The organism is Paenibacillus prosopidis (genome assembly GCF_003337375.1).
GTDB classification, from domain to species: Bacteria; Bacillota; Bacilli; order Paenibacillales; family Paenibacillaceae; genus Pristimantibacillus; species Pristimantibacillus prosopidis.
On record NZ_QPJD01000008.1, the window covers coordinates 115,343 to 173,013 of the forward strand.

Genomic DNA, 57,671 nt, shown 5'->3' on the forward strand with positions numbered 1-57,671 from the left:
CGTGCCTGTGCTTATTAATATTCAGAGATGGCACAAGTCCATCAATCAACGCGATGAACGCATATTGGAATATGCGTTAAAGAACACGGCTGAAGAGATCATGAAGGGCGAGTCTTCCGTAATCCAGGTTATTCCTTTTACAAAAGGATCTCTGCTCGCAATAATATCTTTTGATGAAGCTAACTATAAGGAACAAGAGCTAAACCGTCTTTGCGAGCAATATATCACAGCTTGCCGCAGTTACTTCTTCTGTGATCTGACCTGTTATATTGGAGGGCAGGTTTATGTGAACCAGCTTCCTGAGCTAGTTGATGAGCTGATCGTTACCCAGAGGAATAACGTGGCACATAATAATAAAGTTATGCGACTTGGGAGCGAGCCGCTACGCATTAGCTCGGCGATCCAAAAACCGGACCAGCAGATGTGGACGGTGCTGCTGCGTGAAGGCTCACAGCAAAAAATCGTGATGGAAGCGGAGCGTTACTTGGTGAATCTTGCACATGCTTTCGAGCTTGACGCGAGCGCTTTGTATCTTTTTCAGCAATTTATTACACAGACTCAGTACTATATGATGAGACAGGAAGGTGCCCCTTTTCAATCTTTGTTCGGAGATATCAAACTGGTGGAACTGTCCAAGAATGCAACGAAATCGATTCCCGATTTCCTCGCATGGATTTCCGGCTTCACGGAAACTATATCAGCATTAAAGAAAGAAAAGGACCCGAATCATAGCGTGATAGAGCATATCATGGCATTTATCGCGCAGCATCTGGACATGCCATTGACCAGGGAAGAGATCGCCCAGCAGGTGCATTTAAATCCGGATTATCTTGATCGCTTATGCAAGAGAGAGAAAGGAATGTCCGTAAGGGAATTGCTTGTGTTGGAGCGTCTAAAATTTGCGGAATCGTTGCTGCTGAAAACGGAGATGCCAGTCAGCAGGGTAGCTGTAAGCGTCGGATATTCGAATCTGTCGCATTTTTCGAGGAGATTTAAGAAGCATACCGGGATGAATCCGTTAGAATATAGGCTTAAGTCTCTCACGTAGTCCTAAATTTAAACAAAAAGCCGACCGTTCCGGTCGTTTTTTTATTTATATCGACATACTTATTGGTCGAGATCAGGCAAATGAAAGGTCGATCACGGAGCAGTTGGCTTGTTCCATTCGCATTACTATAGAGAATATACAACAAGTGAGTTGAGGAAAGGGAGGATTGTTCGATGACACAGGTCATGAGGGCACAAGAGAAGCAGATCAGCGTGAAGAAAAAAGCCATGAAACTAAAGAAATATATGCCGCTAATATTGATGACGCTGCCGGGTATTTTGTATTTAATCATCAACAACTATTTACCAATGTTCGGAATCGTAATCGCCTTCAAGGATGTTAATTTTTCGAAGGGCATATTGGGCAGTGAATGGATCGGCTTCAAAAATTTTGAGTATTTGTTTAAGACAAGCGATGCCTTCATCATTACGAGAAATACGATCTTGTACAACACCGCATTTATCATTATTAATTTAATTGTAGCTGTAGGCATCGCTATTCTGCTCAATGAAATTCGAAATCGATTTCTGTCGCGGTTTTATCAGAGCATTATTTTGTTACCGCATCTTATTTCCATGGTCATTGTCAGCTATCTTGCATTCGCTTTATTAAGCGCTGAAACTGGATTTATAAACAAAACGATTCTTCCAATGCTCGGGCTAAACGAAATTTCTTGGTACACGGAATCGCAATATTGGCCATTTATTTTAACCGTCATCAATGTTTGGAAAAGTGCAGGATTTCTGTGCGTAGTTTACTTGGCTGCAATAATAGGCATCGATCAGGAGTATTTTGAAGCAGCAACGCTCGACGGCGCGTCCAAATGGAAGCAAATTTTGTTGATAACGATCCCTCTAATTATGCCGGTTATTACGATGATGACGCTGCTGGCGATCGGGCGCATTTTCTATTCTGACTTCGGCCTGTTCTATCAGGTTCCGCTCAACGCCGGTGCATTGAACAGCACAACAAACGTTATTGACACATATGTCTATCGAGGCTTGATGCAGCTTGGTGATATTGGGATGTCGTCTGCTGCTGGCGTATACCAATCGATTGTCGGTTTTGTATTAGTTCTAATTTCCAACTATGTCGTTCGCAAAATCAACAGTGATAACGCTTTGTTCTAGAGAGGAGCTTAACAATTATGAATGCAGAAAATCGGATGATCCAATCGGTTGGCCATATTACGATGATCATCATTTCGGGTGCTTGCCTTATACCGTTCCTGCTGCTGGTCGTATCCTCATTGACGAGCGAGCAATCTATCCTTAGCAATGGGTATTCGTTTTTCCCGCAGGAGTGGAGCTTTTCCGCTTATGAATATTTAGGGAAAGCATCCGAAGAAATTTTTAGGGCTTACGGGATAACGATATTTATTACGCTGACTGGCACGGCGACTAGTCTAGCGATTACATCCCTGCTTGCCTATCCGATGTCCAGAGGAGACTTCCCGGTAAAAAATCCGCTTGCCTTCTTCGTATTCTTCACGCTTCTATTCAATGGAGGTCTAGTTCCGACATACCTGATCTACACGCAATATTTTGATATGAAAAACACGATTTGGGCGCTGATTATTCCAGGGCTGCTAATGAATGGCTTTAATGTATTGCTCATGCGGACGTTTTTCATGACCTCCATTCCGCTGCCGGTTATCGAGTCTGCAAATATCGATGGAGCAGGAGAATTCAGGACATTTTTTTCAATTGTCATTCCGCTCTCGATGCCAATAATGGCCACCATCGGATTATTCCAGACGATCGCCTATTGGAATGACTGGTTTAATGGGCTTGTTTATTTGACAGACCCGCAGCTGTTCAGCATTCAAAACATTTTGAACCGAATACTGACGGACATACAGTTTTTATCGAGTGGGATGGCGGACTCGAGAGCTAGCGGTTCAGCACAGCAGCTGCCAAGCACTTCAGTACGTATGGCAATTGCCGTAGTTGGTGCTATTCCAATATTGATTGCTTATCCTTTTTTCCAGAAGTACTTCATAAAAGGAATTACGATCGGAGCGGTGAAAGGATAAAAGATTTTTTGATCCGAGGGAACGAGCACAAAGTCGATAAGGTGAAAATGAGAGGTCGAGTTTGGAGCAGAGTGCTGGAAAGCATGATTATATAATGAGAACACAAGCCAGCGGGTTTCAATGAAATCGCAATGCAATCGCTAACAAATCGCTGGTTATACCATACACAATGAAAATGGGGGATTCACGATGGTTCAGAAAATGAAGTGGTTTTCCGCATTAATGGCTCTTTGCATGATATTGCTATCCGCATGTTCTTCAAATGGAGACAGCAATGGTGAAACGGTAAGCAATTCTGGAAGCGGAGGAGAAAAGCCTTACGAGCTAAATATTGTATTTCCTATTTTTGGCGGTGTGCCGACCGATCTGCAAGCTGTACAAGATCAAATCAGCAAATTGGCTTTGGAGAAGATTAACGCTACTGTCAAGCTGACTCCGATTAATTTCGGCGCTTGGGATCAGCAGACGAATCTGATGCTGACAAGCGGAGAGAAGATTGATCTAATGATGCTGACCGGCAATACGTATCCACTTAAGGTGGCCAAGGGCCAATTGACGGCGCTGGATAAATTGATTGAAGAGCATGGTCAAGGGATCAAGAAAGTATTCGATCCTGCTTATTTATCTGCCAGCAAAATAGATGGAATCACTTACGGTGTCCCTTCGAACCGCGATCTCGCAACGACTTATTCGTTTACGATGAGGAAGGACATGGTCGATAAATATAAAATTGATGTTACGTCCATTAAAACATTAGATGATGTGGAAGCTGTTTTGAAGACGATTAAAGAAAACGAGCCAACCATGGCACCTCTTATACCAGCCGCAGTTGGAAGATCGATCGCAGAGAGCTATGTTACTTATGATAGCTTGGGAGATACGTTCGGTGTATTACCAAATTTCGATAATGGTTTGAAGGTCGTTAATTTGTACGAAATGCCCGAATACGCAGGTCTATTGAACAAAATTCATAGCTGGTACAAAGCAGGATACATCCTAAAGGATGCAGCGACGAATAAAGACAGTCAGTTCGATCTATTGAAATCGAATCGCGGCTTCGGCTACTTGGCAAATACGAAGCCTGGTTTTGATGAACAGGAAACAAAGAACGGCGTTGCCGTTGTATCCGTTCCATTTACCCAGCCTGTTGCTACAACAGCTTCTATTATTGGCGTTATGTGGGGGATTCCAGGCAGCAGCAACAATGCTGATAAAGCGATGCAATTTTTAAATCTTATGTATACGGATAAAGAAATCGTAAATCTATTCGATTGGGGAATCGAAGGCAAGCATTTCGAGAAAGTATCGGATAACGTTATCAAATTTCCACAAGGCGTCGACGGGACGAACAGCGGATATAATTTGTTCATGGGCTGGATGTTTGGTAACCAATTTCTTTCTTACACCTTTGAAGGCGACAACCCTGACATTTGGAGTCAAATGGACGAATTCAATTCTTCAGCGTTAAAATCCAAAGCTTTAGGATTTATATTTGACGTTGACTCAGTGAAAACGGAGTTTGCAGCTGTGACAGCTGTCAGTCAGGAATTCCGTCTCGCACTTGAAACGGGCATGATGGATCCGAGCAAATACCTTCCTGAATTTATTTCGAAGCTGAAATCAGCAGGAATCGACAAAATTATAGCTGAAAAGCAAAAACAGCTGGATGAATGGGCGAAATCGAATAAATAAAAAAGATGAGCCCCGGACTACTGAATTGGGGCTCTCGTTCAAAGGAGAATCTAAATGAAGCAATTACCCTATCTCAAAAATGAGGATGGATTAACAACTTTGTACGTGGACGGAGCACCCTATATCGCTTTAAGCGGTGAGATTCATAACTCCAGTTCGTCCAGTCTCGAATATATGAAGACGAAAGTTTGGCCGAACTTACGAGGCTTGCATTTGAATACCGTGATCGTGCCTGTATTTTGGGAACTAATGGAGCCCGTTCAAGGTCAGTATGACTTTGCTCTGGTTGACGGCATTATCGAGCAGGCAAGAGAAGAAGGCGTAAGACTTATCCTGCTATGGTTCGGGCTGTGGAAAAATGGTCGATCTACTTATGCGCCTTCCTGGATAAAAAAAGATTATCAATCCTATTTCAGAGCGCGTTATCCGGGCGGAGCGGCATCGGATACGATTTCACCGTTATGCGACGCAGCCGTTGAAGCGGACGCTACGGCGTTTCATTCTCTGATGAAGCATTTGAAGGATATAGACGGGGAGGAGCAAACCGTCATTATGATGCAGATCGAGAACGAAATTGGTTTTCTGGGGGCGGAAAGAGATTACTCGGATAAGGCTAACAAGCAATTTGAAGAGGTTATTCCATCGGGCCTTGCTGCCCTATATAGTAATAACGGGAACTGGAAAGAGGTATTTGGTGAAGCAGCCGCTGAAAATTTCATGGCCTATCACTATGCTTGCGCTATAGAGAAAATTGCTAAATCCGGTTCGAAAGCGTATCCGCTGCCAATGTTTGTTAACGCATGGCTGGAGCAATACCCTTGGAAGGCAGGCACTTATCCGAGCGGCGGTCCAATTGCGAAGGTTATGAAAATATGGAAGCACGCCGCTCCGACCATCTGTCTGTATGCGCCAGATATTTATTTACCTAATTTTGCTGAGGTTTGCGAAGAATATACGGCAGACGGCAATCCTCTCTTCATTCCGGAAGCAAGAAGAGATATGGTGTCGGCAACGAACGTATTTTACGCTATCGGAAAGCATAATGCACTATGCTTTGCCCCGTTCGGTATTGAGGATTTTCTTGCTACAGCGACAAATGAAGACGGACCGGATTTCGGAATCATGATGGCACTTAATATCGATATGTCGGCCTTCATTTTAAATGGTACCGGACCATATCTCGCCGAAAGCTATAGATTGCTCGGCAATATGATGGGTATTATTAACCGGTATCGGGGTACTGGGAAAATGACCGGTTTCCTGCAGCATCATAACAGTGGATGCTTGCTGACTTTCTCGAAATATGATGTGAAGCTTACCTATAAACGGCAGGAGGACGGCAAGCCAGTTTCAGGGGGGCTGATTATCGAGGTTAACGAGGATGAGTTTCTATTCGCGGGAATCGGGTTCTCGGTGGAATTTCTTCCGAAATCGGGAGAAACGGATAAGATCGGCTACATTCAAATCGAGGAAGGCGAGTTTATGAATGATCAATGGATTAGAGGTAGAGTATTGAACGGTGATGAAGCTGCTTATATGATTTCGATAGGTCGAAAACCAGCTGCTCTTAAAGTGGAGATGTATAAATATAATTAATCTATCAGCAAGGCCGTTTCTTCAAAACCTGGTTTCGGAGAAGGGGGCTATTAAATAAGCGATACGAAGGGATAAGGATGGCTTAAAGGGCTTTGGATACAGACAGAGTTGGATAACCGGAAGTAATAGAACAGATTCTAATATAAAAATACGAAAGTGCCCAACTTTGCTGCATTGCAAGGTTGGGACTTTTTTAGTTTGTTACTTTTTTGGACGGTATGACGATCCGGCTGCCAAGTACCATTAAACAACTTTATTTTCATTCCGGACACTTATTCGCCTCTTTGCTAAACATCTTTATTTTCTCTCACCTGATAGTTACCGGCTCATGACTTCGGCATTTGCTTTCGTATAAATCGTCACCCTGTGAGAGCCCGTTCATTCATTTTTCGAAAACATCTCATTTCTAAACTTATTCGGGCTGCATCCTACGTTCTTCTTAAAAATCCGGCTAAAATGCTCAGGGTTGGCATAGCCGATCTGCTCGCTAATTTGCTGAATCGTCAGTTGGCTGTTTTTGAGCAGATCCATAGCCGCTTCGATTCGCAGGCGGGTTAAATAGCCGATAAAGCTTTCTCCTGTTTCTGACGAGAATAATCGGCTCAGATAGGTCTCACTGACTTGAATTTGCTCGCTAACCGACTTCAACGTGATGTCCTCGCGGTAAAGCTGCTTCATATATTCTTTTGCTTTCCTGATTTTAGAGGAGACATGTTCATTTCTATGGCTAATTTCATCAAATATCGATAATAAAATATGTTCAAGATACCTGTTCATTTCATCAAGTGTTTCATACTTAGTAATATGTTCCATAAAATTAATGTCCTTCTTAAAAATATCCTCGGCAAAAATATCTTTTTGATATAAATGACCCATAATGATATAAATAAACTCCAAATACAGGCTATGGGCCATATTGATACTCGCGGGGTTCAGGCTTTTCGTGTATTGGACCATATTTTGAATCTCGGCTTTCAACTGATGCTGGTCTTGGCTGAATAAAGCTTGGATGATCTCTCTTTCTTTGCCTGTCAGACTTCCATGCGAAGTATTTTCGATCTGGGAGAGATCGTGTTCGTAGATAATTTTCCCTTTCCCGTATAGGAGTTTTAGTTCGTTAGCAGCCAGGGCCTGCACATACAAAGAAGGGATGTGCAGATAACCATTTTGAGTGCTGCTGACGCCGATGGTTACGGATATATTCAGGAACATGAACAGTGCCTGCTTCACGTTGTTAAGGAAGTAGCTTAGCTTCCGATGCACAACGGCCATGCTATTCTCATGATTAATACTGCTGATTAATGCGTATTTGCCTTTTCCAATCACGATTAACTCGCCCATTTTAAATTCCGAGGTCTTTTGATTGAATACGTTCAATATTGAGAGGTTGATATTTGTAAGCACGACACTGTCGTATTTGTCTTCCATGACTTTATAATTATCTACCGATATGATGCTAACGTTCAAATTCGCCTTTGTTAGCTGAATCTGATAAGCAGCGATTTTATTGTCGATGTCACTTGGGATCAACCCATTCAACAAATTCTCTAGAAATTTTTGCTTTAAATACACATTGTTACTCCGTTGTTCCTCGTGGTTTTGCTTCGCGGCTGAGATCAGATCGGAAGATTTCTGCATCAGCTTAAGCAACGATTCGAAGTTCAACTCGGATTTCAGAATATAGTCCTGAATGCCCAGCATGAAGGCCTGTCGAACAAACGGGTAGTCGTTGAAGGCGCTCAAGACAAGAATAGGGATCTGATCGTCCCACTTTCGGATTTGCCGGATAACCTCAATCCCGTTCATTTTCGGCATGCTGATATCCGTCAGGATAATGTCGAAGCTCTTTTCGGTTTTGAGCTTGTCCAACGCATCTGCACCGTCATGTGCCTCGCCTGCCATTTCGAAGCCATATTTCTCCCACGGACCTAATGATTTGATCGTCATTCTGACTAGCGGTTCGTCATCGATGAGTAGGACTCTATGCATATGCCGCACTCCTTGTAGGTAGGGAATCATCATTAATCAACGGAAGCGTTAGTATAACCGTAGTGCCTTTGCCCTGCTCGCTTTGAATCGTCAGTCCATATGCTTCTCCGAAGTTCAACTTGATTCGTTGATGGACATTGTTTACCCCTATTTTGTTAAAACCGTGATTGGAGTTAGTTTCCATTCTATTTTGCACTAGTCCTGCTGCTTGAATAGGAGTCATACCGATTCCGTTATCAACCACACGGATCTCTAATGATTGGCCCGCTTGCCGAGCAAAGATTCCGATTTCCAGTTTCTCGAACACATCGACCATGCCATGCAGAATGGAGTTCTCTACAATCGGCTGCAGCAGTAGTTTCAGCATGTAACACTGGCTTATTTCGGGTGGTACGTTGAAGGTAATATCAAACCGATCCCCGTATCTGAATTTCATGAAATAGGCGTAACTCTGAAGCGTTTCATACTCCCCGGCGATCGTTGTATATACACCGTCCCGAGACAAGGTATTGATCAGCAGTTTGGATAAGGCTTCTGTCATCATTTTGATATTGTCCACTCCGTGGATATCGGCCATCATCGTGATGGAGTTGAGCGTATTGAGCAAAAAATGCGGATTTATCTGATATTGCAACGATTTGATTTCAAGCTGTAATCTCTCCGTTTTCTCAATATCAATGTTTGTGATCAGATTGTTTATTTCTCCGACCATCCGGTTAAAGGTCTTGTTCAAAAGGGCCAGTTCATCTTGTCCGTGTACAGGGACGAGGGTGTTCAGGTCACCCTTCTCGACAAGGGACATTTGGCGTATAAGCTTTTTAACTGGATTGACAACCGTCTTGGTTATTGAAGTAAAGAATACGGTTACAAACAACAATATGATAAATGCAAACACTCCGATAATGATAAGCATGACTCGATTAACATCTTGGGTCAGCTCGTTATACGAGATGGTATTGACGACCTTCCAATGGGTTGACGGGACGGTGTAATAAGTCATTAATAATTTGTCGTTATCCATATGATAATTCAATGATCCGTAGTCTTTGGAGAAAAGATGCTGTTGCCTCTGAATGTTTGTGATTTTGTCGTCTTTCGAAGAAACGGGTTCGCCTTCTGGCGTCAGGATATCTATCCTGCCCACTTTGCTTAATTGGATGCCGGAGTATACCTTTTCGAAAGTGTTCTCCTTAAACGTGATGTAAATCAATTCAACTTCCGAAGGGTTTACGTATGCTGCGTTATTGACGAAAGATGCAATCGCGATGGAATATTCGCCGTTATCTCGGCTTCCGGTATACAACGAATTTTTGAGTCTCCCCAGAACGCGGATGCTTTCATTGTTCTCCTTCATATTCGAATACCAGGAGGCGCTTTTCAGCAAAGCGGGTTCGACGGGGATCGGTGCGTTATAGGTATAGTACTCGTTATCTTTGAAGATAAAAGTGATGCCAGTCAAATCAGTCGTGTAATTAAAAAAAGAGCTGAGCTGGCTGTTGATTTGACTTGAGAGCATTAATTTCTGGTAATCGTCGGTTGCCGCGCGCCACTTGTTAATGTTTTCGATGATGCCAGGCGAGGCATCCATGGCATTGGTCTCTGAAATTATGCTGGAATTGGAATATATATAACGAAGCACATTTTCATCGATTTTTTTCGCGATTTGCTCCGTGAGCTGAAGATTTTTGTTCGTATTAGTACTGATCAACGTATCTACAAAAGTCAAATATAACATTCCTCCGGCTAGGATCAGTGGAGCAGGGATAAAGAGCAGAAAGATGACGATAAACTTCACAAGCACTCTGCGTTTAATGAGTTTTAATATAGCTAGTCACCTGCCGCAATCGTAATTAATCCAATTGTTAACATAACCATTTAATATTTTATAAGTCATATGCTATCACACACATCGCTATTTTACAGCTATGTTTATAAAGAAATGAATAGGGAAAGGTTGGGAGTATAAAAAGATCAAAAAGCAGCAAAATAGATCATTTCCAAAATGGAAGCGTTATCATAAAATCAATCTATCTTATTGAAAAGGATGGATCAAAACATGAGGTCAAAAAAACTAGTTTCAATTTCCATGATGGTTGTATGTTTTTGCTTATTATTTACAAGTTCAATTTTTGCGGCTAGCAATCAGGTTGATATTTTTATACCGGATCCTAATATAGTCGTTGATAGTAACGATGTTGGAGCAAATTACCCTAGGCTTATTCAACTTAACCATAGCGGTTCAGCGAATGGCACCTTACTAGCCACTTTTGAGCAATCCCCTGGCAACACGGGCAATAAACCGGTATTTCCTATCTATAGAAGCACGGATGACGGGAAAACTTGGACCCATCTATCTGATATCGTGGATACGCAAAACAATTGGGGAATGGTTTGGCAGCCGCAATTGTTCGAGATGCCGCAGACGATTGGCAATGTTCCTGAGGGGACCATATTGGCTGCAGGGTACAGTGTTCAATTTGGTAGCAATTGGGTGCACCGATATGGAAAAATAGATCTATATCGAAGCGATGATCATGGGCTTACATGGCAATTTATGAGTAACATTGCACAAGCCGGCGACTATGATCACCCGATATGGGAACCGTTTTTTGCAATTGATAAATACGGTAATTTAGTATGTTATTACTCGGATGAACGGGAGCATGAATTGCACAGCCAAAAGCTTGTTCACCAGGTTTCGACGGATGGAGGATACACTTGGGGGCCCGTTGTTGAAGATGTAGCCTTGGCAGATTCATCTCTGCGACCTGGGATGCCTGTCGTAACTAAGATGGGAAATGGTCAATATATGATGGTGTATGAAGTTGTCGGCATGAATGCAAATCCTATTCATTTTAGATTTTCAAACGACGGAGTCAACTGGGGGGATCCGTTAAATATAGGAACAAAGCTTACATCGGTTGATGGCGTTACTCCTGGCTCGAGTCCCTATGTCGTCTGGTCACCTGTAGGAGGACCGAAGGGTACATTAATTGTTTCAGGCAAATTCCAAGTTCCGCTTTCTTCCCGTGGCAGCGATTACTTTGTGAATTATAATTACGGAATAGGGCCTTGGTATAGGATGCAAGGACCGCTTACCTATACATCAAACAATATGACGGGATACAGTCACAGCATGGCCTTATCGCCTGATGGACAATCCATTTATCATATTAACAATATTGATCTTCCGGGCACGAATAAGAGCAGGATCACTTTTGAAAAAACGACACTTCAAGTTGGGTCAGGGTATTCCTATAAACTAGTGAATAAAAACAGTATAAAGCCTCTAGCAGTTAGTGGCGGATCCATGGAAAATGGAACTAATATCATTCAATGGAGTGACACATACGGCACTGAACAGAATTGGTATTTGATAAACGCGGGGGATGGTTATTATGGAATTATTAATACAAAAAGCAATCAGGCAATATCCATGGGCAGTAGTTGGACTGGAGATGGCGGAAATGCCATTCAGTGGCCGTATTACTCAGGGGACGAGCAGTTATGGACGCTAGAGCTTCAAACAAACGGCTTCTATAAAATAAAAAATAAAAACAGCGGAAGATATCTGAACGTTAATCAGGGCTCGACTGCCAATGGGGCACAAATTGGACAGATAGCGAATAATGAATCTGCCTCTCAAGAGTGGCAAATCCAATTCACAGATGTATTGCCTTCCAATACTATTCTTAATAAGATTCAAAACCCAAGCTTTGAAGCGGATCAAGCATGGACGGCCTCGCCAGCTTCATGGACGACATGGACAAATAGTACCAATGCTTCATATGTTGAAACCGTTGGTGGTGCCCATTCTGGTAATTGGCATGGTACACATTGGAAAAACACTTCATACAAGGCTTACACATACCAGACTTTTACAGGTTTGGCTAATGGGACTTATACGCTTCGTGCATATGTAAAAGGAAGCGGCGGTCAGAATCAAGCATGGATGAGTGCTAAAGATTTTGGTTCTGCCGAACTTACAGCTAACATACCGACTTCCAGCTATTATACTCAAATAACAATCCCTAACATTAACGTAACGAATGGTCAAATTACAGTTGGTTTTTGGTCTGATGCCAGTGCCAATCAATGGATAAATTTCGATGATGTTGAGTTTTTCAAAAACTAAGTAATATAAAGTCAAGAATTATGGAACAAGGCTATAGCTGCCCCATTAAAACTGCTTTCCTCCTACCATCGTAGGGGGGATTTTTTTTGAACAACATTACAAACTGGAACGTATCGAAATATTGCGATTTTTTTAATCAATATGACTTTGTAAGCAGGTAAAGAAGCATCAAAAAGAGACAAGATAAATCATGGCTGCTCAAACGCGGTATACTTATAATTAAAATCAAGGCGGTGACAACACCGCTTCAAAATTGATAGATGGGGGATACACCATGGGAATTGCTAAAAAGTTTAAAGGAATTTGCATCGCGCTGGCTTCGCTTGCAATCACGGCAACGGCATTGGCGGGATGCGGTTCCAACCAGGACGCACAAGAATCGCAAGGGTCAGGCAATCAGGTGGAATCGGCTTCACCCAGCAAAGAAAGAATTACACTCACCGTAGAGATCTTCGCGGAAGATTTGGACTACTGGCAAAAGAAGAGCCAAGAAGATGCCTTCAAAAAAGCTCTGCCAAACGTCACGCTGGACATTCAGTCCGTCAAGGATTCGAATGAGTTGTTAAAAACTTTAAAGATTCGACAAGCCGCAAACGAAATGCCTGACCTGTTCTATATGAAACCGGATCATGTGCTGCAGTTGAAAGATTCTTTGTACCTCTGGAATGCGGACGATCCGCTCGTAACAATGAATAAGTCCGTGGACAAGCTTGAGGTCAACAAGGCTGGCGAAGGTAAATATTATGGTTTGCCGATGAAACAATTTTCAGAATGGGTCTATTATCGGAAATCGGTATTTTCGGAATTGGGGCTTCAGGTGCCGCAAACCTGGGACGAATTTGTCAGCACCGCCAAAGCAATTCAAGACAGCGGTAAATACCAAGGGGTGGCGCTGGGAGCGAAAGATGCCTGGACACAATATCCGTTTATAGGTTTTGGCCCGAACACATTCTTCAACGACGACAACACCGCTTCCGAAGCAGCGAAGACGGATACGCCTTTTAGTCCCGATGGCAATTACTACAAAGCATTTGAAATGGTTGAGAAGCTATACCAGACAGGAGCGACCGGTAAAGCCCTTGGCATCGGCTATTCGGAAGCAGGCCAATTGTTCGCCAGCAAAAAAGCGGGAATGATCGTTATCGGACAGTATTATTATCCGGATTATGTCAAGTATGGTGGAGATATTAACGACGTGGGACTCTTCCCGCTTCCAGTCGTAAACGACAAAAGTGAAACTAACAGGCAAGTAACCGTGGTGGATCTGCCATTCGGGATCTCGAAAAACAGCAAGCATATCGAAGAAGCGAAGAAAGTGCTCGAATGGTATTTTAGCGAGGAAATCTATAAGGAGTACCTGACGGAAAGAACGATGAGTTCAACCATTAATGGCATTGAAGCGGACAATCTATTTACAACTACAGCGAAAACGCTTGACGTGACTCCTTTCTTTATAAAGGATGGGAACGAAGACGCCGTAAAGCTTTCTAACGAAACGAAATGGGATGGCAACGCCATCGGCCAACAGATGCTTGCCGGAAAAGATTTCAGACCGATTTTTGAAGACTTGAATAAAAAATGGACATCGGCAAGAAAAAAACTAGGCATTCAATAGTGAATAGAAGCTTCGGGAGAAGATTGCTGCGCTATGGACGCAGCAATCTTCTTTCATAAAAGGAGTGCGGCAGGATGAATTATAGTCTTCAAAGAAAATTGATCATTTTCTCCTTTTTGTTTATTCCGCTCGCTTTGCTCGGCGTGTTTATGCTTTTGCCGACCTTCAAGCTGTTTCAGCTTAGCTTGACGGATTGGGACGGATATTCAAAATCTTTCCAATATATCGGACTCGATAACTTCAAGACTATATTTCTGGATTCGGGAGATGTCTGGCTTTCCTTAAGAAACAATGGGTATTACTTCATCGGCCACCTTGCTGCAATTCCTTTTGAAATTGCCGTCGCTTCCATGTTGTGCGGCGCGGTAATTGGGAGCCGATTTTTCAAATCCATTGTGTTTATGCCCTATATAATTAATGGTGTGGCGGTAGCGCTTGCTTTCTCGTTCTTCTTTTCGCCAAGCGGCGGGTTCAACGCCATATTGGATGCCCTGCATCTGAGCAGCCTGAAGCAGGACTGGTTGGGGGATTACCGAGTCATTAATTTCACCTTAGTATTTGTATCTTTGTGGAGGTATTGTGGACAGCATGTCGTCTTTTTTATCGCAGGGATCATGTCGATTCCCAAAGAATACTACGAGGCGGCAGAAATCGATGGTGCGAACAAATTCCAAATGTTTCGGCATATTACGGTACCAGGGATCAAAACGATTATTGAACTTGTTCTCTTCCTGAATGTCCGGGGAGTGCTTGCTGCCTTCGAAATTCCTTTCCTGATGACTAACGGAGGACCAGGTTACGAGAGCTCCACCTTCGTAGTGTACACCGTCAAGGAAGCCTTCCAATTCAGTCATGTGGGACTGGCATCAGCACTGGGCATTATGTTAATGTTTATAACCGTTGTCGTCTATATACTGCAGAAGAAGATTATCAGGATCAGTGGGTGATTTTATGGAAGAGTCTAAACAGGTTCGTCGGCTGCGCAGGCTTCGTCTGACTACAGTCATTAAATATGCGGTTTTGGCCGCCATTGTTGCAATTGTCTTCATCCCGTTATCGGTTATTTTATTATCCGCGTTCAAAACGCCGCCGGAAATGGTTCAAGGTACGGTATTTGCATTGCCCAAGTCCTTGAATTTAAACAACTTTACCGATTCCTTTAAGCAGGCTAAAGTTCTGCTCGCGCTCAAAAATACGTTATTAATTACGGTAACGAGCGTTCTGCTGAATGTTATAATCGGCGCTATGGTTTCTTATATTATTGCGAGATTCAACTTCAAGGCAAAAAAACTGGTCATGGGCATATTTATGGTGGCGATGATTGTCCCGTTTACAACGATTGAAGTCGCGCGTTTTTCTATCGTCAAAAACCTGGGCTTATACAACACGCTTTGGGCTCCTATTCTCATCTATGTGGGTGCCGATCTCATGCAAATTTTTGTTTACAAGCAGTTTATTGATAAAATTCCCGAATCTTTAGACGAAAGCGCTATGTTGGAAGGAGCATCGTATTTCACCATATTTAGAAAAATCATATTTCCTTTGATCATCCCCGCAGCGCTTACCGTGGCGATCATCAAGTTTGTGGAAATAAGCAATGACATGTATGTTCCGTATCTATATATTCCCTCGGACAAATTTAGGACTTTAAGCACCACATTGATGATATTTCAGGGTGACCGGACTTTGGAGTGGGGGAGTTTAAGTGCCGGCGTAATCTGGGTGATTTTGCCAGCCCTGCTGATCTACTTTGTATTCCAGAAATATATTTTTTCTGGCTTGGTAGCTGGCGCGTCTAAGGAATAAAAGTAAGGCGACAGGCAAAGAAGTTTCCCCCATGGTTATTTGGAGATAGATGGACCATATTTTGAGTTAACGAACCAAATATCGAAACAACTAAACCAGTCATCCATTTGTAAGGGATTGTCTGGTTTAGTTTCGCTTGATATCTTCTCTAGGCGGAAAACCAAACATGCGGGAATATTCGCGACTGAATTGCGATTGGTTAAATTCAATGACGTCTCTGATTCGATAGGCATTGCTACCTTCTATCGCCATTTGTTCCAGCGCATCCCCATGGGGAACCTTGTAGAACCCAATAGAAGATTTCCTTGATGAATAAAGGTGCAAGCGAGGAGATTGTTGGTCGTGCTTTAAAAGATTATGCTAATCGTGATGAAATTGTCATCGCGACAAAGGTTCATGGTCGTATGCATGAAGGTCCAAATGGGGCCGGACTTTCCCGAAAGGCAATCATGAGTGAAATTGATAAGAGCCTAAAGAGATTGGGAACCGATTATGTCGATCTTTATCTAATCCACCGTTGGGATTACCATACTCCCATTGAAGAAACGATGGAAGCATTGCATGATGTTGTGAAGGCTGGGAAGGCAAGATATATTGGCGCTTCAGCCATGTACGCTTGGCAGTTCCAAAAGGCATTACATGTAGCGGAGAAAAATGGGTGGACCCGTTTTGTAGCGATGCAGAATCATTTAAACCTCATCTATCGTGAAGAGGAGAGGGAGATGCTGCCGCTTTGCAAGGAAGAAAAGATCGGTGTGATTCCATATAGTCCGCTTGCATCAGGAAGATTGACTCGTGATTGGTCAGAAACAACGCATCGATCCGAAACCGATCTGATTCAAAAATCGAAGTACGATGCGACTGCAGATACGGATCGAATGGTCGTAGAGCGGGTGGTGGCAATCGCAGAAAAACATGGCGTTCCCCGTATTCATATCGCACTTGCCTGGCTGCTGCAGAAAGAACCCGTCACAGCTCCTATTATCGACGCTACTAACACATCTCATCTCGAAGGTGCTGTAGGAGCTCTATCGGTTAAGTTAACATCGGAAGAAATTGACAGATCAGTGTTTTCCTTGGTTATTTCAAGGTTAAGCTGATCTTTTTACTTTTTCTAGGCAAGAATCTACGGCCGAATTAAACAACTTTATTTTCAAACCGGAATCTATGTCTAAACTTCGTTTCCACACTCTCTCTCATGGTTCAAGATAGACCAACAAGTATTATAGGATTCCCAAAGAACTATAGCGGCAGTCAAGGATTATTTCTCGTCCACGGCTGCCGCTGTTTCGTTGATAGGGTATTCGCCAATTTGCAAAAGTCGACTACGTGACATGAAAAAGTCGACATCTGTATGGTTGTTACGGTTCGAGTCATATATGATTATTGGACAATGGGTATAATAGGCTTTTAGTCAGAAGAGGAGTGATCTCGATAATGGGCGGACTTTCCCGGCTTTCCTGGAATTCCATTCGATTTAAGCTGGTTGTCGGCTTGCTGCTGATCACGCTGCCGACCGTCGCTTTCCTTATATACAATAACCTTTATGCAATCCGCGTCGTCCACAATCAGGTGGCCGAATCCAACCGCAACCTTATGTCGATGTACATGGGGCAAGTCGACAACAACTTGAACGAAGTCGACAAATATTTGACGAACCTGATCGTAAACGATAAAGATCTTCAGGAAATGGCGTACAGCTCCTCGGAAGAGAATCGGATCTTAGCGAAAGTCCGCTTGGATAACAAGATAAGGGGCGACATCGCGACTTTCCAATCGGTCAATTCTTTGTTTGTCTATTCGATCCCCGGGCAAGATTACTTCGAAGCTTTTCAAGACTTCGAAAGCGTTCAGCAGAGGGATGAAGTTCGAGGATACATTCGCGTACTTCTTAACGAGTTGCAGAACGAGGGGGAACTACAAAACCGGCAATGGTATGTCCATCAAATCGGTCAGGGCTATTACTTGTTTCGAGTGCTTCAGACGAGCGATGCCTATATCGGCGCTTGGGTCAACATCGAGAAGCTATCAATTCCGCTCAACCTTCTGGACTTAGGCGAGAAAGGATTATCGTTGTTCTCGACCGACAACGGCACACCGATGACCCATGCTGATGCCGTTCGTGAATACGGCATCGATCTCAACCGCGACTTGCAGCAGTATTATTTGTCAGGGAAGACCAATTCATTCCTGGTTGTCGGAGAACGATCAGCTAAAGGCAATTTCAGCCTTATTGCGATCATTCCGGATGAACGGACATTGGAAAATTTACCTTATCTACGAAGGATCGCTTACGCGATTCCCATCGCCGCGATCATTCTGGTTCCGGCATGTTTGCTGCTGCTTCGGAAGATGGTGTTAAGGCCGCTCAAACGAATCCTTGCAGCCATGAAACGGATCGGTGAAGGGAGCTTGAACACCCGTATCGAGCCGTTTCCGACGTCGGACGAATTTCATCTCGTCAATGAGACGTTTAATCAAATGATGAAGCAGGTTCAAGAGCTGCGGATTCATGTGTACGAAGAGCAGCTAAGCAAGCAGAAGGCCGAGCTTCAGCATTTGCAGCTGCAGATCAATCCCCATTTTTTCATGAATTCCTTAAATATCATCTATAACTTGGCATTGGTCCGGAATTACGAGCTGATTCAGGAGATGTCGCTGAGTCTGGTGCAGTATTTCCGGTATATGTTTCGAAGCAATCTGGCGTTCGTTCCACTGAAAGAAGAGCTTAAGCATGTCCGTAATTATGTCCGGATCCAGGAACTGAGGTTTCCGGGGCTTCTCGAATTTCAGCAATCGGCTCCCGATTATTTGATGGATACGCGGATTCCGCCGCTTATCATTCAGACGTTCGTCGAAAATTCGATCAAGCATGCTGCTACCCCTAACGATTCCATCCGAATCTCAGTAAGGATCGACTTAGACGATTCAGGTGCGGAGCCACGGATCCTAATTGAAATTAAGGATAATGGCAAAGGCTTCAGGAACGATATTTTAGAAGAAATTCAAGCAGGCAACCGGATCGAAGACGAGCAGGGCGAACATATTGGGATCTGGAACGTGAAGCGGCGAATCCGTTTACTGTATGCTGACGAAGCCGATTTGTTCATTTCGAACGCTTTGCCGGCGGGAGCGATGGTTATGCTGCTGCTGCCGCTTCAATCTGAATCATAGAATGGAGAAGAGACATGACCCGATTGCTGATTGTTGACGACGAAGTTCATGCGGTAGAAGGCATTAAGGCGGCTGTAAATTGGGACAAGCTTGGTATTACCGATGTGCTAACCGCGTACAACATTCATCAGGCGAAACAATGTTATCATGCGAAGGATCCCATTGACATTATGCTGTGCGACATCGAAATGCCGATGGGCAGCGGACTGGATCTCCTTGCGTGGGTGAAGGAGCATTACCCGGATACGGAGTCAATCTTCTTGACGTGTCATGCGGATTTTCATTACGCGAAGCAGGCGATTCAACTGGGCAGCTTCGATTATTTGCTGAAGCCGATCCCGATCCCCGAACTCGAGAGCATCATCGCCAAGGCGATTGATAAAAAGACCGAGGAAAACCAGAAATCGGTGAACAGCCAATACGGCCAATATTGGATTCAGCATCAGCCGCTGCTCATCGAACGATTCTGGCTCGATATCTTAAACCGGTCGATTCCGTCATTTCCGGACTCGATCAGGGAAGCCGCCGCGGTTCGGAACATCCCCTATACGGAGCAAATGACGTTTATTCCGATTCTGATTGTCGTGAAGCGATGGCATAAGAGCCTGAATATGCGAGACGAGAAAATACTTGAATATGCGCTTCGCAACTCCGCCGAAGAGCTGCTGCTGAAGCTCGGGAGCTACGGACAACTCCTGCCGTTCGGTCAAGGCAGCTTGCTCGCCATACTTTCCATTGATCCATGGACAAGAAACGAAGAGATGCGGCTGCGGCAAAACTGCGAAGCGTTTATTCGTTCCTGCCGCGAATACTTCTATTGCGATCTGAGCTGCTACGTCGGCCGACCGGCTAATGCGCATGAGCTGCCGGCCATGACCGATCGGCTGCAAGCCAAGGATCTGAACAATGTTGCGATCGACAATCTTGTTCTGTTGCTGGACGAACAAGTGGAAGCGCCCGCCGCTCTTCACGAGCCGGAGCTTCAGGTTTGGTCGCTTCTGCTGAAAGAAGGCTCGACCGATAAACTGGCGGCGGAGGTCGCCCGATACCTGGAGGGGCCGACGCAAGTAATGGGGTTGGATGCTAAGCGGCTTCACCAGTTCCATCAGGATTTCCTTCAGATGGTGTACTCTTTCCTGCAATCGAAGGGAATTCAGGCCCGTCAGCTGTTCAGTGACGATGAGTCGATGGGGATGTCGCTGCATGCTTCCCGTTCGGTTAAGGATATGATCACTTGGTGCCGCCATATCATCGCCAAAGCGAAGAAGTACGTCCTTACGGTCGAACATTCCGAGTCGGTGGTGGACCGAGTGACAGCCTATATCGCTCAGAATATCGACAGCACGATGCCGCGGGAAGACATTGCCAAGCACGTCTATTTGAATCCCGATTACTTGGACAGGATCTTTAAGAAAGAACTGGGCTTTTCCGTAACGGAATATGTTGTCCGGCAGCGAATTGAAGTCGCACGGAAGCTGCTTAGCAATACCAATCTTCCGGTGTCAGCCGTCGCTATCCAAGTCGGGATGACCAATTTTTCGCATTTTTCTCGCCTCTTCAAGAAGTATACGAACCGAAACCCGCTCGAATTCCGGCAGGAGGAACAATCTCGATCTGACCGATGTTAGATGGTCGACCTCGTGACATTCGGAAGTCGACGTCATGGTAGTTAGCGATTTCTTCGATGTCTTATGATGGAAGTAGATTCGAACGGGAGAACGGCCGAGACCGAACGCACAGGTTCGAATCTATATCAATAAAAATGGGGGAGTTACATGAAAAGGAAGTTTAGTTGGATCAGTGCAATTCTTGTGATGCTTCTGCTGCTTTCCGCGTGCAATGCGAACACAAGCTCGAACGAAGGGGCTAGCCCGTCGACAAGCGGCGGCGCTTCGAATTCCAGCGGTACCGCTTTGGAGCCGTACGAATTGACGATGGCCTATTTTACCTTCGGCAGCGTACCGAAGGATCAGCTGCTAATCGAGGAAGCGCTCAACAAGATTACGATAGCAAAGTTGAATACGACCGTGAAATTACTGCCGATCAGCTTCGGCGCTTGGCAAAATCAGATCAATCTGATGCTCACAAGCAATGAGAAACTTGATTTGATGGCGATATTCGGAAACACGTACGCGAACCAAGTGGCCAAAGGCCAATTGACCGAATTGGACGATTTGCTTGCCAACCAAGGAAAGGGAATCGTAGAAGCGCTCGGAGCGGAATACGCCAATGCAGCCAAAATCAACGGCAAAACGTATGCCGTTCCGACAATCCGCGACTTGGCGCAAAAATATGGTTTCTATATGCCGAAAACGCTCGTCGACAAATATAACCTGAATCTTAGTCAAGTGAAAACGTTGGACGATTTGGAGCCGATTCTTAAGACGATCAAAGAAAAGGAGCCGAAATTGATCCCGCTTGTCAACTCGGTCAGTTCCTCTCCGATCACCTCGTTCAACACGCGCGATTCGCTCGGAGACGACATGGGCGTATTGCTCAATAACGGTCAAGATTTGAAAGTCGTGAACTGGTTCGAGACGGAAGAGTATGCAACCGTCTTGAAGAAAATGAGGGAATGGTATCTGGCCGGATACATCGCGAAAGATGCGGTTACCGTTAAGGAATCGAAGTCCGATATTTTCAAAGCAGGCAAAGGCGCCGGTACCCTGGCTGCTATGAAACCGGGGTTCGACGTTCAGGAAGCGCGTCAATCCGGTACGCCGATCGTATCCGTCGAGATGCTGCCGCCGGTCGCGAAGACAAGCACCGTCACGAATGTCATGTGGGGAATCGCGAAGAATTCGAAAAATCCGGAGCGAGCGATGCAATTTCTGAACCTCATGTACACGGATAAAGAGATCATCAATCTGTTAGACTGGGGGATCGAAGGCAAGCATTACGTGAAAGTGTCGGAGAACGTAATCGACTACCCGCAAGGCGTAACTGCAAGCGACGTAGGGTATTCGGGTTTGGGTTGGTTGTTCGGCAACCAGTTTCTTTCCTATATTTTCAAAGGTGACGATGAAAAGCTCTGGGAGAAGATGAAGGAATTCAACACGATTGCGATCAAATCCAAGGCTCTCGGCTTTACGTTCGATTCTACGTCGGTGAAAACGGAGTTTGCCGCCGTCACCAACGTCATGACCCAGTATCGGATCGCGCTTGAATGCGGGGCATTAGATCCTGACAAGTCACTCCCCGAATTCATAAAGAAGCTGAAGGACGCGGGGATTGACAAGATCATCAACGAAAAGCAAAAACAGCTGGATGCATGGGCTGCCACCAACGGCAAATAAGCCCCCAATAACCGTAATTTTGATACAAATGCAATCCAATCAGCTGCATTGTTGATTGGATTGCGTTCTTTCCAGACTCTAAACCATCTAAGAAAGGGTAGTGAACATAATGGGCTCCACGGCCAAACGATGGAAACGGTTCACTCCGCTGTTCCTGCTCATGATTCCGGGACTCGCATATTTAATCGTAAACAACTACCTGCCCATGTTTGGGATGATTATCGCTTTCAAGGACGTCAATTTCTCGAAGGGGATCCTTGGCAGCGATTGGATCGGGTTCAAAAATTTCGAGTATTTGTTCAAAACGGCGGATGCTTACATCATTACGCGGAACACGATTTTGTACAACGGCGCTTTTATCGTCATCAACACGATCGGGGCGGTTAGCCTGGCGATTCTTTTGAACGAAATCCGTAAAAAGTTTTTTCAACGGTTCTACCAGAGCATCGTCATCCTGCCGCACCTGATCTCGATGGTAATCGTCAGCTATCTCGTATACGCCATGCTCAGCAGCGAAACGGGGCTGATCAACAAATCGATTCTTCCGCTTTTAGGTGTTGACCCTATTGCATGGTATTCCAACAAGGAATACTGGCCTTATATTTTGACGATTGTGAACATTTGGAAAGGCATCGGCTTCCTGAGTGTCGTCTATCTGGCGTCGATCATCAGCATTGATCCGGAATATTACGAGGCTGCTACGATTGACGGTGCGTCTAAATGGCATCAGATCCGCTCCATCACGTTTCCGCTCATCACGCCGGTCATTACGATGATGACATTGCTGGCCATCGGCCGCATCTTCCATTCTGACTTCGGTTTATTCTATCAGGTTCCGATGGACTCGGGCGTTTTGTCAGAAACGACGAACGTCATCGACACGTACGTGTACCGCGCCTTGATGAATCTAGGCGATATCGGGATGTCGTCGGCTGCGGGCGTCTATCAATCGGTCGTCGGATTTGTTCTTGTGATACTTTCCAATTACGCCGTTCGAAAATTCAGCAAAGATAACGCACTATTCTAGATGGAGGTGACAGACAGTGACGCACGATAGCAAATGGGTCAGGTGGCTCGTCCATTCTGTCCTTATGGGATTCTCCATCGCTTGTATCATTCCTTTCGTATTGTTGATCATGTCATCCATTTCAAGCGAAGACAGTATTATCATGAATGGTTATTCCTTCTGGCCGGATCAATTCAGCTCGAAAGCTTACGCTTACTTATGGGATCATTGGGGAGAGCTGGGACGCGCATATGGGGTGACTGTTTTCATTACGGTATTCGGAACAGCGGCCAGTTTAGCTATGACGTCCATGCTCGCGTATCCGATGTCCCGCCAGGATATCCCGTTAAAGAATTTTTGGGCATTACTCGTATTTTTTACTTTGTTGTTCAATGGCGGACTCGTTCCGACTTATCTGATCTATACGCAAGTGTTTGAAATTAAGAACACCATTTGGGCGCTGCTCGTGCCCGGCTTGCTGATGAACGGTTTTAACGTGCTGTTAGTGCGGACGTTCTTCATGACTTCGGTTCCTCCTGCATTGATCGAAGCGGCCTATATCGACGGGGCGGGGGAAATTAAGACGTTTATCAAGATCGTCCTTCCGCTTTCGGCGCCGATCATGGCCACGATCGGATTGTTTGAAGCGATTCTGTATTGGAACGATTGGTTTAACGGGATGACGTACGTAACCAATCCGAAGCTGTTCAGCATCCAGAACATACTGAATCGGATCATCACCGACATTCAGTTCTTATCGAATAACAGCAACCTATCCTCTACGGCAAGCAGTAAGATGTCGGAGCTGCCGAGCACGTCCGTACGGATGGCGATCGCGGTCGTAGGCGTTCTTCCGATTCTGATCGCTTATCCGTTCTTCCAGAAATATTTTATCAAAGGCATTACGATCGGAGCCGTGAAGTAAACAAGGAGGAAATAAAATGGAACGCGATTTGAAAAGCCTGACTTCACAAATGACGCTTGAGGAAAAGTCGGGGCTGTGCTCCGGGCTGGACTTTTGGCGGCTTATAGGGGTCGAGAGACTTGGCATCCCGTCGATCATGGTAACCGATGGACCGCACGGCCTGCGCAAGCAGAAGGAAGGTGCCGACCATGTCGGCCTGTTCGACAGTGTGCCGGCAACCTGCTTCCCGTCTGCGGCTGGAGCGGCAAGTTCCTGGGACCGGGATCTTATCGAGAAAATGGGGCAAGCGCTTGGCGAAGAATGCCAGGCCGAGAACGTGGCGGTCTTGTTGGGTCCCGGGGCGAATATCAAGCGTTCACCTCTTTGCGGAAGGAACTTCGAGTATTTCTCGGAGGATCCATACCTATCCTCCGAGATGGCTGCGCATCATATACGCGGGGTTCAAAGCCAAGGCGTCGGCGCCATGACTGAGGAGCAACTCGAGCAAATCTTGGCTCAGTTGAATGATAATATCGAATTGATCTCCCCATATTTAAGCGAAGTGAGGTAATCAGGATGCTGCGTACTATTCCATTAAACGATAATTGGATGTTCACTAAAAATAATGACACATCCCATGTATATGAGATCATGCAGGAAGGGCAATTCGTCACCCTTCCGCATACGTGGAATCAATCGGACGGTCAAGGCGGCAGTGAACCGTACTTTCGAGGGCAATGCTGGTATCAGCGGAAGTTGAATATCTCTTCGGAGGATGCAACAAAACGATTCTACCTGGAGATTGGGGCAGCCGGAAATATCGGTAATGTGTATATCAATGGCAACTTGGCCGGTGAGAGCCGATGCGGATATGCCATGTTTCGAGTTGCTTTAACTCCGTTTTTGCAGGCAGGAGACAATCTTATCTCCATAATGGTCGATAACAGCTATCATAACGAAGTACTCCCTCTCATGGCGGATTTTACCTTTTATGGCGGCCTGTATAGGGAAGTAAAGCTGCTTGTTACGGACGATATTCATTTCGAACTTATGGATAACGGACAGAATGGCGTATACTTGTCGCAGCAAAGAATCGGCCCGCATTCCTTTGAATTAACGGTGAACGGTAAAGTCAGGAATGAATCCTCCACTGTTCAGACGGGAGAAATTCAGATTCAGCTTAGGGACCATGATGGGAAAACCATCCTGGAGGCAAGCTCGGAACTGACATTTAAGGACGAGACACCGTTTCTTATTCGACACGAGGTCATCGATCCGATTCTGTGGGACGGCATTGAGCAGCCGTATCTCTACTCCGTAACGGTATCCGTCATCATCGAGGGGCAAGCTCGCGATTCGCGAAACATTGCGATCGGCTTTCGAACGATTGAAGCAACGACGGATCGAGGCTTGCTCTTAAACGATAAACCGATCAAGTTGAATGGCGTATGCCGCCACCAGGATTTCGGCGGAATCGGCAATGCGATCACCAAAGCCCATATGGATGAAGATATGGAGTTGATTCTGGAAGTCGGCGCGAACAGCATTCGCCTTGCGCATTATCAGCATGACGACTATTTTTACAGCTTATGTGACCGATACGGCCTGCTGGTATGGGCAGAGATTCCTTATATCAGTATTCCATCCACCAAAGACCCGGAAAATCACAACGCGGTCGAACAGCTGGAAAGGCTTATCAAGCAGGCCTACAATCATTGCTCGATCTATTGCTGGGGCGTGCAGAACGAAATTACGATCGCCGTCGAGACGGAGCAAACGCATAAGAATATTCAGAAGCTGGTCGCATTAGCCAAGGAATTAGACCCTTATCGTCTAACCGTCCAAGCCAATATAAACGGAGTCGCAGACGATAGCATCATAAATCGTTATACGGACCTCGTCGGCTACAATTTATATTATGGCTGGTACTACGGCGAGATAAAAGACTTAAACGAACGCTTTGACGCTTTCCACAGCGCTAGCCTTAACATCCCGTTGATTCTTTCCGAGTACGGGGTGGATACGAATCCCAGGTTCCATACCTATTCGCCAAAGGTTCAGGATTATACGGAAGAATATCAGCTGTTGTTCCATCATAATGCCATCGAAGCGATCAACGCGAGATCTTTCGTACAAGGCGGATATGTGTGGAATATGTTCGATTTCGGCAGTGCCAATCGGCGGGAAGGCGGCGAAACCGGCAAAAATATGAAGGGACTCGTTACGATTGACCGTAAACTTAAAAAAGACGCTTTCTATCTTTACAAGGCATACTGGTCCAAGATCCCTTTCGTTCATCTTGCCGGTCGTCGATTCGTCAATCGGCATGAGGAGCTAAATGATATCGTCGTCCTGAGCAATTTGAACGATATCCGGGTATATGTAAATCAAGTTCTATTTGCTGAAATAAACAGCAGTGATGCGATGAAAGTCGTTAAGGATGTTCCGTTAACCAAAGGGGTTAATTCCGTAAGAGTTGAGGGAACTGATGATCAAGGTACAGTCTATATGGATGAAATTCAGCTTCATTATGTAACGGAAATCGATCAAAGTTATATCCTTGTAAAAGAGGAACAAACCAAACATGTCGTCAATTGGTTTGAAAAATTCGATTTGTCGGAAGCGGAAGACATCCAATTAATAGACGGTTATTATTCAACATTTGACACGATCGAAGATTTTTATCGCAATGAAGCGGCCAAGTCGGTGTTTCTCAAATATTTCGGACAGTTTACGAATAGTCCAATCTTTGAGATGACGATGGGCGTCATGTCCATTGAAAAAATGTCCCAGCTCACGTTCTATAATATCCCCCCGGAATTATTGGCTGTCATTAATAAAGAACTGAACGTGATTCCTAAGTAAAAATAATGAATATGCTATTGTTATTAGTAATGAAGAGCTCAACGCGAAGGCGTAGGGCTCTTTCTGTTCAATGGACATAAAAAAAGATGACCCTGATTCAAGGGTCATCTCCTGGCAGCTTAATTCCTCGGTGGTTTGTTTAGACTGTACACAACCCGGGTCAATGAACAGCTCTGCCGTAGGACAACAGAAAAAAATAAATTGAACACAAATTAACGCTATGATATAATCGTAGCGTTATTGACAATTTAAAGTAATGAGTGTATCCAATTTTATTCCCACTTTAATTGTACATCTGGAACTTTGATTTGTCAATGCTCTTTTTTTGTTCCAAATAATGGAAAAAGGAGTGTGTTCTGGAGAGATGGAAGCGAAGGATTGGCGGCAGGAGCAGGAACGGCTGGAACGGGTCAGGAACAAGCTGCAGGCGAGAATCGATGAACTGGAGCCGGAGGTTGCCGGACTGCGCGATCAGGCTACGGACATCCGCAAGCGGTTTTGGGAAGAAGTTACGATCAACACAAGCACGGACGAAGATTTCGAAGAGACCTTCTACACGATTAAACAGCAGTCCGCGGTATTAGCCGAACGGGAGCGCGGCCACAAGCTGTTGACGCAGCAATGGAAAAGCATGAATCGTCTGCTCCCGTCTCCTTATTTCGGACGCATCGACTTTCAGGAGGATGGCCTGGACCTCAGCGAGCAGATCTATATCGGTGTATCTTCCTTCGTCGACGAAGACGGATTGAGCTTTCTGATCTATGACTGGCGTACGCCAATCGCGAGCCTGTACTACGACTACTCCCCCGGCCCGGCGTCTTATGTCACGCCTGCCGGACGAATGGAAGGGACGATGGAGCTCAAACGGCAGTTTCAGATTCAAAACGGGCAAATCCGCAACATGTTTGACGCGAGCGAAACGATCGGAGACGAATTGCTGCAGCAAGTGCTCGGCAAAGGTGCGGACTCGCAAATGAAGAGTATCGTGGCAACCATCCAGAAGGAACAAAACGCCATCATCCGCAATGACAAAAGCCGGATGCTTATCGTACAAGGGGCGGCCGGCAGCGGTAAGACTTCCGCGGCATTGCAGCGGGTAGCGTACTTGCTGTACAAACATCGCCAGACGATCAGGGCCGATCAGATCGTTCTTTTCTCACCGAATTCGATGTTTACCAGTTATATCTCCACCGTCCTTCCGGAGCTTGGTGAAGAGAATATGCAGCAGACGACTTTTCAAGAATATCTCGACTATTGGCTAGGTTCCTCGTTACGGCCGGAGGATCCCTTTGATCAGATCGAATATGTACTGACCGCACAAGGAGCCCCGGGGTATGAGGCTCGTCTTCAGGGGATCGAGTATAAAGCTTCCGAGGCTTTCCTGCGAGCCCTGCAGAACTATGGAATGTGGTTGGGACGGGAAGGCATGCGATTCAACGGCATTCGGTTTCGGGACCGCGATTTGATTACCGCGGAGCGAATGAGAGCGGAATTTTACGGATACGACCGTTCCCTGCCGTTGGTCAATCGTGTCATTCTCTTGCAGGAATGGCTGCTGAATGAACTGGCTTCGCTGGAACGCAGGGAGCGGGAAGCACCCTGGGTGCAGGAAGAGTTGAATTATCTCGACACCGAACAGTATGCGGAAGTCTTCGGAATGCTGCATAAAGAGAAGGAAGTATTCGACCTTGCGGAACATTACGCCGCGGTTCGCGAGAAAATTAACAACAAGCGCCGGGAAGATGAAGGCGACTTTGACTTCGCCCGGCGGGAGGAAGATCTGCTCCGCCGAAGGATCGTGAAAGAAAGCTTTAAACCGCTAAGGAAAAGTGTGAAGAAATTCTCGTTTGTAGATGTCAAAGGCATATATGGCCAATTGTTTGAGGGCGGAGCCGCTTATCGGGAGAAAACGAATGGGGCCGTGATCCCCCCACTGTGGCCTGAAATATGCAGGCAAACGCAGGAAGCGCTGCTCCGGAACGAGTTGTTCCACGAGGATGCGACACCATATTTGTATGTAAAAGAACTGATTGAAGGCGTCCGGACGAACACGGAAATCCGGTATGTCTTCGTTGATGAGGGTCAGGATTATTCGCAGTTTCAATATGAATATCTCAAAAAGCTGTTCCCACGTGCCCGGATGACGGTGCTCGGCGATTTCGGGCAAGCGATCTTCATGCAGGCTACAAGTTTGGCCGCAGCCGATTCGCCGCTGGTCCGCCTTTTCGGCGAAACCGAAACAAGCCTTGTCTGCCTGGTACGCAGTTATCGTTCAACCAGGGAGATTGTTGAATTTACGAAATCGATGCTTCCAGGCGGGGAAGAAATTGAACCGTTTGAAAGGGGAGGCTCAAAGCCCCTTCTGACGAGACTGGACGGCGGGGAGAAGCGTGATGCGCAAATTCTGGCAGACATCGCGGCGCTGAAGGCCGAGGGCTTCGATTCCATCGCCGTCATTACGAAGACCGCAGCCGAAAGCCGGGAGGCTCATGAATCGTTACGGATTCAAGGAGGCGAAGCTCTGAAGCTAATTACGAAGGAGACGCTGGGCTTTGAAAAAGGAGTGATGGTCATTCCCGTGTATCTCGCCAAGGGTGTCGAGTTCGATGCAGTCTTGGTCTATGATGCTTCACCCGAAGCTTACGGCCGGGACAACGAACGCAAGCTTCTTTATACGGCGTGTACGCGGGCCATGCACCGGCTTCATCTTTACACGACGGGCGATTGGTCGCCGTTCTTGGAGGCATTGCCTGCGAATTTGTACGAGAAATCGCCATATTGACGGATCGGATCAATTTGTTCCTAGGGCCATTATTTTCATCCATACACCGCTCTTTGAGCAGAAAGCAGGTACCTATGTCAGCTCCTACGCAATCAAAACCGATGGCAGCCGGCGGGGACGACTTCTCGCTGAAAGCCATTATGCCGCCGCTCGTTGCGATTATTGTCGCCATGATCATGGTAATTCTGGACAGCACCGTCGTCAATAATGCCATTCCGAAACTCGTTGAATACTTCGACACCGATCTGAAGACGATCCAATGGACCGTCACCGGCTATACGCTTGCCTTGTCCGCCGTTATCCCGCTTGCAGGCTGGATGACCGATAAATTCGGCTCCAAGCAAATTTTCATGATTACGATCGCCCTGTTCACGATCGGCTCGGTGCTATGCGGCATCGCGCAAACGCCGGAACAGCTGATCATTTACCGCATCATTCAAGGCTTGGGCGGCGGCATGGTGGGCCCGATCGGGATGACCATGGTGTTCAAGCTCGCGCCTCCAGAGCGCCGCGGATCCATCATGGGCATACTCGGCATCCCAATGCTGATGGCGCCGGCGTTCGGTCCGGTTCTATCCGGCTGGCTCGTCGATGCTGTCAGCTGGCACTGGATTTTCATCATCAATCTGCCGATCGGCATCATCGCCTTGATTCTCGGGTATAAATATTTGCCGAAATCGGGCCGCGATGCGGCGCCGCATCTGGACCTCATCGGCATGTGCCTCGCGCCGATCGCCTTCTCCATGCTCGCGTACGGCGTAAGCGAAGGCGGCACCAGCTGGTCCCAGGCTTCGACGATCACGGGCTTGACCGTCGGCGGCATTGCGCTCATCCTCTTCATCTTCGTGGAACTGTCACAGAAGCAGCCGCTGCTGGAGCTGAAAGTGTTCAAGTCGTCCGACTTTACACGCAGCATCATCTTGACGTGGATCGTACAGCTCGCGCTGTTCGGCGCAATGCTGATCGTGCCGCTGTACCTGCAAGGCGTCATGAAATACACCGCGCTTGAAACGGGCTGGATCCTGATGCCTTATGCGCTATGCGCGGGAATTGGCATGCCGATCAGCGGCCGGTTATTCGACAAGATCGGGGCGCGTCCGCTTGCCTTCACCGGTCTTACCGTCGTATCCGTTTCCCTGTTCATCTTGTCCGGCATATCGGTGGATACCTCGCTGTGGGTTATCATCCTGTGCCTCTGCATCATGGGTCTCGGCATGGGCTTCTCTATGATGCCGCTCAACACGCATGTCCTGAACTCTGCGCCTCGCCGTCTGGTCAGCCGCGTTACACCTCTAACAACAGCAGCTCAGCAAGTCGTCGTCTCATTCGCGGTCGCGGGCTTGACGGGTTATTTGACATCGCAAATCACTTCCCACGCCGCAAGCGCGGGAGCGGACGCAATTCCGCTGAGCGCCGTCATCGCGGGTTATGGCGACACGTTCTTCCTGTCCGCTTGCCTCGTGACCGCGGGTGTCGCACTGACGCTCCTTCTGCGTAAACCGAAGCAGCAGGAAGAAGGAACCGCCAGCGGGGGCAACCCGGGCCCGGCGATGATGATGGATCACTAATCGCGAATCGGCTACGATTCGATCGTATGCAAATAGCCTTGGCCGTTAGTCGGCAAAGGCTATTTTGGCTGATCAGGTTAGTCCTGCGATGTATGGGGGCTTTCATTCAATTTCATTAAAAATTCCGAATAGAATCCTGTGGTTATCCGGGGTGTAAAAAAGGCCGCGGGGCGATCCCGCGGCCGGCCATTAAGTTTTCGTAAACAAAGCAATCTCTTCAGTTGTTGTCATATTGGATGTTCACATAGACGAAAACCTTCTTATCCAGACTATAATCCTGGTCCGTATGTCCCTTAACCCTCCACTCCGCTCTGTAACCTCCGGGCACCTCGGTGGCACTGTACTCGGTACCACCTGTGAGTAGCGTCGTATCTTCCGGCAATCGGTTACCCTCACCCACGGTTTCCAGACTGAGGTCATAATCTTCCCCTTCCGGGGAAACCATGGAGACCTTAACGACTCCATGGAAACCTTCAGGGGGGCTCCAAGATCCGCTCAACTCTTGTCCTGGGGACGAAATGTACCCGTAATATAACGAATACTCATAATTGGATCCGCCGGCTTGATAAGTTTTGGAATCGGAAAGCTGGAGTTGGTTCGGATCAACCTGATACAATGAACCGCCGTCAATCCGGTACCATACGCCATCCCGGTAGTGCAACTCTCCCGGACCGCTGAAGGAATACAAGAGTTTGCCCTCTTGGGCGGAATAAAGGTAAGTTGTGTCTTTAAACGTGTACGCTACCGTGCCGTCCGGTCCCAACTGCTTGATGGAGAGAGGAACGCCAGTCAACTGCCACCATTTAGGGGCTGTATAAGCTTGTTTTGTCTCGCCTTCCGGCGACCGGACTTTCACGGTCCAACGCTCTATTTCCTTGTTATATTCCTTATAGGCAATCCATCCGTTATTGATCTGGTACGATGTTCTCGGGTCGGTCAAATAATAATCCGCATGATCGATAGGGTTCAAGGCTATCTTGGTAACCTGGCCATCGGCGCTGCGAACTTGAAGCGACCACTTCGAATAACCTTCATATTCCGAGTATGCGTTGTAAAGTATGTTTTTTCCGTCCGTCAAAGGCCCGTTATATTTATTTGGATATTCAGCTGAAGGCGGATAAAACGTCGTGAACGTATCGTTGGGGAGGTGGCGGCGAATGCCGGTATCAAACTCATAAACTACCGTTCCGTCAGCCGACAGATCAAATGAGTTCCTATTGTTAAAACTCGAATTCAGCAGATATCGGGACTCCCTCGTCTTTATATTCACAAAGTTGTGGCTAAATACCGCAAAATTCCCGTGTACCTCGTACAGGTTCGCGCCCAAACTATAATTATTTTGAACAGTGCCGTCCTTCCAATAATGAGTCCCAAGCCCGGATGCGGAATATACAACGCCGTCAGCGGATAGCTTCGCAGTACGAATGGTGCGATTGGTTCCGTTCGCATCGTAAACCTTTTCTATGCTTTTATCAGCACGGTTGTACAGCCAGAGTGATTTATCGCCGGTCTCTTTCCACAAAATACGGCTTTGGTCAAGGTCGAGGATGCTTCCGTTAAACCGGTAAAGCAGCGTTTCTGCTTCAGGTAACGGAATATTTGCAGCGGTAGTGACCGTCTCTTCTTGTTTCACACTTTGGTTGCCATCGGCATCAACGGCGACCAGTGAAAAGAGGTAGGACGAATTTGAAGACAACCCATTCACTTCATAGCTGTTCTCGTCCCCGTTCAGGGTAGTCAGCAGCGTGTTGTTTTGGTATACCAAGTACTTGTCTATGCCCGGTTCATTCGTGGCATGCTGCCAATTCAGCTCTACGCTGTTGTAGGTCACGTCGGTAACCGCCAACACGTCGTACTCAGGCCACTGTGGCGCTTCAGGATTAGCAATTTGTACGGGAGTATAACGGTTTATCGTGGTTCCATCGCCGAGTTGGCCATCTCCATTGTATCCCCAGGCCCAAACGGTTCTGTCGCTTTTCACCGCCAAACTGTGCGAACCATCATTCGTCGCGATGGCGGACACCGAATCGAGCTCGGATACTTGGACGGGGGAAGAACTGCCGGTCGTGCTTCCATCGCCCAGTTGGCCAGAATAATTATGGCCCCACGTCCAGACGGTCCCATCGCTTTTCATCGCCAAAGTATGCGAAGAGCCCGCAGCGATGGCGGTCACCGAACCAAAATTCGTTACCTGCACTGGAGTATAACGGGTTGTTGTGCTTCCATCGCCGAGTTCGCCAGAACTATTCGATCCCCACGCCAAGACGGTTCCGTTGCTGTTGAGTGCCAAACTATGCGAATGACCCGCCGATATGGCTACTACCGAATCGAGATCCTGTACTTGAACAGGAGTATTACGGTAAGTGGTCGTGTAGGGTCCATCGTTGAAGGTCAAGCCACCGGGCACCCCATGTTGGCCTGAGTCATTGTTACCCCACGCCCAGACGGTTCCGTCGCTTTTAAGCGCCAAACTATGGAGAAAACCCGCTGCAACGTCGATCACCGAACCGAGACCCAGTACTTGCACTGGGGAAGAACTACCGTTCATGCTTCCATCGCCCTCTACAGCATTGTGGATATTCCACCTCCCATCGCCCAGTACACCGTGGATATTCCACCCCCACGCCCATACCGTTCCATCGCTTTTTACCGCCAAATTATGATAATGCCCTGAAGCAATGGCGACCACGGAGCTTAGAGTGGTTATTTGAACGGGAATATAACGGTAGGCCACGCTTGCATCACCCAGTTGACCATTCCAATTCCCTCCCCACGCCCAGACGGTTCCATCACTTTTGAGTGCCAAACTAAAACCACTACCCGCAGAGATGGAGACAACTGAATCGAGACCCTGCACTTGAACTGGAGAATAACGGTCTAACGTAGTTCCATCGCCCAGTTGGCCATATTCATTGTTTCCCCACGCCCATACCGTTCCGTCCTGTTTTAGATCGAGAGTATGATCCGATCCTCCTGCAACCATCGTTACACCCGAATTCAAACTCTCTGCTGCCACCGCGGAACCGGCCTCAGCGGCTGCTGCCTGAAAGGGTACAAGCAGCGTCAGCAACAGGAAGGCACAAACTAAAAGCATAAACCGTCGTTTCATCAATCTTCACTCCTATCTTTGATCTACCTTAAATCTACCATATTACGGAAATCTATTGATCTGCCCGTTGCACTATACAACTCTGGTGCAATTGTCATAACAGAGGGTAAAGATAAAAGACTAAAGATCGTCCCAACAGCACTTTGAAGTTCTGTCACTTCCATTGTTGGAAAAAAGCGATTATTTAACAAAAATAGATATGATTTTTGCCCTGATTTTAGGGGTTATATTGTTTGTTTTTGAAAGGTATATTCTAACCACGTACACCTAAAATGCTACAAATGTTGCAAGCTAATCGTGGCTTTCAGGTTACTTTGACTATACTGACACAGAGGTGTAAGAATGAAATACAATAACCCGGTGATAAAAGGATTTTATCCAGACCCTAGCGTGTGCAAGGTTAACGATACCTATTATCTTGTCAGCAGTTCGATGCAGTATTTCCCCGCTGTTCCACTTTTTGAGAGCAAGGACATGATAAACTGGACGCAAATCGGTCACTGTCTGACTAGAGAGAGTCAGATCCAACTTGACAAAGTGAACAGTTCGGGTGGCGTTTTTGCGCCTACCATCCGGTATAATGTCGGACGATTCTACATGACGACCACCAACGACACGACGCGTCAGAATTTCTATGTATGGACGGACGATATATACGGCGAATGGTCTGAACCGATTTATATTGATCAAGGGGGAATTGACCCGGATTTGTATTTTGAAGACGGAAAAACCTATTTTATGAGCAACGGAACAGACGATCATGACGCTTACGGTATCGTTCAGTGTGAAATTGACATTGAAACGGGCCGCAAGCTGACCCCAAGCCAAGTGATTTGGCAAGGAACGGGCGGACGTTTTCTTGAAGCGCCGCATCTGTACAAAATAAACGACAGGTATTATCTTGTAGCGGCTGAGGGAGGCACCGAATTCGGCCATATGGTAACCTATGCGCGTGGAGTTTCCCCTTCCGGACCGTTCGAAGCGTATCCCCAGAACCCCGTACTGACTAATCGCAACTTAGGCGGCTATGAAATACAGGCTGTCGGTCACGGCGATCTTGTTCAGGATGACTTCGGAAACTGGTGGATGCTTCATCTCGGGTTCCGTCAGATCGGCAAATGGCTTGCCTATCATCACCTTGGACGGGAAGTATTCCTTACACCGATTACCTTCGGCGAGGATGGCTGGTTTACTGCAGGACATAACGGCACCACTTTATCGAGCTTTGACACCGACCGTATTCCGGATGGCGTCGTACAGGAAGAGAATAAATGCTATACTTTCGAAAATACGAAATGGGACAAGGAATGGTGTTATCTTCGTCTGCCTTCTATGGAAAATTACGAGTTTGTACAAAACAAGCTAAAGCTTAAAGGAACTGAAGTCACGCTTGATCAAGCGGATTCTCCTACATTCATCGGCATTCGTCAAATGAATTTCAACGCGGAAATTTCTTGCGATGTAAGCCTCACGAATGGCGAGGCAGGCATTACGCTCTATTTGGATGAGCATCATCATTATGATTTCGCGATACGCAAAGGCGACAGCGGGTATGAGGTCATTGAACGTCTGAATGTCGGCGATATTAAATCCATCGAGAAAGCTGTGGATCGACAAAATGACAGTCACGCTTCCCTCGTTATACAAGCTAGCCCCACCCACTACCGTTTCTTACTTCGTGCAGACGGGGAGGAACTCCACCTGGGCACCGCGCAAACGAAATACCTGTCCTCCGAGGTAGCGGGAGGATTCACAGGCGTGATCATCGGGCTGTATGCTTGCGGTGATGGCTCCCTTGCGGAATTCTCAAACTTTAAATGTGAATATCAATGAATTTCGATCGATGAGTGACATAAGATGTTGCGGCTGCCGTTTGATTGAGTTTCAGCGTCACTAAAGAACTTTAAACAACTTAATTTTTACTCACCAGCAATTGCACTTCTTGATCAAATAGAGAATGCCGGTACATTGGCGGAAGGACTCGCTTCAGTTGATGCTGGCATCGGCCGCTTTGTGACAAAGAAGAGAAATAATCAAATAACAAGACTCCTGACGCATATCGGCAGGAGTCTTGTTTGTTCAGCAGGTATTGTGACGGTCACAGGCGAAAGTTTAAAATCGGAAGCTTTCGCCTGTTTGCATTGCAATATTTCCAGCAATTTGAATGTTAACAAATCGGATATTTGTGCTTTTTTATGAGAAAGAACCACTATCGGAAAAATATTGAGTATAAACACAAACCACAAAACCTTTCATACGTTTTTCTCAAGATTGTTCACTCATCACTCCAATTTGCTATAGCCGTTTACTCATGAGACCTCTAAACTAAAAGAAACAACTTATGCATCTGATGGAGGGAAAGGAATGGAGTTACAAGAGAATTGGTATAAGGAAGCCTGGGAGCAAGTTATCCGTAAGGTTTCTGTAACTAGCAGGAGAATACAAGACGGGTTTCCGCATGCTAGCGTAGACGGCACGTATCGGTTGGAGCCGGCATCATGGTGGACGGCCGGCTTTTGGCCAGGGCTGCTCTGGTTGATTTACCGGGATACACAGATCGAAAGGAAAGGATTCGGAAGCTTGCGGAGTCATGCGAGGAACAGCTTGATCAGGTGATCTTGGAGTATGAGCGACTGGATCACGACATTGGTTTTATGTGGAGTCTGACCAGCGTAGCAAGGCATAAGGTGCTTGGAGAGGAGACGGCCAAGCATATCGATGTTCCGCTTATTTATGGGGATTATTTTTTTGCAGAAGGGATTGCCCAATTAAACGGTTACGAAGAGCAATTCTGGTAGAAGAGGGGGACTTATCATGCAAGTGTGTTCATTACCTATAAAAACGAATCCGTTGGCGACGCGGAGGGATTTGCAAGACGCGTTTCATCAATTATGTGAACCGCTTATTCCTTATTTCAGCGAAGGAAAAGCGCATCTAAAGCTCGGTGCTACAGGATCGGGCTGCACGGACGAAACAGCTGAGATGGAGGGCTTCTCCCGTATTCTATGGGGGCTTGCCCCTCTTGCCGCGGGAGGCGGCGACAGCGTTCTGTGGGATATTTACCGGCAAGGGATACGCAATGGAACAAATCCGGAGCATGAAGAATATTGGGGTATTGTGAACGACTATGATCAAAAGCTTGTGGAAATGGCCGCATTCGGCTTGGCGCTCGGACTTGCTCCGGATCAGGTATGGAACCCTTTGACGGATATAGAAAAACAGCGTTTTTATGACTGGCTGAACCAAATGAATTCCCGGCCTGTGTACGACTGCAACTGGCTCTTCTTTTTGGTGATGGTAAATTTGGGCTTTAAGAAAATCGGAATGCCGTACGACCGGGAACAAATGGACAAAAATTTGGGCCGTATAGACGAGTTTTATTTGACGGACGGCTGGTATTCAGATGGGAAAGGCGGACATTGCGATTATTATGGGCCTTTCGCCATTCATTATTACGGTTTGATCTATGCAGCTTGGATGAAAGAAGAGGACCCTGAACGTGCAGCCCTTTATAAGGAAAGAGCCTCGGAATTCGCGAAAGATTTCATTTATTGGTTTGCAGGCGACGGCTCTGCGCTGCCATACGGACGCAGCTTGACCTACCGTTTCTCTCAAGCGGCTTTCTGGAGCGCTATGGCCTATACAGGAGTGGAGGCTTTTCCATACGGCGTCATAAAGGGCATTATTCTTCGACATATGAGGTGGTGGTTTCAACAGCCGATTTTTCAGCCGGACGGGACGTTGTCCATCGGTTATTCTTATCCGAATCTGATTATGGCGGAAAATTACAATGCCCCGGGATCGCCTTATTGGGCGCTGAAAACGTTTCTGCCACTGGCATTGCCAGATGAGCACCCGTTCTGGCAAGCGGAAGAGCTGCCGCTTCCCAAGCTGAGTGAACGCTCCGTTCAACAGCCTCCCCATCTGGTAATCTGCAGGCAGGAAGAAGATAATCATATTCTAGCTTTCAACGCCGGCCATCCATCGACAAACGAGCATACACACACCTCGGCCAAATACGAAAAATTCGTATATTCCAATAGGTTCGGGTTCAGCGTGCCGAGAGCCGAATGGGGATTGGCCCAGGGGGCCTTTGATTCCATGCTCGCACTTAGCGAGGGTGACCGGATTTACCGGGTCAAGAGAACAACGGATCTGTCCAGGATCGAGAACAATATCATCTATATGGAATGGACTCCCTGGTTTGACGTCGAGGTGAAAACTTGGCTTATACCAGGAGCCCCTTGGCATGTGCGCGTGCATTGCATTTATTCAAAAAGAAAGCTGGATGCAGCAGACGGCGGTTTTGCTATAGGCATCGAGGATAGGAACGGCAGGCGAAGCCTGGAAGAATTACAAGGCGAGCACAGTGCGCGGGCTTCGTCATCATGGGGGACAAGCGGCATCAGACTTCTCTACGGAAGCGGAAAAATGGAGCTTATCCATCCGAACGCCAATACGAATCTGCTGCATGCCCGGACGGTAATCCCGACAGCGACAGCGAGCTTAAGTCCCGGGATCAGCTGGCTTGTCACCGGCGTTTACGGCCATTCGCAGTCCGGTCAGCAATTAGAGAAATGGTTATCGCCGCCGCGTGTGGAGAAGCATGATCAAAAGCTTGTTGTTTATATGGAAGACGACGCACCAAAGTACTCATTTACAATGAAAAAAGCATAATAGGTCAGTTTTTCATCAGATTATATCATTGCGCCGATTACCTAAAATACTATACTTAAATGTATAGCAGAAAAGAGGAGGCAGGCGCGTTTGGAAGCTTATTTATTCGTTCATTTTAAAGAAAAAAAGACGCCTGACGGCGAGCAGGTCTATTTTGCCCTGAGCACTGACGGGTTCAATTGGGAGCAGGTGAACAAGGGGAACCCTGTTCTTGAAAGCCATCTTGGTGAGAAAGGGGTTCGCGACCATACTATCACACGAGCCAAGAACGGCAAATTCTATATTCTAGCTACCGATCTCAGTTTGGCAAACTGCTTTCATACCAAATACAAAGGAAGCTGGGAAAATATCTCGATCGACGGCAGCAAGCATTTGGCGCTGTGGGAGTCGGAGGATTTGGTGAACTGGTCAGAGCAGCGGCTGATCAAGCTTGGTGATGAACAATTCGGCTGCTTATGGGCGCCGGATATCATTTACGATCCACATCAGGATGACTATGTGCTTCATTGGTCTTCCTCCCACGCCTCGAACAGCTACGGTCCCAAGGGGATTTACTATTCGCGGACCCGGGATTTCGAGAACTTTACGACACCAAAACTGCTGTGTCGCAAGGAAGACAGCGGAATCATCGATTCAGCCATTTATGAGGAGAATGGAGTCTTCTACCGCTTCCTCAAGAGTGAGGCAAATCCCGCAACTATCATTCTGGAAAAAGGAAAGACGCTCACCGGGAACGATTATGTCAGAGTCGGGGCCTTCGATCAGGAGATGGCCAAACTAAAGCAGGGCGTTTATGAAGCGCCGACCGCTTTCAGACTGAGCAACGGCAAATGGTGCCTGATGCTCGATTTCTACGGTGTCGAAGGCGAAGGTCAGGGTTATGTGCCGTTCATTTCCGATACGCTGGATAGCGGACAATTCATTCGCTCGGATGAGAGCTTTAGTTTCCCTTATGGCTTCAAGCATGGGACTGTGCTGCCGATCACAAAGGAAGAATACGATAGAATCAAAAGATTTTTTAATACCGTCGGTTGATCGAGTTCGAGTTCATTCGTTATACATCGGTGGGAATTATCGGGAATATCATTAGAGAATGGTGGGCGGAATCAAGGCATGAAGATAACGGACGTAAAGGAAACGATCGTCAGCTTGGCAGTTGGCAAACCATTGAGCCTGCCCCGACTAGTCGAAGTCGAGCTGGAGGGCGGAATGGTCGAAAGATTCCCTGTTAATTGGGAGCCTGTCGACCCATCGCGCCTGGAGAAGCCGGGAAGCTTTATCGTAGAGGGGACCGTAGAGGGGGATGATTATCCGAACCCGCTGGTTCCGAATCGTGCCGATCCCTATGTGCTGAAGCATACGGACGGATATTATTATTTTACCGGGTCCGTACCTGAGTACGACCGGCTGGTGCTGCGGCGGTCCCGAACCATCGCCGGACTGTCGACCGCAGAGGAGATTGTCATCTGGACGAAGTACGAAGAGGGAGAGATGGGCAACCATATTTGGGCGCCGGAGCTTCATCGAATCGACGGAAAATGGTACATCTACTTCGCGGCTGGCACTGCCGAGAACAAATGGGCCATCCGTCCCTACGTGCTTGAATGTGAAGAGGCGGATCCCCTCACAGGGACTTGGGTTGAGAAGGGGAAAATTGATCTCCCGGTCGAGAGCTTCTCTCTAGATATGACAACCTTTGACCATAAGGGGCAAAGGTACTTGGCATGGGCCCAGATTTTCGAGGAATCCTGTCTCTACATCGCGCTTATGGACAAGCCATGGTCTATTTCAGGCGAACCGGTGAAGCTTTCGTCCCCAGAATATGACTGGGAGATCCAGATGCATCGCGTGAATGAAGGCCCTGCCGTGCTGAAGCGGAACGGGCGATTGTTTATGGCCTACTCCGCCAGCGCTACGGATGACCGTTATTGTATGGGCATGTTAACGGCGGATGATACGAGCGATTTGCTGGATCCGGCTTCATGGACCAAATCGAAGGATCCGGTATTCGTCAGCAACGAGGCCGCTTCCGAGTACGGTCCGGGGCATAACAGCTTCACGATATCGGAGGATGGCTCCGCCGACCTTTTGGTGTATCATGCCCGTTCCTATAAAGAGATTATTGGGGATCCGCTGAACGATCCCAATCGCCATGCTCGTGTACAGCGATTGTTGTGGAAGCCGGACGGCACGCCGTTCTTCGGTACGCCGGGGTGGAGACTGGATTCGGCCGGACGTAAGGCCAAAGCCAAGGTGACGATAGAGTAAGAGGGACCGGATTAAAATATTTTGCAGGAGCATCCCGGAATCCGGGATGCTTATTGCTTTTGGCATTAATAACCGATAACATATTGAAAAGAAATCCCTTACAATTTTGCGGAGGTGAATTATGAAGACGTTATTTATCGGAGGAACTGGAACGATTAGTTCTGCTATCACGAAGTTGTTATCGGAACAAGGTTGTGAGCTGTATCTCCTGAATAGGGGCAATCGTAATGAGGACTTTCCGGCAAACGTAAACATTCTTCAAGCGGATATTAACGACGAAGATTATGTATCACAGCTGATCCAAAATTTGAACTTCGATGTCGTTGCGGATTTCATTGCTTTTCATCCTTCACAGCTGGAAAGAGACTACCGCTTGTTTCAAGGAAAGACAAAACAGTTTATGTTCATCAGCTCCGCATCCGCCTACCAAAAGCCTCTATCTGACTACAGGATTACCGAAAGCACGCCATTATCCAATCCCTATTGGGAGTATTCGAGAAACAAGATCGCTTGCGAAGAATATTTGATGAAGCAATACCGGGAAACCGGCTTTCCCATTACGATCGTGAGGCCTAGCCACACCTATGACGAACGTTCCATTCCGCTAGGCGTTCACGGAAAGAATGGATCTTGGCAGGTTGCCAGACGCATGTTGGACAACAAACCCGTCATCATTCACGGAGACGGAACATCCCTTTGGACGATGACGCACAACAGCGATTTTGCCAAAGGCTTCATCGGGTTAATGGGCAATATTCATGCCATCGGGGAATCCGTCAATATTACATCTGACGAAACCTTGACATGGAATCAAATCTACGCGGCGATAGCCGATGCGCTGGGAGTCGAGCTCCATGCGGTTCATGTTTCATCGGAGTTTTTGGCTATATGCAGTACAGAGGATTATAGAGGCGGCTTGATAGGGGATAAGGCGAATTCCGTTGTATTCGATAACTCCAAGCTAAAGAGGCTGGTTCCCGATTTTGTCGCAACGACCCGCTTTGACAAAGGGATTAAGCAAACGGTGAAGTACATATTAGAGCACCCCGAGTATCAGAAAGAAGACAAGCAATTCGATATGTGGTGCGACAAGGTAATTCTAGCGTTGGAAAGTGCGGCAGCATCCGTTAGGGAATAACCAGTTAAAGACTTGATTTTACTGGACCCACGTTAAAGAACTTTATTTTTTCCTCACAAGTAGAGCGTTCCGCACGTTAAGTGAATATCTATATGGACTGGAGCAGTCGCCGCAGCGGCTGCTCCAAAAATATGAAGATTTCAGCGGTACCAAAGCATAAGTGGATAAGCCCGGGAATTTTATGTTTGTTGCTCATTGCCTGATTTGAATGGTAATAACGGTGCCTTCGTATTCCTTGCTGTCAATCTGAAAATCCACTTTGTCGCGATAAAAAAGCTTTAACCGCATATACACATTCCTGAGGCCAACCCCTGTCCCTAACTCGTGCCGTTCGTGTTCCGGATTATCAGCGGCATCATCGGAATTCTCCAGCTTCTGGCGAACCCTTTCCAGCTGCGTGGCGGTCATCCCGATGCCATTGTCCGCCACGGTAAGCTCAAGGGACTGGCCTACATACTTCGCCGAAATATGGATTTCTCCTCCGCTGGAATAATCGTTAAGTCCATGTTGTATCGTATTTTCCACCAGCGGCTGCAGAATGAACCGCATGACGCTGGCGGAAAGCGCAGCCGACTCCAGCTCCCAATGCGTAGTGAATTTATCTTTGAAGCGGATCGATTGGATGAGAATATAATTTTGCACGTGATCGATTTCCTCCTGCAGCGAAACCGTATCATCCTCCTTGCCACGGTCGATGCTGAAGCGGAACAGCTTCGCAAGCGAAACGACCATTGTGCCAACCTCCTCTGCGCCATACTGCCTTGCGCGCATATTAATGGCTTCCAGCGTGTTATAGAGGAAATGGGGATTGATTTGCTGCTGCAGCATGGCGAGCTCGGCTTTGGTCTTCATAGAGATCAGCTTTTGTTTCTGCAATCGGTTGTTAACATTTTGCTCCGTTAACTCATTCAACTGCAGAACCATTTCGTTAAATTTCACCACAAGCTCGGAAATTTCGTCCTTGGGGCCATCGTCTTCAACGATGGATAGCCGCCCCCGTGTATCGACCGATCGATGCAAGGCCATGATGGAACGAACAAACCTGCTTGAGACATGCCCCATTACACCGAAAATGATCAGCATGACCCCGATAAACACGATGGCGCTCCGGTACAGCAGCTCGTAATATTTAAAGAGCAAATCGTCGATCGCATGAAAAACAATCAAGTTCCAATCCGTATGAGGGATTGGCTGCGAAACCATGATTTGACGGCTACCATTAATGGTGATAACGCCGCTTTGAACGGAACCGCCAGCCTGCGCCGGGTGAGTTGCCGCCAGATGACTTGACGCTTGTTTAAAAGTGTCCTGCTCAGCGTAGCTGGAGTAAATGACCTCGTTTGTGCGATTCATAATCAAGAAGCTATGCCGCTTGTCAAAATCGATCGATTCAAACGATTCATCTTTTAATACGATATGAAGGGTACCCTTGTAAGCCCCGTCCGAAGGACTTAAACGTTCAACAAGCATAACCGCGTTACGGTTATAGACATCTTTGGCATCCGTTACCCAATAAACCTTTCCTGCTCCTTTCCCATCAGCATTCTGCAAGGAGTATCGGCTTCCATAGAACAAAAACAAGTTGTTTGAGAATATGGACGAATATCTGGCATTGCCAATGTCATCGTAAAGAACGAAATACGAAATGTTGTACAACGATGGATAATATGACACAGAAGGACCATAAACTTCAGCCTCTGAGTTCAACTGGTACGGTTTCAGGAACTTCGTTAATTGCGGATCCTCCGAAAGCTGCCTGGTCATGGTTTCATACTCATTCATCTTATTCCGAAGCTTGAGCACCATCTGCCGCGAGGTTTCAAGGGAGATTTCTTTGTTCTGATCCATGGTATAAGCATACATGACCCGATTGATGGATACGCTGAAAAAGATGCCGGGCACGATAACCGAAACGGCCAGAAGCAGCAAAATTTTTCGGCGAATCGAAATGGAGGAGAAGCTTTTTGCTTCGAAGGGCTCCTCCGGGATTTTCCGCAGCGGCGTATGCTTGCCCGCCTGCCCCGCTGCTTTGGCTAAAACGCGGAATGGGTATAAGAAGCGATTGGCAAAATAATAGGCCAGCGTGCTCGATAGGACGAGCCCTATACCTAGCAGTTTCAAGAATTTTGCAAGCAGCCCCCATTGCTGCGCGATCTCTATTTCATTGTTTTGGTAAACAATGAGCTGCAAGGGAAAAGGCGTCAGGCTGATTGTTTGGCGCTTGTACATGCCGCGGTTTCCTTTGGCTGCTGCCTCGATTGCTCCCGGCTCGATGCTGCCTGCCGGCTCACTGCTCCAAATGGCATGGTCTCCGGATGTAAGCATATAAAGATCTCGATCACTTTCCCGCTGCTGGGCCACAATGTCTTTCAAGAAATCATCATTCAGAACCACGAAGGAAAGGACATTGGAATTATTGATGCCGTTGTTTATGATGATATGCCCCTCGATTTTCTGCACGAAGCGGGATAAGCGGTAGTGGCTTTCCATACTCAATCCGGATCGGGCTGCCGCCAATTTATCGCTCAGCTGCCCAGGCGCGATATAAACCGGGGTGCCGTAATTTTGCAGCAAGGGAATGATTAAACCGGAGCTTTTTAAGTCATCAATAGAGGGCAGATTGTCTGCCCCAATCCATTTGCCCGAATCGACGACCAGGCTGAATCCTGCCTGGTTGACGTTATTCCCAAGGAAAGTGATCGTGCTGTACAGCGCCGGCGACAGGGAAAGGTTTTTTAGTTTCGCGGCAAGATCCCGCCGCATGGTTTCAGCCTCTTTGGCTGGCAGCAGATTCGCGTAAGAACTGGAATACGCCATGAATGCGGGCGAGTCCAGCTGGTTTAGCAAGGTGGATGCTTCCTTTAAGGAAGTCATTACATTATCATGCATGTAAGCGGACAAATTCTGTTCTGCAGCGCCCGTCATTTCCATGCTGACATTGCGAGCATTGATCAGGTTAATAGTCGCAAGCAGACCGCATGCTGCCAGAAACAAGAGAACAGCCCAGCCCACGAGCAGATTTCGATTTTTCGCAAAAGTCATGTTAGACGGCCCTCCCTTCGGTCAAGAGCGGCCGGCCGCTCAGGTCGGTTGATTGCGGAATTCGACTGGCGTTTTACCCGTAACCTTTTTGAATATATAGGCAAAATATCTCGGATTCTCATACCCTACCATTTCCCCCACCTGATAGATCTTCAACTGGACGTCTTTAAGAAGCTTCTGGGCTTCCTGCACACGGCAGGCGATAAGAAAATCGATATAATTCTGCCCGGTGGTTTCCTTAAAAAGATAGCTTAAGTAGCTCGGGTTCATATAAACGTGATCCGCGACATCCTGCAGGGAAAGGGGGCGATTGAAATTTGCCAATATATATGCCTTAGCCTCTTGAATCTGTTTTCTTGTCGTTTCATCGGCAGGCTTCGCTTCAGTCCCCGTCTCGTCCCTGGCGGGAAACTCAAGACCGGAATGAATCGCAGGCGGACTCGTCTGCACATCCCCTTGTTCTCCCTCTAACTGAAAAGCCGCTGAATGCCGAGAAAGCGGCAATTGCCGTAAGTCCTGAACACAGCTGCCGATGGCGTAGGTCAGTGAAGTCCGGAACAGCCCCCGAAAACGGGCGAGCTCCGACAGGAGAGCCGCCATGCAGATGTTTAAACCGCTTTCATTTGTCTGCAGGGAAATGTCCGTAACCAGAAGCAGACACTCCCCGGTTTCCGTATCTACGTCATGATAGCCATAATCCTTTTCGACCCAAAATTCCTTCAAAATATTATCAAGGGCAAAGATGGCCAGCCTCCAGTCATTATCTGAGGAGCCTGTAGGCCGCTTGGGATAAGTGTTCATGCGCAGCAACACAACCGTGTACCGGCCGCTGTCGAGCCGAACCTCCGACAGCACGCTTCCCTCCACCATCTCTTCATCCCCCATAGGGCGAGTCGTAATGGATTGGAGAAACTTTTTACGGTGAACGGCAATAGATAGCAGCAATTTGCGCTCGATTGCGTTTTGCCGGAGCGCCTTTGCCTTCTCCGAATCCAGAAGCTGTACCGTCTTGGCTAGAGCTTCCTGCAGCTCCGTAAAATCTACAGGCTTGAGAAGATAAGTGACGACGCCGTAAGACATGCATGTCCGGGCATATTCAAAATCGCTGTAACCCGATAAAATAATGATTTTTACTTGCGGATATTTTTTGGAAACTTGCTGTGAAAGCGCCAAGCCGTCCAGAAAGGGCATCCGAATATCTGAAATGATCAGATCGAACGGCTCGTTCTCCAGCGCCTCGAGCGCACTAAGACCGTTTTGGCACGTTTTCACTCTGCCGATGCCAAGTAGGTGAAAGTCGAAAGAAAGCAGCCCTTCACGGATTTCTGTCTCATCGTCAACAATCAACAGCGAATACATGCTCATTTCCCCTTAATTTTAACGTTCTCTAAAGAATATAATACTTTCCGGACCGTGAAAAGCTGTTTCGAGAAATACCCCAATTGTAAAATTACCCACTCATAGACACGTATGTTACTGATACATAAAAACTGATTTTGTCGAAAAAACTAAAAAAAACGGAAGGAATCCAAATTTATCAGAATTGCGACCACCGCATCTAATAATCTATCATTAAGCCATGATCATTAAGCGGCCGCGAAATGATATCTCACATTCAGAAAATCCAGGAGGGTCACCATGAAGAAACGTACGATCTCACTCGTTGCCAATTTAATGCTCGTCGCTTCAATCGCCTTGTCGGGCTGCGCCAGCGGAAACGGTTCCAACTCTGACAAACAAAGCAACACCGGCTCAAATGAAAACGCTTCAACAACGGATAATGCAGCCGCTGAAGTCGTCACCATTCGTACAACCTTGCCGCCAGGCGAGCTTAGTGAAGACCAGATCAAAGAATTCGAAAGCCAATATCCAAATATTAATGTCGAACTCGTTCCCGCCGACGAAACGAAACTGATGGCCATGATTGCTGCCGGTTCGGCGCCGGATGTAATCCGCATCAGCGGCGTTCAGGAGCTGCCGACTTATGTAACGCGCGGCCTTGCGCTCAACCTGGATGAATATTTTCAGAAAAGTGAACTGATTAAAGAAGATGACCTGCTTCCGGTAGCCAATGTTTTTAAATATAAAGGATCATGGTATGGCTTAATGAAGGACTGGAGTCCGGACCAAACGCTGTATATTAATAAGAAAATCTTTGAGGCAGCCGGCGTTCCGATCCCGGATCCCAAAACTCCGCTCACTTATTCCGAGCTTCTTGATATAACGCAAAAGCTCACGAAAATTGAGAACGGCAAGGTGATCATCGAAGGGATGGACGGAGACACCTTGTTCTCGATGACAAACGTGCAGATGCAGCTTCAACAGATTGGTAAATCCCTTTGGTCAGACGATATGAAAAAAGCGAATATCAACAATGATGATGTGAAAAACGTCCTTAACCGGATCAACCAATTCGTCCAAGCCAAATCGGTTTACAGCCCGATCAATCCTGCGCCAAACTGGACAGGCGGCACTTTTATCGACGGACAACTCGCAATCGCGCAGTTCGGTTACTGGTACACCGGCATCCTGCGCAGCGATTCGAAAACAAAAGATCATTTGGATGATTATATGATGCTGCCTGCACCCGTTGTTGACGGCGGAACCAGGTACAGCCCTGTCACCGGCGGAACCGGTGCTATTATCTTGAAGCAATCCGAGCACCCTGATGAAGCGTTCACATTCCTGGAGTGGTATATGGCAGGCAAGCCTGCTGACGACCGCGCGAAAAGCGGTTGGGGCGTGCCGATTTTCAAATCCAAGATGAGCCTTGTGCCGCAGCAAACGAACTTCGATAAGCAAACCTTCGAGGTTTTAAATGACGAAATCCAAAATGGACAAACCGATACAGTACTGGAATTCAATCCGTACTTGAATGCAAGCGCAGTCAACGGCTTAATCGACAAACTTATCACGCCGATTTATTTCGGCAAAGATACTCCAGAGAATGCGTTGCCGGAGCTGGAGAAGCAAATACAAGCCCTGATTGAAGAAGGGATGGATATCGCCGGGGTAGAATAGAGCGCAGCTGCAACCGCTCTGGCCACTGTCATGAGCAACCGTCAAAAGGCTGCTCATGACGCTTTTTTCCCCCTTATAAACCATTGAAATATGAGGTGCAAGACATGACCAAGTCCCGATTTAACTTCCGCACGAAGGAAGCGATTACGTTTTATATTCTGATTTCACCGTTTATCGTGATGCTCTTCTTAATGAAGCTATTCCCGTTCATATGGGGCGTCATCATGAGCTTCACCAATTACACCGGATTCAATTACGATAACTTAAAAAATATCGGTTTCGATAATTATGAACGCGTTGTAACGGACAACTTCGCCATTCAATCGCTGCAAGCAACTGCAGTGATCGGGCTTATCACCGTGCCAATGGGTTTGCTCCTCAGTTTTGGGCTCGCCCTTCTGCTTAACAGCAACAAGAAGGGGGTCGGCCTCTTCCGGACGATCTACTACTTCCCATCCATCATACCGGTAGTGGCAACCGGCCTGATGTGGCGCATCCTGTTTAACAACGACGGCGGAGCCTTCAACGAGCTGCTCGGTTTATTCGGGATCGCCCCTGTTAACTGGCTGGGAATGGAATGGTGCCGCAGAGCGCTGATCATCTTCATGGCGTGGTCTGCCGGCGGCGGCATCTTGACCTATTTGGCCGCATTAAAGGGCGTTTCGAATGATCTCTATGAATCCGCATCGATCGACGGTGCGAACGGACTTCAGAAATTGTTAAAAATAACAATACCTATTCTCACCCCTGTCATTTTTTTCAACCTGGTGAATGGATTGATTGCCGCATGGCAGCTCTTCGCCGAGCCGATCTTTCTCGCGGCCAACGCTGGAAGCCTGCTTGCGGTCCCCTATGAACCTAACTATGTTTATCTCGTGCATGTCTATCAGCAAATCTTCGTCAATCAAAGGTTTGGCTATGGACTGTCGATGATCTGGCTGCTCTTTATATTTAGCATCGTCTGCACGCGACTTGTCTTTTATACGAGCAAATTTTGGGTCTTTTACGAGAATGAGACTGGCAGTGAACGCGTGAAGAAGAATAAGAAGAAGACCGCAGCAAGGCAGAAGGAGGTCTCTTCCGTTGCTTAGGAAAAAAAGCTTTGAAAGTTTACTATGGTACTCAACTGCTGTTGTATTGGCCATTATTTTCCTGGTCCCACTGTACTTTACGTTTATCAACGCACTGAACGGCCTGGCGTCCACGCCTGTGCTTACCTTGCCCAAGAAGCTGCATCCGGAAAATTTTGTCGAGGCTATCATACGCATACCGTTTTGGCGGTATCTTAAAAGCTCGGTTATCATCGTCAGTATTTCCGTATTTTTTGCTGTTTGGATCAATTTTATTCTCGGCTATGCGTTCGCCAGAATGAATGCGCCGGGAAAGGATATCTGGTTCAGCATTCTCATCTCGCTTATGATGGTGCCTGCGTTCGCCACTTCTATCCCAACCTATGTCTTGTTCAGCAAGATGCAAATTACGGATTCCTATTTGATTTGGATTTTGAACGGCATCGGCGGCAGTCCTTTCTATACCTTCCTGTTTCGCCAATTCATGCAGACGATTCCGAAGGAGCTTGAGGAAGCCGCAAGAATCGATGGGTCCACAACGGTCGGCATCATGTTCCGCATTATCCTGCCACTTACGATTCCTGTCGTTGCCGTTGTCTTCATGTTCGAGTTTTTGAATTCATGGGGGGATTTCGTCCAGCCCTTTATGTTTCTTAATGAAGAGCGTTGGCCGCTTTCGACTGCGCTTATGGGCGTTCGATACACGCTGCCCAACAACGCAAGTGTCGTATTGGTGCCTCTGCAGCTGGCGGCTTCGCTGTTGTTTATGATCCCCTCAGTGATTGTCTACTTCGCCGGGCAGAAATATATCAAAGAAGGCATGATCACTTCCGGTTTGAAAGGGTAGCCAGCAGCTGGATAGGGAGGTGGTGTGTTATAGTCGATGACTCATCGGTTGATAATTCCAACCGATGCCGTGCATGCAATCATTTGTCTATACCATTTGCGAATGAGAAGGAGTTGAAAGCATGTTTGTAAACAGAGGTAAAAAGAGGTCAAAAGCGTTATCCATTCTAATCGTGTTCTCGATGATAGTATCATTCTTTCCGGTGGCGTTAAGCAATCCGACAACTGTTGAGGCGGCTACGACGTTAAATGTGTATCCTGCCCCATCGGGCGTCACGATGAATACCACCTATACGGTGCAAGTGCAGGCGCCGGGCGGACCGTGGCAGAGTTTGGACGTCTATCAAACGACGGTCAACGGGTACACCTCAAGCAAGACATCCTTTGCTTATTTCGATACGGACGGTCCGGTGAATGTCTCTGTGACCAGCAATATCGGAAGTATTTCAACAGCAGTCATCCGGCCTGCCGCGCATGGCATTACTCCCGCCATCAACGGAAATACGATGACGTTTAGTATGTCCGGTCCCATGAATATCTCCGTGGAAGTGAATGGGGATCACAACAATACTTTGGACCTGTTTGCCAACCCGGTGGACCCTAATCCTCCAAGCCCTACGGACCCGAATGTCATTTATGTCGGTCCCGGCCTGTATACGCAGAACTACGTTGTACCCAGCGGCAAGACGCTTTACATCGCCGGCGGGGCGGTCATTATAGGCGGTATCACTGTGAATAATGCCACGAATGCCAAAGTCCTGGGAAGGGGAGTCATTCTTAACGCTCCGTTTAGAGCGATTGAGGTCGACCATTCCAACCAGATCACGATCGACGGGATCATCGTGAACGACTACGGCGCTAGCAATAACGGCGGCTATGCGATTAATATCGGAAATTCCACCAATGTTTCGGTTAATAACTTTAAAGCCTACAGCTTTAAGCGATGGACCGATGGCATCGACATATTTGCATCCTCGTATGTTGCAATCAATAATTACTTTGCGCGCACAGGCGATGATGCGATTGCCATATACGGAGCACGCAATTTCGGCGGCAACCTTTATTCGGGCAATACAGCCCATATCAGTGTCACGAACTCTTTTCTCCAGCCCGATGTTGCTCATCCGATCAATGTCGGTACGCATGGCGATCCAACGAAGCCAGGCGGAGGCGAAACAATTGAAGATCTCAATTTCTCGAATATTACCATCTGGCAAAAAAATGGAAGTAAGTATACCTCTTTAACTGCCAGCGATGGCCTGTTGGTCAACAAAGTGAGATTCACTGATATCACAATAGAAGATGAAAATCAGGGAAGATTCATTGAAGTCCTGACGTTTAAGAATAACGGCTTTGGCCTTGCGTTCGGGCGTGGAGTTAACGACGTCCATGTGAAGAATATGAGCTATACCGGAAGCAATTCCGGTACAAACAATATCTATGGCAAATTTGTAAACCAGTTGACTCAAAACGTGACGTTTGAGAATTTGAAAGTGAACGGGAATGTCGTTCTGAGTGCCAGCGCGGGTAATTTTGCGATCGGCAGTTATGCGCAAAACATTAACTTCATAGCGTCCGGAGGGACTGTGCCTGCGCCGACTGCCATTCCTTTCACGACGCCCGTTGACATCGCACGAGGCAAGACCGCAACTGCGGATAGTACTCAGTCAGGGAAACCGGCATCCAGCGGTAACGATGGAAATACGACGACCCGCTGGTGTGCGAACGATGGAAGCACCGGTCATTGGTGGACGGTAGACCTCGGCTCACCGATGAATATCACCGGCGGTACCCAGGTGATGTGGGAATTGAACAACACAGCCTATAAGTATAAGATTGAAACATCCGTTGATAATGTCAACTGGACCTTGAAGGTTGACAAGACTAATAATACCGATACGAATCAGGTTCAAAACGATGTGTTCCAGGGTACTGCACGGTACGTCAGGATTACCGTTACTGGACTGCAAAGCAATGTATGGGCCAGCTTCTACGATTTCAAGGTGTTTGGAGACCCAACCAATCTTGCGCTTGGCAAGATCGTAACGGCTGACAGTTCGAAGTCTGGAAATCCGGCTGTCAATGGAATCGATAGCAACCCTGCAACCCTTTGGAGCGCTAACGATGGGAATATCGGCCATTGGCTCACGATGGACCTTGGCAATGCCAAGAAAATCACCAATGGCACCCAGGTGGCGTGGGCACAGAGCGGCGCAGCCTATCAGTACAAGATTGAAACATCCATTGATAATACCAACTGGACTCTGAAAGTGGACAAGACCGGCAATGCCGATACTTCTCAGGTTCAGAACGATTACTTTACCGGAACTGCCCGGTATGTCAGGATTACGGTTACCGGACTGCCAAGCGGCGCTTGGGCCAGCTTCTACGACTTCAAGGTGTTTGGTGAGCCAACCAATCTGACGCTCGGCAAGACCGCAACTGCGGATAGCTCGCAGTCAGGAAACCCGGCCTCCAATGGGAATGACGGGGACACGTCGACCAGCTGGATTGCCGCTGATACGAATGGCGGACATTCGTGGGTAGTGGATCTTGGCTCCATGATGAATATCACCGGCGGTACCCAGGTGAAGTGGCCGCAAAGCGGCGTGCAGTATAAATATACAATTTCAACTTCACCGGATAATATCAACTGGACCATGCGTCTAGAAAAAACCAGTAATAACAATATTACTCAGGTTCAAAACGATTACTTTACCGGTACTACCCGGTATGTCAAGATTACCGTTACCGGAGTGCCAAGCGGTTATTCGGCCGGCATCGCCGATTTCAAGGTTTTTGGAACGATTAATGGACCGACCTTTTACGAGCACTATAACTATGAAGGGAAAGCCGTAACGCTGGACTTGGGCAACTACACGCTAGCCCAAATGCAGGCGGCAGGAATCGCCAATGACAGCATCTCGTCCATCCACGTACCTCTCGAGTATACGGTCGTCGCTTACAACGGTGACGGATTCAGCGGCACATCATGGACGATTACATCGGATAATCCAGCCATGGGCACCGGCAACAACGATATGATTTCGTCTATCAAGGTAATGTCCGCCGGACCGACGTTTTATGAGCACTATAACTATGGAGGGAAGGCCGTAACGCTGCGCCCTGGTCAATACACACTTGCCCAAATGCAGGCGGCAGGAATCGCCGATAACGGCATCTCGTCCATCCGCGTGCCTGCCGAATATACGGTCGTCGCTTACAGCGATGACGGATTCAGCGGCACATCCTGGACGATTACATCGGACAATCCAGCCATGGGTGACACCGGCAACAACGATATGATTTCGTCGGTAATCATAACGTCTAATCAGTAGAAAGCGGTGCTACGGCGCTCAAGTAAGGAGCAATACCGGGATGACCCTGAAACCGTCTGAATATGGCATCATTGCTGATTTGGTTTTAAAATTCTCAGTGTACATAGATTTGGTTTTCACAAATCTATGTACACTCCCTTATTTTATTGAATATCGAGTTACATTAATAGTCGGCAATTATCAGATGCGATGCCTGCACGATTGCGACATATTGCTGTTTATGATGTCGCTTTGTACCATTCATGAATCTATTGCCGCTAGATATAATTAGACTCAAACCGAGCCTGAACCCGCCTATTGTATGATAAGCGCCTCAAAATCAGGACATGATCTATTTCAGATAGGAGAGTAATTGAATGGTTAAAGCGGTGGATGCTAAGCGAATGTACGATAAAGGAAATTATGCTCGAACCTACACAGAGGTGCCAATTTTAAATCCCGGACGGGCATGGCGGGAAGGTATGGTTAGCGGAAACGGCGAGAACGGTTATATCATGTCGGGATCGCCGTATAATGACAGTTTTATCTTCCAATATATGTGGTTCAACTTTCCTTCCCCTGATCCAAGAGAGATCCCGGAAGAATTGACGGGACAGCTTGCCGATGCGAGACAGAATGTATTTCAGCTGAACGATCAATGGAAGATTACTCACGCGGACGGCAGAACAAGGGAGAGAACCTTCTTCTACGCCTATCATCCGGGACACCAGCTCAGACTAACCATGACGAATAAAGGCACCGTGACCGAGTATGAGCGATGGACGAATTATGAAACGGCCGAGACCGGTGTGCGTTACGCCGACGAATTCGGCGAGTGGATTCGAACTTCATTTACTTCCAGAGAAGACAATGTCTCGATTATGAAGATCGAACGATCCTCTGCCGGCGCAAAGATCAATATGACGATCTCTATCGATGACATTTCGGGCATGTACAAAGCTGGGGGCGGGATGACTGAGCTCCGATACAAAAAACTGGTGGACCCGAATGCTGAGTATATCGCACAGGTTGCCCATTATCCGTCTTATCCTGGCAGCGAGCTGATTGACGGAGGATACGCAGGACTTACGCAGGTTATTGTCGTTAATGGAAGCAAGAAGCGGATAGAGCTCGCTGACACGAATGAACCGATGAACGTCGGGGCGGTACAGAACCCGGCCATTCAAGTCGTCGAAGCCGATGCCATCTATCTCATCACGCAATCGAACAGGGCATTCGATATGGGGAAAATCGAAGATTTTGCCGGAATGACGCAATACGCTCTGGTTAATGAACTTCTCAAAAATACGAATGCCGCAGCTCAAAAATATCAAGATCCTTCCGGTCATTTCGATTATGACGCCGCCCTCGCGCCGCATGCCGTGAAACATGCCGCAGAATTTAACGCCGTCCGGTTTACGCTTAAAGGCGACGAGGATTTCAAGGGCGCGGACAACGAGGCGCTTATCAACGCGCAGAAGGAATCGAAATCCAGAATCAATCACGCCTTTATGGAGCAGGTTTACGATCAGGGACGATATGCCTTGATTTGCTGCAGCGGTTCAAGCGCCCCGCGCTTGTACGGGATGTGGACCGGAGAGTGGAACCCGGCTTGGCGTGGGATCTATACCCTCGACGCCAACGTGAATTTGCAGGTTTCTCCTATTAACACGGGCCATCTCACTTTCGCTTCGCTTGGGTATATCGCATTCTTCCTAAGAAACACATCGGATTTCGAATACAATGCGCGAATGTCTTACGGGATGCATGATGCGATTCAGGTATCGGTCAACTCGGACGGCGACCGCGGGATGCAAGTGGAATACGACAATGACTTTCCCTTCCAATATTGGAATGCCGGGGCAAGCTGGTGCCTGCTTCCCATTTTCGAGTATTGGCAGTGTTACGGCAACCGGCAAATTCCGATTCATACCAACATGAGGATTCATGATCTGAAGCAGATTCTCAGCGTAAGGGACGGGGGACTGACGGATAAGGAATTCAGACAGTTGATCGGCAAGGGATATCTGGATTTGGAGAAGGATATTTTGCTGCCGCTGCTTACAAAGCAGGCTAATTTTTGGGAGCAGCTATGTACGCCGGAGTACTATACGGATATAAGCGGCAATGCATGCTATGAGAAAGGCAAAACGGCGCTGAATCCAGATGAGAAATATTTGCTTATCCCTACCTATTCGCCGGAGAATAACCCGATCGGTTACAACAGTACGATTACGGCTAATGCCACCATGGATATTTCAGCGGCGCGGGATGGACTGCATATGATCATTACGATAGAAAAAGCGATAAAGCGCGAAGGATATGAACCCGCGGTCGCCAAATGGGAGGCCTTGCTGGAACTGCTGCCGGATTATAAGATTGACAAGGACGGCGCGCTGCGCGAATGGGCGATGAATGAATATACGGAAAACAACGATCACCGCCATTTGAGCCATCTCTACCCGGCATGGCCTGCGTATGAAACGCAGAACAATACAGAATTGAGGAAAGCTGCAATTATCGCTGTAGAGAACAGAAACAAATATAATACATCGGACGCGACAGCGGGTCACGGCTGGATGCACAAGGCATTGGTCTGCGCCAGATTAAAAGACGGCGACGGGGTGATCTCTTCCCTTCTGCCGATGATGTCGGATTCCGGCTATTACACATCCTTGATGACAGACCATGACACAAACAGAAGAAATAACTGCTATTGCACGGATACCTTATTTGGCACATTAGGTGCCGTAAATGAAGCGCTGCTTTACTCGAATACCGGGGAAATCGAGGTCCTTCCGGCGCTGCCTTCCGAGTGGAAATCGGGGTCGATAAACGGACTGATGGCAAGGACCGGGGTGGAGGTTAAAGAGTTGCTTTGGGACAACAACATAGTATCTTTTACCTTGCAATCGGTGTCAGACCATAATGAAATTAAAGTTAAAGCGGGCATTGATTGGACAAAAGGAATGGTTAACGACAAGGAAGCGAAGGCGCATTACGATGAATTTGGCAAACATCTTCGCTTAACGCTGAATGCCGGTATGGACGTTACAGTTGTATTCATTTTGTCCCGGGAATCGGTATAGGATAGCTCGAGGCTATGCTGACACAGGATAGCCTCGATTTTGGTTTTGTCTAGTCAATGGCAAGCAGGATTAAGATCAAGGGTCTTACGTAAGGATCGAAAATCCCCTGCCGGGACATTGTAGTATTTCTTAAAGGCGTTACAAAAAGGTTCCAATGAAGAAAAGCCGACATGCTGCGCGACTTCACTAATGGACATCGAGGTGGTATTAAGAAGGTGAGCGGCAGCCGTCATTCTTGCCTTTGTCTTCTTCTGCGTAAACGACATGCCAAAATAATGATGAATGGTTCTCTCCGTCTGTCTCACGCTTAGTCCCAGTTTGTGTGCGAGTGTCTGAACGGTTATATCATGAAAGTTTGACAGAAAGCAGTTTTCAATGATAACGACTCTCTCGTCATCCAACGTTTTAAGGGGCATGGCAGAGGATGTCGGATAATTATTTGTATAGTTCCAGACGAGCTTGATAACGATTTGTTCGATAATATTTTGAACCGTCAGATAGCAGCCGATATACCGGTTGGCGGTTTCGCAGGAGAGCTGCTCGAACAGCTGCAGCAAATTCTGTTTATCCTGACCGAACCAGA

The 57,671-nt window shown here is 47.2% G+C and carries 36 protein-coding genes and 2 pseudogenes (2 of these 38 running past the window's edge); 31 read left to right on the forward strand and 7 right to left on the reverse strand.

What is annotated here, in order from left to right:
• The 5 genes from DFP97_RS14125 to DFP97_RS14145 all read left to right on the forward strand — a co-directional run.
• Nucleotides 1-1,048: the 3' portion of a response regulator transcription factor gene (locus DFP97_RS14125; RefSeq protein WP_114380800.1), read on the forward strand. Its footprint begins 536 nt before the window's first position; 1,048 of the gene's 1,584 nt are visible here — the last part of the coding sequence; its start codon lies beyond the left edge, outside the window; the stop codon is at nt 1,046-1,048.
• A gap of 227 nt (nt 1,049-1,275) precedes the next feature.
• Nucleotides 1,276-2,178 carry an ABC transporter permease gene (locus DFP97_RS14130; RefSeq protein ID WP_425453528.1) on the forward strand — a complete coding sequence of 301 codons (903 nt, stop codon included), beginning with the start codon at nt 1,276-1,278 and terminating at the stop codon, nt 2,176-2,178.
• A 17-nt stretch (nt 2,179-2,195) separates the two neighbouring features.
• On the forward strand, nt 2,196-3,083 hold the full coding sequence (locus tag DFP97_RS14135) for a carbohydrate ABC transporter permease (protein WP_114380802.1): 888 nt from the start codon (nt 2,196-2,198) through the stop codon (nt 3,081-3,083).
• A gap of 189 nt (nt 3,084-3,272) precedes the next feature.
• Complete coding sequence (locus DFP97_RS14140; RefSeq protein ID WP_114380803.1) at nt 3,273-4,775, forward strand: ABC transporter substrate-binding protein; 1,503 nt, start codon at nt 3,273-3,275, stop codon at nt 4,773-4,775.
• 54 nt (nt 4,776-4,829) lie between these two features.
• On the forward strand, nt 4,830-6,371 hold the full coding sequence (locus DFP97_RS14145) for a GH35 family beta-galactosidase (RefSeq protein ID WP_114380805.1): 1,542 nt from the start codon (nt 4,830-4,832) through the stop codon (nt 6,369-6,371).
• A gap of 378 nt (nt 6,372-6,749) precedes the next feature.
• Here DFP97_RS14145 and DFP97_RS14150 read toward each other — a convergent pair whose 3' ends face one another.
• Nucleotides 6,750-8,360 (reverse strand): response regulator, encoded by a 1,611-nt coding sequence (locus tag DFP97_RS14150; protein ID WP_181873523.1) that lies wholly within the window; start codon nt 8,358-8,360, stop codon nt 6,750-6,752.
• Complete coding sequence (locus tag DFP97_RS14155) at nt 8,353-10,086, reverse strand: sensor histidine kinase (RefSeq protein WP_181873524.1); 1,734 nt, start codon at nt 10,084-10,086, stop codon at nt 8,353-8,355. Before DFP97_RS14155 ends, DFP97_RS14150 begins: the two co-directional genes overlap by 8 nt.
• A gap of 330 nt (nt 10,087-10,416) precedes the next feature.
• Here DFP97_RS14155 and DFP97_RS14160 point away from each other — a divergent pair, with 330 nt between their 5' ends.
• The 4 genes from DFP97_RS14160 (at nt 10,417) to DFP97_RS14175 (ending at nt 15,916) form a co-directional block, all read left to right on the forward strand.
• Nucleotides 10,417-12,495, forward strand: a complete 2,079-nt coding sequence (locus DFP97_RS14160) for an RICIN domain-containing protein (protein WP_181873525.1) — start codon at nt 10,417-10,419, stop codon at nt 12,493-12,495.
• Nucleotides 12,496-12,769: 274 nt separating this feature from the next.
• Nucleotides 12,770-14,110 (forward strand): ABC transporter substrate-binding protein, encoded by a 1,341-nt coding sequence (locus DFP97_RS14165; RefSeq protein ID WP_114380813.1) that lies wholly within the window; start codon nt 12,770-12,772, stop codon nt 14,108-14,110.
• Nucleotides 14,111-14,184: 74 nt separating this feature from the next.
• The gene (locus DFP97_RS14170) at nt 14,185-15,057 is read left to right on the forward strand and encodes a carbohydrate ABC transporter permease (protein WP_114380815.1); all 873 of its coding nucleotides are present in this window, start codon (nt 14,185-14,187) and stop codon (nt 15,055-15,057) included.
• 4 nt (nt 15,058-15,061) lie between these two features.
• A complete protein-coding gene (locus DFP97_RS14175) occupies nt 15,062-15,916 on the forward strand; it encodes a carbohydrate ABC transporter permease (RefSeq protein ID WP_114381009.1) in 855 nt (284 codons plus the stop codon).
• 126 nt (nt 15,917-16,042) lie between these two features.
• Here DFP97_RS14175 and DFP97_RS31540 read toward each other — a convergent pair.
• Nucleotides 16,043-16,250 (reverse strand): annotated as a pseudogene (locus tag DFP97_RS31540) (hypothetical protein); the annotation flags it as partial.
• Between DFP97_RS31540 and DFP97_RS14185 the strand changes: the two are divergent.
• The 10 genes and pseudogenes from DFP97_RS14185 to DFP97_RS14230 all read left to right on the forward strand — a co-directional run bounded on the left by DFP97_RS14185 (nt 16,225) and on the right by DFP97_RS14230 (nt 31,511).
• On the forward strand, nt 16,225-17,016 hold the full coding sequence (locus DFP97_RS14185; RefSeq protein ID WP_114380817.1) for an aldo/keto reductase: 792 nt from the start codon (nt 16,225-16,227) through the stop codon (nt 17,014-17,016). The pseudogene DFP97_RS31540 and the gene DFP97_RS14185 sit on opposite strands and share 26 nt — an antisense overlap.
• A 337-nt stretch (nt 17,017-17,353) precedes the next feature.
• On the forward strand, nt 17,354-19,090 hold the full coding sequence (locus DFP97_RS14190; protein WP_114380818.1) for a sensor histidine kinase: 1,737 nt from the start codon (nt 17,354-17,356) through the stop codon (nt 19,088-19,090).
• Between the two features lie 14 nt (nt 19,091-19,104).
• Nucleotides 19,105-20,718: a response regulator transcription factor gene (locus tag DFP97_RS14195; protein ID WP_114380820.1), complete on the forward strand. Its 1,614-nt coding sequence runs from the start codon at nt 19,105-19,107 to the stop codon at nt 20,716-20,718.
• 147 nt (nt 20,719-20,865) lie between these two features.
• A complete protein-coding gene (locus tag DFP97_RS14200) occupies nt 20,866-22,386 on the forward strand; it encodes an ABC transporter substrate-binding protein (RefSeq protein ID WP_114380822.1) in 1,521 nt (506 codons plus the stop codon).
• A gap of 109 nt (nt 22,387-22,495) precedes the next feature.
• Nucleotides 22,496-23,413 carry an ABC transporter permease gene (locus DFP97_RS14205; RefSeq protein WP_114380824.1) on the forward strand — a complete coding sequence of 306 codons (918 nt, stop codon included), beginning with the start codon at nt 22,496-22,498 and terminating at the stop codon, nt 23,411-23,413.
• Between the two features lie 64 nt (nt 23,414-23,477).
• Nucleotides 23,478-24,317, forward strand: a complete 840-nt coding sequence (locus tag DFP97_RS14210) for a carbohydrate ABC transporter permease (protein WP_114381010.1) — start codon at nt 23,478-23,480, stop codon at nt 24,315-24,317.
• 16 nt (nt 24,318-24,333) lie between these two features.
• Nucleotides 24,334-24,777: pseudogene (locus DFP97_RS14215) on the forward strand (glycoside hydrolase family 3 N-terminal domain-containing protein); the annotation flags it as partial.
• A gap of 95 nt (nt 24,778-24,872) precedes the next feature.
• Nucleotides 24,873-27,161 carry a glycoside hydrolase family 2 protein gene (locus tag DFP97_RS14220; RefSeq protein ID WP_114380826.1) on the forward strand — a complete coding sequence of 763 codons (2,289 nt, stop codon included), beginning with the start codon at nt 24,873-24,875 and terminating at the stop codon, nt 27,159-27,161.
• Nucleotides 27,162-27,525: 364 nt separating this feature from the next.
• Entirely contained in the window at nt 27,526-29,943 is a 2,418-nt protein-coding gene (helD, locus tag DFP97_RS14225; protein WP_114380827.1) for an RNA polymerase recycling motor HelD, read from the forward strand.
• A 74-nt stretch (nt 29,944-30,017) separates the two neighbouring features.
• Complete coding sequence (locus tag DFP97_RS14230; RefSeq protein ID WP_114380829.1) at nt 30,018-31,511, forward strand: MDR family MFS transporter; 1,494 nt, start codon at nt 30,018-30,020, stop codon at nt 31,509-31,511.
• Between the two features lie 217 nt (nt 31,512-31,728).
• Here the strand turns inward: DFP97_RS14230 and DFP97_RS14235 are convergent, their stop codons facing one another.
• Complete coding sequence (locus DFP97_RS14235; protein ID WP_114380831.1) at nt 31,729-34,620, reverse strand: RCC1 domain-containing protein; 2,892 nt, start codon at nt 34,618-34,620, stop codon at nt 31,729-31,731.
• 342 nt (nt 34,621-34,962) lie between these two features.
• Here DFP97_RS14235 and DFP97_RS14240 point away from each other — a divergent pair, with 342 nt between their 5' ends.
• The 7 genes from DFP97_RS14240 to DFP97_RS14270 all read left to right on the forward strand — a co-directional run bounded on the left by DFP97_RS14240 (nt 34,963) and on the right by DFP97_RS14270 (nt 42,703).
• Nucleotides 34,963-36,453, forward strand: a complete 1,491-nt coding sequence (locus DFP97_RS14240) for a glycoside hydrolase family 43 protein (RefSeq protein WP_114380833.1) — start codon at nt 34,963-34,965, stop codon at nt 36,451-36,453.
• A gap of 531 nt (nt 36,454-36,984) precedes the next feature.
• Nucleotides 36,985-37,236 carry a hypothetical protein gene (locus tag DFP97_RS30430; RefSeq protein ID WP_147275058.1) on the forward strand — a complete coding sequence of 84 codons (252 nt, stop codon included), beginning with the start codon at nt 36,985-36,987 and terminating at the stop codon, nt 37,234-37,236.
• A gap of 2 nt (nt 37,237-37,238) precedes the next feature.
• Nucleotides 37,239-37,418 (forward strand): hypothetical protein, encoded by a 180-nt coding sequence (locus tag DFP97_RS30435; protein ID WP_147275059.1) that lies wholly within the window; start codon nt 37,239-37,241, stop codon nt 37,416-37,418.
• A 16-nt stretch (nt 37,419-37,434) separates the two neighbouring features.
• Nucleotides 37,435-39,297: a DUF2264 domain-containing protein gene (locus DFP97_RS14255; protein ID WP_181873526.1), complete on the forward strand. Its 1,863-nt coding sequence runs from the start codon at nt 37,435-37,437 to the stop codon at nt 39,295-39,297.
• Between the two features lie 90 nt (nt 39,298-39,387).
• Nucleotides 39,388-40,332 carry a glycoside hydrolase family 43 protein gene (locus tag DFP97_RS14260; protein WP_114380838.1) on the forward strand — a complete coding sequence of 315 codons (945 nt, stop codon included), beginning with the start codon at nt 39,388-39,390 and terminating at the stop codon, nt 40,330-40,332.
• A gap of 78 nt (nt 40,333-40,410) precedes the next feature.
• Nucleotides 40,411-41,565, forward strand: coding sequence for a family 43 glycosylhydrolase (locus DFP97_RS14265; RefSeq protein ID WP_114380840.1), 1,155 nt, complete (start codon nt 40,411-40,413; stop codon nt 41,563-41,565).
• A gap of 121 nt (nt 41,566-41,686) precedes the next feature.
• Nucleotides 41,687-42,703 carry an SDR family oxidoreductase gene (locus DFP97_RS14270; protein ID WP_114380842.1) on the forward strand — a complete coding sequence of 339 codons (1,017 nt, stop codon included), beginning with the start codon at nt 41,687-41,689 and terminating at the stop codon, nt 42,701-42,703.
• 192 nt (nt 42,704-42,895) lie between these two features.
• Here the strand turns inward: DFP97_RS14270 and DFP97_RS14275 are convergent, their stop codons facing one another.
• Complete coding sequence (locus tag DFP97_RS14275; RefSeq protein WP_114380844.1) at nt 42,896-45,745, reverse strand: sensor histidine kinase; 2,850 nt, start codon at nt 45,743-45,745, stop codon at nt 42,896-42,898.
• A gap of 39 nt (nt 45,746-45,784) precedes the next feature.
• Nucleotides 45,785-47,104, reverse strand: a complete 1,320-nt coding sequence (locus DFP97_RS14280) for a response regulator transcription factor (protein WP_181873527.1) — start codon at nt 47,102-47,104, stop codon at nt 45,785-45,787.
• Nucleotides 47,105-47,383: 279 nt separating this feature from the next.
• On the opposite strand from DFP97_RS14280, the gene DFP97_RS14285 reads away from it, so the two are divergent.
• The 5 genes from DFP97_RS14285 (at nt 47,384) to DFP97_RS14310 (ending at nt 57,088) form a co-directional block, all read left to right on the forward strand.
• A complete protein-coding gene (locus tag DFP97_RS14285) occupies nt 47,384-48,766 on the forward strand; it encodes an ABC transporter substrate-binding protein (RefSeq protein ID WP_114380847.1) in 1,383 nt (460 codons plus the stop codon).
• 104 nt (nt 48,767-48,870) lie between these two features.
• Complete coding sequence (locus DFP97_RS14290; protein WP_114380849.1) at nt 48,871-49,857, forward strand: carbohydrate ABC transporter permease; 987 nt, start codon at nt 48,871-48,873, stop codon at nt 49,855-49,857.
• Nucleotides 49,850-50,683 (forward strand): carbohydrate ABC transporter permease, encoded by an 834-nt coding sequence (locus DFP97_RS14295; RefSeq protein ID WP_114380851.1) that lies wholly within the window; start codon nt 49,850-49,852, stop codon nt 50,681-50,683. The genes DFP97_RS14290 and DFP97_RS14295 overlap by 8 nt, the downstream gene beginning before the upstream one ends.
• 121 nt (nt 50,684-50,804) lie before the next feature.
• Nucleotides 50,805-54,020: a discoidin domain-containing protein gene (locus DFP97_RS14300; RefSeq protein ID WP_114380853.1), complete on the forward strand. Its 3,216-nt coding sequence runs from the start codon at nt 50,805-50,807 to the stop codon at nt 54,018-54,020.
• A gap of 356 nt (nt 54,021-54,376) precedes the next feature.
• A complete protein-coding gene (locus DFP97_RS14310; RefSeq protein ID WP_114380857.1) occupies nt 54,377-57,088 on the forward strand; it encodes a glycosyl hydrolase family 95 catalytic domain-containing protein in 2,712 nt (903 codons plus the stop codon).
• Between the two features lie 53 nt (nt 57,089-57,141).
• Here the strand turns inward: DFP97_RS14310 and DFP97_RS14315 are convergent, their stop codons facing one another.
• On the reverse strand, nt 57,142-57,671 hold the 3' portion of the coding sequence (locus tag DFP97_RS14315) for an AraC family transcriptional regulator (RefSeq protein ID WP_114380858.1). It continues 283 nt past the right edge of the window; the window shows 530 of its 813 coding nt (coding positions 284-813); its start codon lies beyond the right edge, outside the window; its stop codon occupies nt 57,142-57,144.

Coding starts and splice junctions, on each gene's coding strand:
- DFP97_RS14165 (WP_114380813.1), top strand. CDS start 12,770: ATGGGAATTGCTAAAAAGTTTAAAGGAATTTGCATCGCGCTGGCTTCG.
- DFP97_RS14265 (WP_114380840.1), top strand. CDS start 40,411: ATGAAGATAACGGACGTAAAGGAAACGATCGTCAGCTTGGCAGTTGGC.
- helD (WP_114380827.1), top strand. CDS start 27,526: ATGGAAGCGAAGGATTGGCGGCAGGAGCAGGAACGGCTGGAACGGGTC.
- DFP97_RS14195 (WP_114380820.1), top strand. CDS start 19,105: ATGACCCGATTGCTGATTGTTGACGACGAAGTTCATGCGGTAGAAGGC.
- DFP97_RS14240 (WP_114380833.1), top strand. CDS start 34,963: ATGAAATACAATAACCCGGTGATAAAAGGATTTTATCCAGACCCTAGC.
- DFP97_RS14210 (WP_114381010.1), top strand. CDS start 23,478: ATGGGATTCTCCATCGCTTGTATCATTCCTTTCGTATTGTTGATCATG.
- DFP97_RS14275 (WP_114380844.1), bottom strand. CDS start 45,745: ATGACTTTTGCGAAAAATCGAAATCTGCTCGTGGGCTGGGCTGTTCTC.
- DFP97_RS14145 (WP_114380805.1), top strand. CDS start 4,830: ATGAAGCAATTACCCTATCTCAAAAATGAGGATGGATTAACAACTTTG.
- DFP97_RS14150 (WP_181873523.1), bottom strand. CDS start 8,360: ATGCATAGAGTCCTACTCATCGATGACGAACCGCTAGTCAGAATGACG.
- DFP97_RS14175 (WP_114381009.1), top strand. CDS start 15,062: ATGGAAGAGTCTAAACAGGTTCGTCGGCTGCGCAGGCTTCGTCTGACT.
- DFP97_RS14280 (WP_181873527.1), bottom strand. CDS start 47,104: ATGTATTCGCTGTTGATTGTTGACGATGAGACAGAAATCCGTGAAGGG.
- DFP97_RS14235 (WP_114380831.1), bottom strand. CDS start 34,620: ATGAAACGACGGTTTATGCTTTTAGTTTGTGCCTTCCTGTTGCTGACG.
- DFP97_RS14200 (WP_114380822.1), top strand. CDS start 20,866: ATGAAAAGGAAGTTTAGTTGGATCAGTGCAATTCTTGTGATGCTTCTG.
- DFP97_RS14160 (WP_181873525.1), top strand. CDS start 10,417: ATGAGGTCAAAAAAACTAGTTTCAATTTCCATGATGGTTGTATGTTTT.
- DFP97_RS14300 (WP_114380853.1), top strand. CDS start 50,805: ATGTTTGTAAACAGAGGTAAAAAGAGGTCAAAAGCGTTATCCATTCTA.
- DFP97_RS14290 (WP_114380849.1), top strand. CDS start 48,871: ATGACCAAGTCCCGATTTAACTTCCGCACGAAGGAAGCGATTACGTTT.
- DFP97_RS14135 (WP_114380802.1), top strand. CDS start 2,196: ATGAATGCAGAAAATCGGATGATCCAATCGGTTGGCCATATTACGATG.
- DFP97_RS14220 (WP_114380826.1), top strand. CDS start 24,873: ATGCTGCGTACTATTCCATTAAACGATAATTGGATGTTCACTAAAAAT.
- DFP97_RS14170 (WP_114380815.1), top strand. CDS start 14,185: ATGAATTATAGTCTTCAAAGAAAATTGATCATTTTCTCCTTTTTGTTT.
- DFP97_RS14285 (WP_114380847.1), top strand. CDS start 47,384: ATGAAGAAACGTACGATCTCACTCGTTGCCAATTTAATGCTCGTCGCT.
- DFP97_RS30430 (WP_147275058.1), top strand. CDS start 36,985: ATGGAGTTACAAGAGAATTGGTATAAGGAAGCCTGGGAGCAAGTTATC.
- DFP97_RS14230 (WP_114380829.1), top strand. CDS start 30,018: ATGTCAGCTCCTACGCAATCAAAACCGATGGCAGCCGGCGGGGACGAC.
- DFP97_RS14190 (WP_114380818.1), top strand. CDS start 17,354: ATGGGCGGACTTTCCCGGCTTTCCTGGAATTCCATTCGATTTAAGCTG.
- DFP97_RS14255 (WP_181873526.1), top strand. CDS start 37,435: ATGCAAGTGTGTTCATTACCTATAAAAACGAATCCGTTGGCGACGCGG.
- DFP97_RS14270 (WP_114380842.1), top strand. CDS start 41,687: ATGAAGACGTTATTTATCGGAGGAACTGGAACGATTAGTTCTGCTATC.
- DFP97_RS14205 (WP_114380824.1), top strand. CDS start 22,496: ATGGGCTCCACGGCCAAACGATGGAAACGGTTCACTCCGCTGTTCCTG.
- DFP97_RS14310 (WP_114380857.1), top strand. CDS start 54,377: ATGGTTAAAGCGGTGGATGCTAAGCGAATGTACGATAAAGGAAATTAT.
- DFP97_RS14185 (WP_114380817.1), top strand. CDS start 16,225: ATGAATAAAGGTGCAAGCGAGGAGATTGTTGGTCGTGCTTTAAAAGAT.
- DFP97_RS14130 (WP_425453528.1), top strand. CDS start 1,276: ATGAAACTAAAGAAATATATGCCGCTAATATTGATGACGCTGCCGGGT.
- DFP97_RS14140 (WP_114380803.1), top strand. CDS start 3,273: ATGGTTCAGAAAATGAAGTGGTTTTCCGCATTAATGGCTCTTTGCATG.